At 71.9% G+C, this 56933-nt stretch carries 50 protein-coding genes (2 of these 50 cut by a window edge); 35 read left to right on the top strand and 15 right to left on the bottom strand.

From position 1 onward, the window contains the following. The 3 genes in view from ACH442_RS08110 to ACH442_RS08100 are tightly spaced (at most 14 nt apart) and all read right to left on the bottom strand, a layout consistent with a single transcriptional unit that may run on beyond the window. A protein-coding gene (locus ACH442_RS08110) for a nucleotidyltransferase domain-containing protein (protein ID WP_396337228.1) crosses the window boundary here: on the bottom strand, positions 1–625 show its 5' portion. The gene continues 86 nt to the left of window position 1, outside the view; the window shows 625 of its 711 coding nt (coding positions 1–625); it begins with the start codon at positions 623–625; its stop codon lies beyond the left edge, outside the window. A 14-nt stretch (positions 626–639) separates the two neighbouring features. Next, complete coding sequence (locus tag ACH442_RS08105) at positions 640–1068, bottom strand: ferritin-like domain-containing protein (RefSeq protein WP_396337227.1); 429 nt, start codon at positions 1066–1068, stop codon at positions 640–642. Positions 1069–1078: 10 nt separating this feature from the next. Next, complete coding sequence (locus ACH442_RS08100; RefSeq protein ID WP_396337226.1) at positions 1079–1555, bottom strand: hypothetical protein; 477 nt, start codon at positions 1553–1555, stop codon at positions 1079–1081. Between the two features lie 171 nt (positions 1556–1726). Between ACH442_RS08100 and rimP the strand changes: the two genes are divergently transcribed. From rimP to truB, 10 genes are all read left to right on the top strand, one after another. Further along, positions 1727–2350, top strand: a complete 624-nt coding sequence (gene rimP / locus ACH442_RS08095; RefSeq protein WP_396337225.1) for a ribosome maturation factor RimP — start codon at positions 1727–1729, stop codon at positions 2348–2350. After that, positions 2347–3363 carry a transcription termination factor NusA gene (gene nusA / locus ACH442_RS08090; RefSeq protein ID WP_396337224.1) on the top strand — a complete coding sequence of 339 codons (1017 nt, stop codon included), beginning with the start codon at positions 2347–2349 and terminating at the stop codon, positions 3361–3363. The genes rimP and nusA overlap by 4 nt, the downstream gene beginning before the upstream one ends. Then, entirely contained in the window at positions 3314–3727 is a 414-nt protein-coding gene (locus ACH442_RS08085; RefSeq protein ID WP_396337223.1) for a YlxR family protein, read from the top strand. Before nusA ends, ACH442_RS08085 begins: the two co-directional genes overlap by 50 nt. Before the next feature lie 107 nt (positions 3728–3834). Beyond that, the gene (gene infB / locus ACH442_RS08080; protein WP_396337222.1) at positions 3835–6978 is read left to right on the top strand and encodes a translation initiation factor IF-2; all 3144 of its coding nucleotides are present in this window, start codon (positions 3835–3837) and stop codon (positions 6976–6978) included. 76 nt (positions 6979–7054) lie between these two features. Beyond that, positions 7055–8080 (top strand): TRM11 family SAM-dependent methyltransferase, encoded by a 1026-nt coding sequence (locus tag ACH442_RS08075; protein ID WP_396337221.1) that lies wholly within the window; start codon positions 7055–7057, stop codon positions 8078–8080. 34 nt (positions 8081–8114) lie between these two features. Beyond that, complete coding sequence (locus ACH442_RS08070; RefSeq protein WP_396337220.1) at positions 8115–8408, top strand: DUF503 domain-containing protein; 294 nt, start codon at positions 8115–8117, stop codon at positions 8406–8408. A gap of 78 nt (positions 8409–8486) precedes the next feature. Beyond that, on the top strand, positions 8487–8957 hold the full coding sequence (gene rbfA / locus ACH442_RS08065) for a 30S ribosome-binding factor RbfA (RefSeq protein ID WP_396337219.1): 471 nt from the start codon (positions 8487–8489) through the stop codon (positions 8955–8957). Continuing rightward, entirely contained in the window at positions 8954–9973 is a 1020-nt protein-coding gene (locus tag ACH442_RS08060) for a bifunctional oligoribonuclease/PAP phosphatase NrnA (RefSeq protein WP_396337218.1), read from the top strand. The genes rbfA and ACH442_RS08060 overlap by 4 nt, the downstream gene beginning before the upstream one ends. Before the next feature lie 457 nt (positions 9974–10430). Then, entirely contained in the window at positions 10431–11744 is a 1314-nt protein-coding gene (locus ACH442_RS08055) for an MATE family efflux transporter (protein WP_396337217.1), read from the top strand. A 242-nt stretch (positions 11745–11986) separates the two neighbouring features. After that, positions 11987–12868: a tRNA pseudouridine(55) synthase TruB gene (truB, locus tag ACH442_RS08050; protein ID WP_396337216.1), complete on the top strand. Its 882-nt coding sequence runs from the start codon at positions 11987–11989 to the stop codon at positions 12866–12868. Between the two features lie 203 nt (positions 12869–13071). Here the strand turns inward: truB and ACH442_RS08045 are convergent, their stop codons facing one another. Together ACH442_RS08045 and ACH442_RS08040 are read right to left on the bottom strand one after the other, a co-directional pair. Further along, positions 13072–13473: a response regulator gene (locus ACH442_RS08045; RefSeq protein ID WP_396337215.1), complete on the bottom strand. Its 402-nt coding sequence runs from the start codon at positions 13471–13473 to the stop codon at positions 13072–13074. Beyond that, a complete protein-coding gene (locus tag ACH442_RS08040; protein WP_396337214.1) occupies positions 13470–16223 on the bottom strand; it encodes a response regulator in 2754 nt (917 codons plus the stop codon). The genes ACH442_RS08045 and ACH442_RS08040 overlap by 4 nt, the downstream gene beginning before the upstream one ends. 90 nt (positions 16224–16313) lie before the next feature. Here ACH442_RS08040 and ACH442_RS08035 point away from each other — a divergent pair, with 90 nt between their 5' ends. The 6 genes from ACH442_RS08035 (at position 16314) to dapB (ending at position 22762) form a co-directional block, all read left to right on the top strand. Continuing rightward, a complete protein-coding gene (locus tag ACH442_RS08035) occupies positions 16314–17246 on the top strand; it encodes a bifunctional riboflavin kinase/FAD synthetase (RefSeq protein ID WP_396337213.1) in 933 nt (310 codons plus the stop codon). Between the two features lie 93 nt (positions 17247–17339). Further along, the gene (gene rpsO, locus ACH442_RS08030; RefSeq protein WP_203745227.1) at positions 17340–17609 is read left to right on the top strand and encodes a 30S ribosomal protein S15; all 270 of its coding nucleotides are present in this window, start codon (positions 17340–17342) and stop codon (positions 17607–17609) included. Between the two features lie 189 nt (positions 17610–17798). Continuing rightward, a complete protein-coding gene (locus ACH442_RS08025) occupies positions 17799–20129 on the top strand; it encodes a polyribonucleotide nucleotidyltransferase (RefSeq protein ID WP_396337212.1) in 2331 nt (776 codons plus the stop codon). A gap of 78 nt (positions 20130–20207) precedes the next feature. After that, positions 20208–21464 (top strand): M16 family metallopeptidase, encoded by a 1257-nt coding sequence (locus tag ACH442_RS08020; RefSeq protein ID WP_396337211.1) that lies wholly within the window; start codon positions 20208–20210, stop codon positions 21462–21464. 51 nt (positions 21465–21515) lie between these two features. Then, positions 21516–21995: a hypothetical protein gene (locus ACH442_RS08015; RefSeq protein ID WP_396337210.1), complete on the top strand. Its 480-nt coding sequence runs from the start codon at positions 21516–21518 to the stop codon at positions 21993–21995. Between the two features lie 14 nt (positions 21996–22009). Continuing rightward, a complete protein-coding gene (gene dapB, locus ACH442_RS08010) occupies positions 22010–22762 on the top strand; it encodes a 4-hydroxy-tetrahydrodipicolinate reductase (RefSeq protein ID WP_396337209.1) in 753 nt (250 codons plus the stop codon). A 493-nt stretch (positions 22763–23255) separates the two neighbouring features. On the opposite strand, the gene ACH442_RS08005 is transcribed toward dapB, so the two are convergent. Next, positions 23256–23816 carry a GNAT family N-acetyltransferase gene (locus tag ACH442_RS08005; protein ID WP_396337208.1) on the bottom strand — a complete coding sequence of 187 codons (561 nt, stop codon included), beginning with the start codon at positions 23814–23816 and terminating at the stop codon, positions 23256–23258. A gap of 9 nt (positions 23817–23825) precedes the next feature. Beyond that, complete coding sequence (locus tag ACH442_RS08000) at positions 23826–24335, bottom strand: GNAT family N-acetyltransferase (protein ID WP_396337207.1); 510 nt, start codon at positions 24333–24335, stop codon at positions 23826–23828. 24 nt (positions 24336–24359) lie between these two features. Here ACH442_RS08000 and ACH442_RS07995 point away from each other — a divergent pair, with 24 nt between their 5' ends. The 5 genes from ACH442_RS07995 (at position 24360) to ACH442_RS07975 (ending at position 30465) form a co-directional block, all read left to right on the top strand. Further along, entirely contained in the window at positions 24360–25574 is a 1215-nt protein-coding gene (locus ACH442_RS07995; protein ID WP_396337206.1) for a winged helix-turn-helix domain-containing protein, read from the top strand. Positions 25575–25584: 10 nt separating this feature from the next. Continuing rightward, positions 25585–26118, top strand: a complete 534-nt coding sequence (locus tag ACH442_RS07990; RefSeq protein ID WP_396337205.1) for a DUF2752 domain-containing protein — start codon at positions 25585–25587, stop codon at positions 26116–26118. Positions 26119–26144: 26 nt separating this feature from the next. Beyond that, on the top strand, positions 26145–27038 hold the full coding sequence (dapA, locus tag ACH442_RS07985) for a 4-hydroxy-tetrahydrodipicolinate synthase (protein WP_396337204.1): 894 nt from the start codon (positions 26145–26147) through the stop codon (positions 27036–27038). Positions 27039–27051: 13 nt separating this feature from the next. Then, positions 27052–28740, top strand: a complete 1689-nt coding sequence (locus ACH442_RS07980) for a ribonuclease J (protein WP_396337203.1) — start codon at positions 27052–27054, stop codon at positions 28738–28740. A 147-nt stretch (positions 28741–28887) separates the two neighbouring features. Further along, a complete protein-coding gene (locus tag ACH442_RS07975; protein ID WP_396337202.1) occupies positions 28888–30465 on the top strand; it encodes a S1 family peptidase in 1578 nt (525 codons plus the stop codon). A 44-nt stretch (positions 30466–30509) separates the two neighbouring features. Here the strand turns inward: ACH442_RS07975 and ACH442_RS07970 are convergent, their stop codons facing one another. Next, positions 30510–30917 (bottom strand): YbjN domain-containing protein, encoded by a 408-nt coding sequence (locus tag ACH442_RS07970; protein WP_396337201.1) that lies wholly within the window; start codon positions 30915–30917, stop codon positions 30510–30512. A 251-nt stretch (positions 30918–31168) separates the two neighbouring features. Between ACH442_RS07970 and ACH442_RS07965 the strand changes: the two genes are divergently transcribed. Continuing rightward, entirely contained in the window at positions 31169–33673 is a 2505-nt protein-coding gene (locus tag ACH442_RS07965) for a DNA translocase FtsK 4TM domain-containing protein (RefSeq protein ID WP_396337200.1), read from the top strand. 154 nt (positions 33674–33827) lie between these two features. Here the strand turns inward: ACH442_RS07965 and ACH442_RS07960 are convergent, their stop codons facing one another. Both ACH442_RS07960 and ACH442_RS07955 read right to left on the bottom strand, forming a co-directional pair. Continuing rightward, positions 33828–34283, bottom strand: coding sequence for a DUF3291 domain-containing protein (locus ACH442_RS07960; RefSeq protein ID WP_396337199.1), 456 nt, complete (start codon positions 34281–34283; stop codon positions 33828–33830). A 32-nt stretch (positions 34284–34315) separates the two neighbouring features. Then, the gene (locus ACH442_RS07955; protein WP_396337198.1) at positions 34316–34975 is read right to left on the bottom strand and encodes a helix-turn-helix transcriptional regulator; all 660 of its coding nucleotides are present in this window, start codon (positions 34973–34975) and stop codon (positions 34316–34318) included. An 88-nt stretch (positions 34976–35063) separates the two neighbouring features. On the opposite strand from ACH442_RS07955, the gene rimO reads away from it, so the two are divergent. From rimO to ACH442_RS07925, 6 genes are all read left to right on the top strand, one after another. Next, positions 35064–36521, top strand: coding sequence for a 30S ribosomal protein S12 methylthiotransferase RimO (gene rimO / locus ACH442_RS07950; protein ID WP_396337197.1), 1458 nt, complete (start codon positions 35064–35066; stop codon positions 36519–36521). Further along, complete coding sequence (gene pgsA, locus ACH442_RS07945; RefSeq protein WP_396337196.1) at positions 36518–37111, top strand: CDP-diacylglycerol--glycerol-3-phosphate 3-phosphatidyltransferase; 594 nt, start codon at positions 36518–36520, stop codon at positions 37109–37111. The genes rimO and pgsA overlap by 4 nt, the downstream gene beginning before the upstream one ends. A 111-nt stretch (positions 37112–37222) precedes the next feature. Further along, positions 37223–37708 (top strand): CinA family protein, encoded by a 486-nt coding sequence (locus ACH442_RS07940; protein WP_396337593.1) that lies wholly within the window; start codon positions 37223–37225, stop codon positions 37706–37708. Positions 37709–37868: 160 nt separating this feature from the next. After that, positions 37869–38267 (top strand): helix-turn-helix domain-containing protein, encoded by a 399-nt coding sequence (locus ACH442_RS07935; RefSeq protein ID WP_396337195.1) that lies wholly within the window; start codon positions 37869–37871, stop codon positions 38265–38267. Between the two features lie 270 nt (positions 38268–38537). After that, positions 38538–39404, top strand: a complete 867-nt coding sequence (locus tag ACH442_RS07930; RefSeq protein WP_396337592.1) for a PspA/IM30 family protein — start codon at positions 38538–38540, stop codon at positions 39402–39404. 13 nt (positions 39405–39417) lie between these two features. Then, the gene (locus tag ACH442_RS07925) at positions 39418–40221 is read left to right on the top strand and encodes a hypothetical protein (protein WP_396337194.1); all 804 of its coding nucleotides are present in this window, start codon (positions 39418–39420) and stop codon (positions 40219–40221) included. Here ACH442_RS07925 and ACH442_RS07920 read toward each other — a convergent pair. Then, a complete protein-coding gene (locus tag ACH442_RS07920) occupies positions 40166–41041 on the bottom strand; it encodes a DNA-formamidopyrimidine glycosylase family protein (protein ID WP_396337193.1) in 876 nt (291 codons plus the stop codon). The genes ACH442_RS07925 and ACH442_RS07920 overlap by 56 nt on opposite strands. A gap of 473 nt (positions 41042–41514) precedes the next feature. Beyond that, entirely contained in the window at positions 41515–42306 is a 792-nt protein-coding gene (locus ACH442_RS07915) for an S-adenosyl-l-methionine hydroxide adenosyltransferase family protein (protein WP_396337192.1), read from the bottom strand. Positions 42307–42377: 71 nt separating this feature from the next. Between ACH442_RS07915 and ACH442_RS07910 the strand changes: the two genes are divergently transcribed. Continuing rightward, a complete protein-coding gene (locus tag ACH442_RS07910) occupies positions 42378–43304 on the top strand; it encodes an LLM class F420-dependent oxidoreductase (protein ID WP_396337191.1) in 927 nt (308 codons plus the stop codon). Between the two features lie 195 nt (positions 43305–43499). On the opposite strand, the gene ACH442_RS07905 is transcribed toward ACH442_RS07910, so the two are convergent. Then, entirely contained in the window at positions 43500–48143 is a 4644-nt protein-coding gene (locus ACH442_RS07905; protein ID WP_396337190.1) for an ATP-dependent helicase, read from the bottom strand. Positions 48144–48318: 175 nt separating this feature from the next. Between ACH442_RS07905 and ACH442_RS07900 the strand changes: the two genes are divergently transcribed. Continuing rightward, positions 48319–50649, top strand: a complete 2331-nt coding sequence (locus ACH442_RS07900) for a protein kinase (protein ID WP_396337189.1) — start codon at positions 48319–48321, stop codon at positions 50647–50649. Between the two features lie 165 nt (positions 50650–50814). Here ACH442_RS07900 and leuE read toward each other — a convergent pair whose 3' ends face one another. Beyond that, positions 50815–51468: a leucine efflux protein LeuE gene (gene leuE, locus ACH442_RS07895; protein WP_396337188.1), complete on the bottom strand. Its 654-nt coding sequence runs from the start codon at positions 51466–51468 to the stop codon at positions 50815–50817. Positions 51469–51490: 22 nt separating this feature from the next. Then, the gene (locus ACH442_RS07890) at positions 51491–52732 is read right to left on the bottom strand and encodes a bifunctional pyridoxamine 5'-phosphate oxidase family protein/GNAT family N-acetyltransferase (protein ID WP_396337187.1); all 1242 of its coding nucleotides are present in this window, start codon (positions 52730–52732) and stop codon (positions 51491–51493) included. A 64-nt stretch (positions 52733–52796) separates the two neighbouring features. Between ACH442_RS07890 and ACH442_RS07885 the strand changes: the two genes are divergently transcribed. From ACH442_RS07885 to ACH442_RS07865, 5 genes are all read left to right on the top strand, one after another. Further along, on the top strand, positions 52797–54140 hold the full coding sequence (locus ACH442_RS07885; RefSeq protein ID WP_396337186.1) for an aminotransferase class I/II-fold pyridoxal phosphate-dependent enzyme: 1344 nt from the start codon (positions 52797–52799) through the stop codon (positions 54138–54140). A 58-nt stretch (positions 54141–54198) separates the two neighbouring features. Further along, positions 54199–54864: a UdgX family uracil-DNA binding protein gene (locus ACH442_RS07880; RefSeq protein ID WP_396337185.1), complete on the top strand. Its 666-nt coding sequence runs from the start codon at positions 54199–54201 to the stop codon at positions 54862–54864. Positions 54865–55006: 142 nt separating this feature from the next. Next, positions 55007–55207, top strand: a complete 201-nt coding sequence (locus ACH442_RS07875) for a DUF3046 domain-containing protein (RefSeq protein WP_396337184.1) — start codon at positions 55007–55009, stop codon at positions 55205–55207. Between the two features lie 177 nt (positions 55208–55384). Further along, on the top strand, positions 55385–56431 hold the full coding sequence (recA, locus tag ACH442_RS07870) for a recombinase RecA (protein ID WP_396337183.1): 1047 nt from the start codon (positions 55385–55387) through the stop codon (positions 56429–56431). 14 nt (positions 56432–56445) lie between these two features. Next, positions 56446–56933, top strand: partial view of a RecX family transcriptional regulator gene (locus ACH442_RS07865; protein WP_396337182.1) — the 5' end (the start) only. 517 nt of this gene lie beyond the right edge of the window; 488 of the gene's 1005 nt are visible here — the first part of the coding sequence; the start codon lies at positions 56446–56448; its stop codon lies off the right edge, out of view.

Below are 56933 nucleotides of genomic sequence, written 5' to 3'. Positions count from 1 at the left end.
GCTCCTGCATGTCGGCCGCGGCCACGCCGGTCCGCTTCACCGCGTCGGCCGCGTTGCGGAACCAGGTACGCGTGAGCAGCCCCGTCACCAGCGCGGCGTGCACCCGCGCGTCGGCGATCATGACGAGCGCGGCATCCGTGTCATACCACTGGGTGAGCCGGATGGCCCGCTGCCGAGCGCCGTTCGCGGTCGCCCAGTCGTGCCGCGCGAGCTGGGTGAACTCGGCCGGCCGGGCCTCGCCGAGCAGGTTCTGATGGGCCTCGCGCAGCTCGGCGAAGCAGTCCTTCGGGTCGTGCAGCGGGAACGTCGTCAGGTACCGATCGGCCAGCAGCGGCCACCGCGGGGTCAACTGACGGGCCTTGACCAGCGCCTCCTCGGCGGCCAGCACCTCCAGCTCGACCGGGATGCCCTCGACCTTGCGCAACGTCGGCCGCGGCCCGGTCCGCGGCCGGTACGTGAGGACCACCAGGTTCACGTCGCTGGTGTCGGTGTCGTCGCCGTGCGCGATCGAGCCGCGCACCCCGACCGCCTGCACCTCGGACGGCCATCGGCGCTGCACCGCGTCGGCGAGCCGGACGGCGAGCGCACCGCGCGGGGACGTGGTGTCGATCTCCTCGATCACCACCCCATTCTCTGTCCTCAGGCCGCCGGGCGACCGGGAAAGATCAGGGTCAGCGGCGTGACCTGGGCGAGCTTGCGCCACTTGGTCGCGCGAACTGCGGAGTCGGTCAAAGCCGACAGCGCGTCGGCCCGCTGCGCGCTCTCGGTGACCGGCAGCACGACCCGCCAGGCCTGGGCCACACCGTCCTCGATCTGGATCGCGAGTTTCAGCGCGGTCGCCCGGTCCTGCACCGGGAACGGCAGCTCGTAACCGGGCGGGGTGGGCGCGGTGCTCGCCTGCAACGCCGCCAGCTGCTCGACCAGGTCGTCGCGGCGGGCGCGGTGCGTGTCCTCGGCGGCCCGGGCCTGGTCCTGCTCGGAGCCCTCGGTGAGATGGACGCCGATCAACCCGTACGCCCAGATGGCCGCGTCCTCGGCGGCCAGAGCCGAGGAAAGTTCCTCTTTCACGTTCCGAAAACTAGCGCAGCGCCTCGGCGTGAGTGGCGCGGGCCGCGGCTATCGAACCGACCAGCGCGGCCCGGGCGGCCGGAGCGGCCTTGCACGCGGCGACCGCGGTCTTCTGCGCGGCCAGCTCGGCGGTGCGCAGGGCGGCCACGCTGTCGGCCACGGCGGGCGCGGCGGACGCGCTCGGCCGGGTCGTGCCGATCACCTTGGCCAACTCGGTGGCGTGCGCGCGGTGGGCCTGGCTCAGCGGGGTGAGTCTCGCGCTCAGCGACTGGTCGGTGAGGATCACCCGGTCGTACGCCGAGGCCAGCGCGAGCGCCTCGTCCAGCACCGGCTGCAGGGCGTCCGGCCCCTTCGGTGGCTCGGGATCGTCGTCGAAGAGCCCGCAACCGCTCAGTGTGACCAGACCGGTCAGGGCGCCGGTCGCACCCAGCACCCGGCGGCGGGTGTGTCCTGAATCGCTCATCCGCACCGGGTCAGTCAACACCATCCCCTTCGAGGATGAAGTGCCGGGCCGCTGACCTGCGGATCAGGTGGTTTTGGTGCGGCGCTGCGCCGCTTCACCGGTCGGCGCGTTACGCTCTGCGTCAGCCGCGGGGCCACCGACTGCCCGGCGGCATATAGTCGTTGCAGCACAAAAGTGAGGGAAAGGTCGAGCCCGATGACGCAGCGTGGTCGCGCCGGGGCCCGGCCCGGTGGTCGCCCGAGTGGCCGGCGGAGCCGGCCGGAGCCGGACACCCGGAGCACTCCCGTCGCTCCGCGGATCGATCTGACCGCGGCCCGCGCCCGGTTGCGCGAGGTCGTCGAGCCGGTGGTCGCCAAGGCCGGTTACGACCTGGAGGATCTGTCGCTGACCCGGGCCGGTCGCCGGTTCGTGGTGCGCGTGATGATCGACGCCGACGGCGGGATCGGCCTGGACGACGTGGCCGTGGTCTCCCGGGAGATCTCCGAGGCCCTGGATGCCGCGGATGAGCACGGCGGTGAGCTCCTCGCGGGGGAGTATCAACTGGAGGTCGGGTCGCCCGGGGTGGACCGGCCGCTGACCCAGCCCCGGCACTGGCGCCGCAACGTCGGCCGCCTGGTCGCGGTGAACGGGGTGACCGGCCGCGTGCTGAGCACCGACGACGACGGCGTGACACTCGACGTGGACGGCAAGGAGCACCGGGTGGCCTGGGCCGACCTGGGCGCCGGCAAGGTCCAGATCGAGTTCAAGCGGATGGACGACGCCGACTTCGGCGACGACGACGACGATGACGAAGAAGACGAAGGGGAGGGCGAGGAATGAACATCGACCTCGCGGCGCTGCGCGCCCTGGAGCGCGAGCGGGAGATCCCGTTCGAGACGATCCTCGCGGCCATCGAGACCGCGCTGCTCACGGCGTACCGGCACACCGACGGTGCGGAAGGTCACGCCCGGGTGGAGATCGACCGTAAGAGCGGCGTCGCCTCGGTGCTGGCGCAGGAGCTGGACGCGGACGGCACGGTCGTGCGCGAGTGGGACGACACGCCCCACGACTTCGGCCGGATCGCCGCGATGACCGCCAAGCAGGTCATCCTGCAGCGGCTCCGGGAGGCCACCGACGAGCAGCACTTCGGGGAGTATGCGGGCCGCGACGGTGACCTGGTCACCGGCGTGGTGCAGGCCGACGCCGCCCGCGCCGAGAAGGGCATCGTGATCGTCGACCTGGGCAAGCTGGAGGCGGTGCTGCCGCAGTCCGAGCAGGTCCCGGGCGAGTCCTACGAGCACGGTTCCCGCCTGCGCTGCATCGTCGTGCACGTGGCCAAGGGTTTCCGCGGCCCGCAGATCACCCTGTCCCGCTCGCACCCGGCGCTGGTGAAGAAGCTGTTCGCACTCGAGGTGCCGGAGATCGCCGACGGCACCGTGGAGATCGCCGCGATCGCCCGTGAGTCCGGTCACCGCACCAAGATCGCGGTGCGCTCGACCGTCCAGGGCGTGAACGCGAAGGGTGCCTGCATCGGCCCGATGGGCCAGCGGGTCCGCGCGGTGATGAGCGAGCTGCACGGTGAGAAAATCGACATCATCGACTGGTCGGACGACCCGGCGCAGTTCGTCGGCAACGCGCTCTCACCGGCGAAGGCGCTGCGGGTCGACGTCGTGGATCTCTCCACCCGGACGGCCCGGGTGACTGTGCCCGATTTCCAGTTGTCCCTGGCCATCGGCCGGGAGGGGCAGAACGCTCGGCTCGCCGCCCGGCTCACCGGGTGGCGCATCGACATCCGCCCGGACAATGAACCCGCTCAAGTCGTGGACCGTGATGCGGCCGAGGCGGGGAACTGACCGGATACGCGGTCGCCGCGATCGAGGGGTAGACTTGCTCTCGGTCGGCCCGACGCGAACCTGCGTCGGCTGCCGCAAACGCGCGCCGGCCGCTTCATTGCTGCGGTTCGTCGCGGTCGGATCCGGGAAAGACCTCCGGCTTCAGCCCGATCCAAGCCGCCGACTGCCGGGCCGGGGAGCACACCTGCATCCCGATCCGGTCTGCCTCGGGCAGGCGGAGCGACGTCACGCTTTCGGGCGTGCGTTGCGTCTCACCGGTGTTGCTGACGCCGGACTGCTTGCCGAGCACATCCGAACGGTCTCCGTGCCGTCCGGAACCACTGATGACGTGGCGTCCTCGCCCCGTCACGACCCAGCAAGGTAGGACGACCCAGATGAGCACTCGATGAAGTCCCTGAAATGACCAGGCTTCTAGTGCACGAGTGAGGTCTGTGCGGGCACTGCTCGCACGACCTCGAGATGAGGAGTGCAGTGCCAGGCAAGGCCCGCGTTCACGAGCTCGCCAAAGAGCTCGGGGTCGACAGCAAGACCGTGCTCGCCACATTGAAGGACATGGGCGAGTTCGTTAAGTCCGCATCCAGCACCGTCGAGGCCCCGGTGGCCCGGCGGCTCCGTGGCGCCCTCGAGGCGGCCGGCAGCGTCCCCGCGGCTCCGTCCGCGCCGGCCGCGGCCAGCTCCGCCCCGTCCGGCGGCGCCGCCAATCCGTCCGCGGCGCCGCGTCCCGGCCCGCCGTCGGTCCGTCCGCAGCCCCCGCGCCGTCCCGGGCCCACGCCCGGTCCCGGCTCGTCGTCGGCTGCACCGACCTCTCCGGCTCCGTCGCCCGGGCCCTCGGCCCGTCCGGCGCCGGTTCCCGGCCGTCCGGGTCCGCGACCCGGCCCGGTCAGCAAGCCGGCCAGCGCGCACGACATCGAGGTGGCGGCCGCCGAGGCACGCGCCCAGGCGTTGAAGGCCGAGCAGGAGGCCGCTGTCAAGGCGGCGCAGGCGGCTCAGGCCGCCCGCACCCGGGATGCCGAGCGCCGCGAGACCGAGCGCCGGAACAACCCGCAGGCCCCGGCGGCTCCGGCCGAGGGTGGCCCGCGTGGTCCGCGTCCCGGTCCCGGTGGCATGGGCCCGCGTCCGGGTTCCCCGGCCGCCGGTCGTCCCGGCCCCGGTGGCCAGGGCGGTCAGGGTGGTCCCCGTCCGGGTCCGGCCGGTGGCGCTCCGCGCCCGCCGGCGCGTGGTCCCGGTAACAACCCGTTCGGTGTCTCCGGTGGTGCCGGTCAGCGGCCCTCGCCGGCCTCGATGCCGCGTCCCAACACGCCCGGCATGCCGCCGCGGCCGAGCCCGGCGTCGATGCCGCCGCGGCCCAGCCCCGCGTCCATGCCCTCGCAGCGTCCCGCCGGTCCCGGCGGCGGTCGTGGCGGCCCCGGCGGTGGCGCCGGTCGTCCCGGCGGTCCCGGTGGCGGTCGTGGCGGTCCGGGTGGCGGCGGTGGCGGCTTCCGTCCCGGTGGCGGCGGCGGTGGCGGTGGCTTCCGCGGCGGTCCCGGTGGGGGCGGCGGCGGTGGCGGCGGTTTCCGTCCCGGTGGCGGCGGCGGTGGCGGTTTCCGTCCCGGTGGCGGTGGCCCCGGTGGCGGTGGCGGCGGTCCCGTCGGCGCTGGTGCTCCGGGTCGTCCCGGTGGTGCCGGTGGTCGCGGCCGTGGCGGTGGCGCGGCGGGTGCCTTCGGGCGTCCCGGCGGCCGGCCGACGCGTGGCCGCAAGTCGAAGAAGCAGCGGCGTCAAGAGTTCGACAACCTGTCGGCTCCGCAGATGAGCTCGGGCGCTCCGCGCGGTCAGGGTCAGGAGATCCGGCTGTCGCGTGGTGCCTCGCTGTCCGACTTCGCCGACAAGATCAACGCCAACCCGGGCTCGCTCGTCCAGGAGATGTTCAACCTGGGTGAGATGGTCACGGCGACGCAGTCGGTCTCCGACGACACGCTGCTGCTGCTCGGTGAGCACCTCGGCTTCGATGTCAAGATCGTCAGCCCCGAGGACGAGGACCGTGAGCTGCTCGCGCAGTTCAACATCAACCTCGACGCCGAGGTGGCGGAGGACCGTCTGGTCACCCGTCCCCCGGTCGTGACGGTGATGGGTCACGTCGACCACGGTAAGACGAAGCTGCTCGACGCGATCCGCAAGACCAACGTGGTCGCCGGCGAGGCGGGTGGCATCACCCAGCACATCGGCGCCTACCAGGTCATCGTTCCCCACCAGGGGGAAGAGCGGGCCATCACCTTCATCGACACCCCGGGTCACGAGGCGTTCACCGCCATGCGTGCCCGTGGTGCCCAGGTCACCGACATCGTCATCCTCGTGGTGGCGGCGGACGACGGCGTGATGCCGCAGACGGTCGAGGCGCTCAACCACGCCAAGGCCGCCGAGGTGCCGATCGTGGTCGCGGTGAACAAGGTCGACAAGCCGGACGCCAACCCGGACAAGGTCCGGCAGCAGCTGACGGACTACGGCCTGCTCGCCGAGGAGTACGGCGGCGACACGATGTTCGTCAACGTCGCGGCGAAGCCCGGCATCGGCATCGATGACCTCCTCGAGGCCATCCTGCTGACCGCCGACGCGTCGCTGGAGCTGACCGCCCCGATCGACGGCCCGGCTCAGGGTGTCGCGGTCGAGGCGCACCTGGACAAGGGCCGCGGCGCCGTCGCGACCGTCCTGGTGCAGAAGGGCACGCTCCGGGCCGGCGACTCGATCGTGGCGGGTGGCGCGCACGGCCGCGTCCGCGCCATGCTCGACGAGAACGGCAAGCAGGTCGCCGAGGCCGGTCCGGCCCGTCCGGTCCTGGTGCTGGGTCTGACGTCGGTGCCCAGCGCCGGCGACACGTTCCTGGCCGCCGAGGACGACCGCACGGTCCGCCAGATCGCCGAGCAGCGTCAGGCGCGCCGTCGTGCGGCCGCCTTCGCGAACTCCGGTGCCAAGGCCACGCTCGAGACGCTCATGGCCCAGCTGAAGGAGGGCGAGAAGACCTCGCTCACGCTGGTCATCAAGGGCGACAGCTCGGGTTCGGTCGAGGCCCTGGAAGACGCGCTGTTCAAGATCGAGATTCCGGACGAGATCCAGCTCAAGGTCATCCACCGCGGTGTCGGTGCGATCACCGAGAGCGACGTCAACCTGGCGTCGGCCTCGTCGGAGCAGACCGCGACGATCATCGGCTTCAACGTCCGGGCCTCGAACAAGGTCAAGGAGATGGCCGACCGCGCCGGCGTGGAGATCCGCTACTACAGCGTGATCTACCAGGCCATCGAGGAGATCGAGGCGGCGCTCAAGGGCCTGCTCAAGCCGGAGTACGAAGAGGTCGAGCTGGGCACGGCGGAGATCCGCGAGGTCTTCCGCTCGTCCAAGATTGGTCTGATCGCCGGCTGTATCGTCCGGTCCGGTCTCATCCGGCGCAACACCAAGGCGCGGATCATCCGCGAGGGCACGGTCGTGGCGGAGAACGTCACGATCAGCTCGCTCAAGCGGTTCAAGGACGACGCGACCGAGGTCCGCGAGGGCTTCGAGTGTGGTCTGACGTTCGGTGGGTTCGGCACGCCGCAGATCGGCGACGTGATCGAGACCTTCGAGATGCGCGAGAAGCCGCGGGCCTGATCCCCGGCTGACGTGAGCGGCCCCGGCGGGTTACCCGCCGGGGCCGCCCCGTTTCCCCGCTGGGAAGATGGGCGGCATGTCCCGCTACGCCATGCTGCTCGCCCCGTCCGCCAACCGCGTCTACGCCGACCAGGCGTCCCGCATGTCCCAGGCGGAACTGGCCGCGTTCGCCCCGGTGCTGTCGTCGGCGCCGGAGGAGATCGGGATCACCGTGATCGGCGGCGTGGAATACCTGACGTTCACCGCCGAGCTGAGCCCGCGCGACGTCGCCCACGTGTCCAACCTGTCGTCGGCGTACGCGCTGTTCGAACTGGTCGGGGAGGATCTGCTCCGGCCGCACACGCTGACTCCGCTGGCCCGCTACGACAGCGACCTGATCACCATCCCGAAGTATGCCGGGAAGACCAACGAGCAGTTCACCAAGCTGGTGCTGAACCTGACCCTGCTCGCGTCGGCGTCCGCCGGGAAGATGCTCGACGGGCACCTCACCGTCCTCGACCCGCTCTGCGGCCGGGGGACGACCCTCAACCAGGCTCTGATGTACGGCTACGACGCGCTCGGCGTGGAGATCGACGGCAAGGACGTCGAGGCGTACAAGTTGTTCCTGCAGACCTGGCTCAAGCGCAAGCGCCTCAAGCACACCGCCGACCTGGTGCCGATGCGCCGCCAGGGCCGCCGTGCCGCCCGCCGTCTCGAGGTCACGATGGCCGCCAGCAAGGACGACCACAAGGCCGGCGCCGTGCAGAAGGTGACCGTCCTGCATGCCGACACCACGCAGCTCGACGGGCTGATCCGGGGCAACGTGGCCGACGTCCTGGTGGCGGACCTGCCGTACGGGGTGGCGCACGGCTCCTACGACGACGCCGGTGGCATCTCCCGCCGCCCGCTGGACCTGCTGGAGCGGGCCGTGCCGGAGTGGCTGCCGCTGCTGCGTCCCGGCGGCGCGATCGGCCTGTCCTGGAACACCAAGGTGGCCCGGCGTGAACTGGCCGAGGACATCCTGATCGCCGCCGGTCTGGAGATCGTCGAGCACGAGAACCTGTCGCACCGGGTCGACCAGGGCATCGAGCGCGACGTCGTGGTCGCAAGGAAAAGGGGCTGACCAGGGCGGCAACTCGGCGTAGCCTTCTTCGCTGATGTATACCGAGACCGCAGTCTTCGATTTGCTCCTGCCCGGTGACTCCCGCTCGCTCAAGCAGAAGCGCTCGTACGTCCGCCCGATCATCGCGATGCTGAAGAAGTTCGAGGTGAGCGCCGCCGAGGTCGGTTTCCACGACCTGCACGGCCGGGCGCAGATCGGGGTGGCGGTGGTCGCCCCGGATCCCGCACAGGCTCGATCGGTGATCGACACCTGCGAGAACCAGATGGCCGGCCGCCCGGAGATCGAGTTGTTGTCGGTCAAACGCCGCCTTTACGGCGACGACGACTGAAAGACCGGATGGGTAGGCTTCAGCAGTTGAGGCGGGGGCAACGTTGACCCGCGGGTTACACAGTCGGAGGTGGGCGAGATGTCGGATCCGGCCAAGACGCGACGGCACGCTGAGCGTGTTCGTGAGCTGGTGGCCTCGCTGGTGCGGGAGATCAAGGATCCCCGCATGGGCATGGTGACGGTCACGGACGCCCGGATCACCGGTGACCTCCGTGAGGCGACCGTGTTCTACACCGTTCTGGGCGATGCCACCGAGCAGGCGTCCACGGCGGCGGCGCTGGAGAGTGCCAAGGGCATGCTGCGCAGCCGGGTCGGCCACGCGCTCGGGTTGCGGCACTCGCCGAGCCTGGCGTTCAAGGCCGACAACGTGCAGGAGAACGTGAAGGAGATCGACGATCTGCTGGCCGCCGCGCGCCACCGGGACGAGGAGGTCCAGCGGTTGGCGGCCGGTAAGAAGTACGCCGGCGACCCCGACCCGTACAAGGTCGAGGAGCCGGAGGAGGACGAGCCCGAGTCCGAGCGGGTGGGAGCCCGCGAGGACCTCGGGTGACACTGCCGTCGACCGAGCCCGCCGCCGAGCAGTGGGAGGCCGCCGTCACGGCGGTCCGCGCGCTCGGCGGCGACGCCGAGATCCAGCTGATCTGCCACGTGAGCCCGGACGGGGACGCGCTCGGCAGCATGCTCGGGTTCGGTCTGGCGCTGCGGCGGCTGGGGTTCACCCGGGTCCGGGCGACGTTTCCGGGCGAGTTCCGCGTCCCCACGCCGTACGCGGATCTGCCCGGTATTGATCTTCTGGTCCCGGAGACGGATGCCTTCGCCGACCCGGCTCTGTTCCTGATCTTCGACGTGGCCGCCGAGTCGAGGCTGGTCGGCCTGGCCGGCCGGGTCGCGGCAGCGCCGGTCAGCGTCGTGCTCGACCACCACGCGTCGAACACCGGCTTCGGCACGATCCAGCTGGTGGACCCGCGGGCCGCGGCCACCTCGGTGCTCGCCGAGCAGCTCGTCGCCCGGCTGGGTGTGCCGCTGGACGCGGAGATCGCCGAGTGCTTCTACGTGGCGCTGGCGACCGACACCGGGTCGTTCAAGTTCGAGGCGACGACGGTCGCGGTGCACGAGCTGGCCGCGCGGCTGATCGCCACCGGGCTGAAACCGGGGGACATCTCCCGGCGGATCTTCGACACCCGGCCGTTCGGGGCGATGAAGCTGACCGGTGAGGTGCTCGGCCGGGCCGTGCTGGAGCCGTCCGCGGCGGGTGGGCGCGGCCTGGTCTGGACCTGGGCCACGCTGGCCGATCTCGAAAGGCACGACCAGCCGCCGTACGTGCTGGACACGCTGATCGACCCGGTGCGCTCGGCCGCCGAGGCGGATGTGACGGTGCTCGTCAAGCAGGTGGCCGAGCGCGAGTGGGCGGTGTCGCTGCGGAGCAAGGGCGCGGTCGACGTGAGCCGCCTGGCGATGTCCCAGGGTGGCGGAGGTCATCGCCTCGCCGCCGGGTTCACCGGGTTCGGGGAGTCGGGTGAGGTGGTGGACACCGTGCGTCAGCTACTTGACGATTATCTGAACTGACGTCGTTTCTACAGCTCATAGGGGGTCGTCCGAAAGGGCGGCCCCCTTTGTTTCTTCCCGGATCGCGGGAACCGCCCGTGCGATGGGTTGATTGAACGTTAGTTTGGGTCCTGAACGGTGATTTGGTTTTGCGAGGCTGACACCTCCGCCTTCCGTGAGACCGCGAGCCGCCCGGGTTCACCAGCCCGGGTCGCGTCACCCCGCCAGGAGTCCGGCGATCCCGGACCGGCACTCGTGACGTCCCGCTCGACCGCTTCCGGGCGCCCCGCTCTGGTGGGCGCCCCACCCACACCGTGGAAGGAATCCCATCATGGCTGCCAAGCCGAAGCCTCAGCCCACCGAAGACGCTCGTGAGCAGGCGCGCCGCGCGCTGCAGACCTCTTTGGACACGCGTCAGTAGGGTAAGGGCCACCACCCGGTTGTAATCCTTACCGCCGGGCGGGCATCATGGGACACCATGAGCCCGCCTGCCCAGCCGCGCACCGGTTCCCGCCAGATCGCCCGGCTCGCCCTGCCGGCCCTCGTGGTGCTCGCCGCCGAGCCGCTGTACGTGCTGGTCGACACCGCCGTCGTCGGCCACCTCGGGTCGACCCCGCTCGGCGCGGTCGCGGTCGGCGGCACCGTGATGTCGATCGCCGCCTGGTTCGGGGCGCTGATGGCGTACGGGACGACCGGACGCGCCGCCCGCCGCTTCGGCGCCGGTGACCGCGCGGCCGCCGTCGCCGAAGGGGTCCAGGCCTCCTGGCTCGCGCTCGGGCTCGGCGTGATCCTGGCCGTGCTCGGCCTCACCCTGGCCGGCCCGCTCGCGCACGCCCTCGCCGGGAACCCGCAGACCGCGGACGCGGCCGCCGGATGGCTGCGGATCGCCGCGCTCGGCGGGCCCGGGCTGCTGCTCGCCGCGGCCGGCAACGGCTGGATGCGCGGTGTCCAGGACACCCGCCGTCCACTGTTCATCGTGCTCGGGGCGAACGTGCTCTCCGCCGCGCTCTGCCCGCTGCTGGTCTTCCCGGCCGGGCTCGGCCTGACCGGCTCGGCCATCGCGAACGTGACCGCCCAGACCGTCGGGGGTGGACTGTTCCTGCTGGCCCTCGTCCGGGAGACGCGGCAGCTGCGCCCGGTCCCGTCGGTGATCCTCGGCCAGGTGGTGCTCGGCCGTGACCTGCTGATCCGCGGAGCCGCGTTCCAGGCGTGCTTCCTCTCCGCCACCGCGGTCGCGTCCCGCTTCGGCGTCGCGGCGGTCGGTGCGCACCAGATCGCGCTGCAACTCTGGTTCTTCGCCGCGCTCGCCCTCGACGCGGTCGCGATCGCCGCTCAGTCGCTGGTCGGGGCGGCCCTCGGCGCCGGGGACACCGACCAGGCCCGGGACGTCGCCCGCCGCGTCACGATCGCCGGCGGCGTCGCCGCGATCGGGTTCGCGGCCCTGGTCGCGGCCGGCGCCCCGGTCATCCCCGGGTGGTTCACCGACGACCAGGCGGTGATCGACCAGACGTCGATCGTCTGGCCCTGGTTCATCGCGCTGCTGCCGTTCGCCGGGGTGGTCTACGCGCTCGACGGCGTCCTGATCGGCGCCGGCGACGTCGCCTACCTGCGCGTGACCACGATCCTGGCGGCGCTGCTCGGGTTCCTGCCGATGATCTGGCTGGCGTACGCGTTCGACCTCGGCCTCGGCGGCGTCTGGGCCGGGCTCGCCCTGTTCATCGCCGTGCGCCTGCTGGCGACGGTGTCCCGCTGGCGCTCCTCCCGCTGGACCGTCACCGGCGCCACCCGCTAGACCTCCCCAGCCGCCGCCTCCGTGCCGGCCGAGCGCCCCGGCTCGGTCTCCGGGGGTGCCTCAGCCCGGCCGGGACACCGCTGAGCGCCGGCCCGGCCTTCCTCGGCCGGGCCTCAGGGGTCCCTCGCCCACGTACCACCGCTGAGCCGCAGCCGCGTGCTCCCGGCCGGCGACGGGCGGTGTTCCAGCATGGTTGAAGCACCGCCGAGAGCCGGCCGGGGCGGGGGCCATAGGCTGGGCGGGTGAACGTGGATGGGCTGATCGTGGTCGACAAACCCGCAGGAATGACCTCGCACGACGTCGTGTCGCGGATCCGGCGCCTGGCCAAGACGCGCCGCGTCGGGCACGGCGGCACCCTGGACCCGATGGCCACCGGCGTCCTGATCATCGGGGTGAACCGGGCGACGCGCCTGCTCACGTACGTGATCGGCGCGCAGAAGAGCTACACCGCCACGATCCGCCTGGGTCAGTCGACGGTCACCGACGACGCCGAGGGCGAGGTCACCGCGACCACGTCGGCGGCGGCGGTGACCGAGGCGGCGATCCGGGCGTGGCTCGCGACCCAGGTGGGCGAGATCGACCAGGTGCCGAGCGCGGTCAGCGCCATCAAGATCAACGGTGAGCGCGCGTACAAGCGGGTCCGCGACGGCGAGACGGTGGACATCCCGGCGCGCCGGGTGACCATCTACGGGCTGGACGTTCTCGACGTTCGGGCGCAGGGCGACGTGATCGACGTCGACGTCGACGTCACCTGCTCCTCGGGCACCTACATCCGGGCCATCGCCCGTGACCTGGGCACGTCGCTCCAGGTGGGCGGCCATCTCACGGCATTACGGCGTACGTCGGTGGGCGCCATGACCCTCGACGCCGCGTCCACCCTGGAGCAGCTCGAGGAGCGCGCCCCCGATGTCGTCGGACTGCCCATGTCGGAGGCTGCCCGGCGCGCGTTCCCGCAGCGTACGGCGACTGAGGAGGAGACCCGGACGCTCCGTCACGGCGGTCCGCTGAGTCCGGTCGGCATCGACGGGCCGTATGCGGTCTTCTCCCCGGAGGGCGAGGTCCTGGCGATCGTCAGCGAGCGCGCCGGCCGCGCCCGCGCCGAGATCGTCCTCGCCCCGGCCTGACGCCCGCCCGGTCCCGGCCCGGCGCACACCGTTCGCGCGTACGTCGACAGCCCAGCCCCCGCGCCCCCGGCCGCCCGCGACCTGATCCCGGGCGGCCTCCGCACGCGCGCCCCGGCCACCCGCGACCTGATCCCGAGACGCCACGTGAGCTGATCCCGGGCCGGTGCTACGGGCGCGGGCTCACGGCGTACCGGCAAATCGGTTCAATCCCGGAGGTGACGGGCGACCGTGGCCACCAGATCGGCCGCCGCATAGGGCTTGTCGAGGAAGTCGTCACAGCCCGCGTCGAGCGCCGCCTTCTGGTCCTGCGGCAGCACGCTGGCGGTCACCGCGACGACCACCGGCTTGGGGCGGTCGGACGCGGCGTCGCCGGCGGCGAGTTCCCGGGCGAGGGTCAGCCCGTTGCCGTCGGGCAGGTTCAGGTCGAGCAGGATCAGGTCGAATTCGCCGTTCCGGACGCTTTCCCGGGCTTCCTCGAGGGTGGTCGCGTCGACGAGTTCGGCGTTGCGGACCGTGTCGACGCCGGCGCGGGAGAGCACTGCTTTGACCAGCATGCGGTTCAGTTCCTCGTCCTCCACCAGCAGGATGCGGTGCGGATCGCTCACTGGTCCTCCTTGCGGTCGGCGTGGACGGGTACGGCGGTACGCAGGTGGATCGTGCCCGCGGGTGGGTGGGCGCCACCGCCGGTGCGACGGGCGGCGGAGTGCGCCGGGTGGTGCGGGATCGCGGGGTGGTGCGACGCCGGGTGGTGCCCGAGCAGCGGGGCGAGGCTGTCCCACCCCGCGCCGCCGGCCATCGCCTCGGCGACCACCCCGCCGGCCATCGCGGTCGCGATCAGCGGGGCGGTGTCGCCGGGGGCGCGTTCGGCCAGGGCGGCGGCGCTGAGCCCGAGCACCGGCGTGTGCCGTCCGGACGGGTCCTGCTCGAGTTCGGCCATGAGGCTGAAGCCGTCCGCCGACGGGGACTGCATGTCGCAGACGATCAGGTCGAAGTTCTCGGCGCGGCTGCGGGCCAGCCCGTCCCGGCCGTCGGCGCAGGCCACCACGTCGGCGCCGCCGGCGCGCAACCCGTCCTCGATGGCCTGGCGGACCGCGTCGTCGTGGTCGACCACCAGCACGCGCGGGGCGGGCCGGGCGGCGATGGCATTGGCGAGCGCGCTGAGCAGGGCCGGCAGGTCGACCGGCTTGATGAAGTAGTCGTGGGCGCCGAGGGCCAGCCCGGCCGCGGCCTCGTCCAGGATGCTGGCGAAGAAGACCGGCACACCGGCCAGCGCGGCGTCGGCCTTGAGCCGGCGGATCACCTCCCACCCGGAGATGCCGGGCAGTTCGACGTCGAGCACGATCGCGTCCGGCTTGTGGGCGCGGGCGACGGCCAGGCCGCTCTCGCCGGTGCCGGCCACTTCGACGCGGTATCCGGCGTTGGTCAGCTGAGTCTGCATGAGTTCGGCCGAGTGCGGGTCGTCCTCGACGAGCAGCACGTACGGCCCGGCGGTCCCGCCGGTGCTCGGCTGCGCGACGGGGGCGGCGGGGAGGCGTACCGCGAAGGAACTGCCCTGACCCGGCGCCGAGGTCAGCGTGATGTCGCCGCGGTGGGCCTCGACCAGCCGGCGGGTCAGCGCCAGGCCCAGCCCGGTGCCGGACTGCCGTCGATCGGGGTCGCCGACCTGCTGGAACTCTTCGAAGACCCGTTCCGCGTCGGTGTCGGCGATGCCCACCCCGGTGTCCGCGACGGTCACGCAGACGTCGGTGGCGGTCCCGGTCACGGTGATCGTGATCCGGCCGCCGTCCGGGGTGAACTTGATCGCGTTGGAGAGCAGGTTCTCCACGATCTGCCGCAGCCGGAGCCGGTCGGCGAGCGCGGTGACCGCGGCCATGTCGGTCCGCACGGTCAGCCGCTTCTCGGAGAGGAGCGTGGTGAGCGTGGTGAGCAGTTCCTCGATGGCGGTGTCGACCCGGACCGGGGCGAGCCGCAGGTCGATCCGCCCGGCCTCGACCTTGGCCAGATCCAGGATGTCGTTGATCAGGCCGAGCAGGTGCCGTCCGCTGCCGTGGATGTGATCGACCCAGTCGGCCGGGACGCGGCGGCGGTCGCCCTCGGGCTCCTCCAGGCGCATCAGGTCGCTGAACCCGATGATCGCGTTGAGGGGGGTCCGCAGTTCGTGGCTCATGTTCGCCAGGAAGTTGCTCTTCGCCTCGTTCGCCCTGGTCAGGGCCTCGACCGAGCGGCTCAGTTCGGTGGACAGGCGACGCTCGCGCACGGTCACCGCCTGCCGTTCGGCGAGGATCCCGGCCTGCCCGCCGAGCTCGGCCAGCAGGCCCAGGTCGTCGTCGCTGAACAGGTTGCGGTACCGGTTGAACAGCAGCACCCAGCCTTCGACGTCGGGTGGCACCGGCATCCGCAGCACGGTGACGAAGTCGTCGCGCAGCCCGGCCCCGAAGTGCCGCAGCAGCGCCGGGTCGCCCTCGCGGAGCCGGGCCGGGCGGCCGGGCCGGGTCAGCCCGGACGGGTCGGCCACGATCGGCTCGTCCGGCAGGTCGATCGGCGGGCCGGCGTACCCGGTCTGCTCCAGCGTCCCGTCCGCGCGGGGCAGCAGCACGGCCACCGCGTCGGCACCGGTCTGGAAGCGCATGAGCTCGGCGTAGGTCTGCCAGACCTGCTCCGGTGAGTCGGCCGGTGCGCGCAGCAGCCGCTCGGTGATCGAGTGCGAGGCGGCGACCGCGGCCAGCCGGCGCAGGCGCCGTGGCGGCACGAACGCGATGAGGTAACCGAGCCCACTGATCAGCGCCATGATCCGGCTGATCGCGCGCCACTCCTGGCTGCCGGTGACGGCGGCCGTGCCGATCAGCGTGATCATGACGGCGAAGGTGAGGGTGGCACCGGCGGCGGTCATCAGCCGGGCCCGGTTCGTGCCGGTCCGGGTGCGCGCCTTGCCGAAGAGCAGGACCGCCGCGGTCACCTCGGCGGTCAGGAAGTAGACCACCGTCGCGACGATCAGCGTGGGCGTCAGCGGGCGGGCCGCCACGGTCAGCCAGACGGCCAGCGCGACCCACCCGAGCAGCGTGCCGGTGCTCAGCGCGCGGGGCACGTGCCGCAGCCGCGCGGCCAGGCGCAGGGTCAGGTAGGGCTGGGCCATCAGCGGCACCGCGGTCAGTGCCCCGGTCCAGGCCGGCTTGTCGCCGATCGTCTGCCACAGCAGGTCGACCGCGAAGACCAGCGCGCACGGCCCGAAGACCAGGGTGAGATCGCCCTGCAGCGGGTCGCGGCGGCGGAGGTAGCCCAGCAGCGCGCGCACGAAGAGCACCGCGAAGGTGATCTCCGCGGCGAGCAGGACAAAGCGGGTCCACTCGTCGCTCATATCGGTCTCAATCGTACCGATCCGGGCGCAGCGCAGGAGGAATACGCGGTCGATACGCTAGGGCTGACGACAAGGCGGAGGAGCTTTTCGATGCAGCGGTGGCGGGGATTGGAATCGGTTCCCGGTGGCTGGGGCCGGTCCGTGGTGACCATCGGCGTCTTCGACGGCGTGCACCGCGGCCACCAGGCGATCATCGGGCACGCGGTGAAGCGCGCCCGCGACATGGGCCTGCAGTCGGTGGTGATGACCTTCGACCCGCACCCGTCCGAGGTGGTCCGGCCGGGCTCGCACCCGGCGGTGCTGACCGAGTCGGTGCGCAAGGCCGAGCTGATCGAGCAGCTCGGGGTCGACGCGCTCTGCGTCGTCCCGTTCACACCGGAGTTCTCCCGGCTCGGCCCGGAGGAGTTCGTCCACGACGTGCTGGTCGAGGCGTTGCACGCGGCGGACGTGGTGGTCGGGGACAACTTCCGTTTCGGGCACAAGGCGACCGGTGACGTCACGCTGCTGGAGACGCTGGGTCGCACGTTCGGGTTCACCGTGGAGGAGGCCCCGCTGGTCTCGGCCGACGGGGTGGTGTTCTCCTCGACGTACATCCGCAGTTGTGTCGACGCCGGGGACGTGCGGGCCGCGGCCGCCGCGCTGGGCCGGCCGCACCGGCTCGCCGGTGTCGTCGTCCGGGGCGACCAGCGTGGCCGTGAGCTGGGCTTCCCGACGGCGAACCTGATGACCCACCGCTACGCGGCGGTGCCGGCCGACGGGGTCTACGCCGCCTGGCTGACCCGCGGCGGGGAGAACGCGGGGCGCTGGCCGGCCAGTGTGTCGATCGGCACCAATCCGACGTTCGAGGGACGTGAACGTCGCGTGGAGGCGTACGCGTTGGGCTTCTCGGGTGACCTCTACGGCGAGCGGATCAGCCTCGATTTCGTGGCGCACCTTCGTGAGCAGCGCACGTACGACGCGATCGAGCCGTTGGTCGCCCAGATCCGGGCTGACGTGGAAGAGACCCGCGTGTTGCTCCGGTAACCCCCTGGTAGGGTTTAACCGTTCCGCCACGCCTGCCCGACGCCGCGGGTTGCGGAAAATTCCTTGAAGCGGCAACACAGAAGTTCGGAGAATATGGCGCTCGACCAGGACACCAAGAACAAGATCATGGGTGAGTACGCGACGAAGGAGGGCGACACCGGTTCGCCCGAGGTCCAGGTCGCGATGCTCACCAAGCGGATCGCCGATCTGACCGAGCACCTGAAGGTGCACAAGCACGACCACCACAGCCGTCGTGGTCTGCTGCTGCTGGTCGGCCAGCGCCGCCGCCTGCTGAACTACGTTCAGAAGAAGGACATCGCTCGCTACCGGACGCTGATCGAGCGTCTCGGCCTGCGCCGATAGTTTTGCCCGGGGAGCGGCGCGAGCCGCTCCCCGCGTTACACCACCCCACGGACCCGCGCGGCTCACACCGGCAGCACCGGTCTCCGGTAGTGGTTCCCAGGCAGTCATACCTGGGTACTTCGATCGAAGACCGGCCACGTTGAAACGCGCTGTAAACCGCCGGGTCCTCGACGAAGAGGAGTACCTCACTTGACAGAGCAGACCGCTCTCGGAACCGAATCTCGCACGGCGATCATCGACAACGGGTCGTTCGGCACCCGCGAGATCGTGTTCTCCACCGGCCGGCTGGCCAAGCAGGCCGCCGGTTCGGTCATCGTCCAGCTGGGCGACACCACTGTTCTCTCCGCGACCACGGCCAGCAAGGCGCCGAAGGAGCACTTCGACTTCTTCCCGCTGACCGTCGACGTCGAGGAGCGGATGTACGCGGCCGGCCGCATCCCCGGCTCGTTCTTCCGGCGCGAGGGTCGTCCCAGTGAGGACGCCATCCTCACCTGCCGCCTGATCGACCGGCCGCTGCGCCCGTCGTTCACCAAGGGCCTGCGCAACGAGGTCCAGGTCGTCGAGACCGTTCTCGCGCTGGACCCGGCCCACCCGTACGACGTGGTCGCGATGAACGCCGCGTCGATGTCGACGAAGCTCTCCGGCCTGCCGTTCAGCGGCCCGGTCGGCTCGACCCGCGTCGCGCACATCGACGGCCAGTGGGTCGCGTTCCCGACCATCGAGGAGCTCGAGCGGGCCACCTTCGACATGGTGGTCGCCGGTCGCGTCACCGCCGAGGGCGACGTCGCGATCATGATGGTCGAGGCCGAGGCGACCCCGCAGGCGGTCAAGCTGATCGCCGCCGGTGCCGTCGCGCCGACCGAGGAGATCGTGGCCAGCGGCCTCGAGGCGTCGAAGCCGGCCATCCGCGAGCTCTGCCGCGCGCAGAGCGAGCTGGCCGAGGTGGCGGCCAAGCCGGTCGCCGAGTTCCCGGTCTTCCTGGACTACCAGGACGACGTGTTCACCGCCGTCAGCGACGCGGTGCGCGCCGAGACCGCGGAAGCCCTGAAGATCGCCGCGAAGCAGGAGCGCGAGGAAGCTCTCGACCTGGTCAAGGCGAAGGCGCACGAGCTGCTCGACGAGCGGTTCGAGGGCCGGGAGAAGGAGATCAGCGCGGCGTTCCGCTCGGTCACCAAGTCCGAGGTGCGCCAGCGCGTGCTGCGCGAGCAGGTCCGCATCGACGGCCGCGGCCCGCGTGACATCCGTCCGCTGAGCGCGCAGATCGGCGTGCTGCCGCGAGTGCACGGCTCGGCGCTGTTCGAGCGGGGCGAGACCCAGATCCTGGGCGTCACCACGCTGAACATGCTGCGCATGGAGCAGGCGCTGGACACTCTCGCCCCCGAGAAGACCAAGCGCTACATGCACAACTACAACTTCCCGCCGTACTCGACCGGTGAGACCGGCCGGGTCGGTTCGCCGAAGCGTCGCGAGATCGGCCACGGCGCGCTCGCCGAGCGGGCGCTCGTGCCGGTGCTGCCGTCGCGCGAGGAGTTCCCGTACGCGATCCGGCAGGTGTCCGAGGCTCTCGGCTCCAACGGTTCGACGAGCATGGGCTCGGTCTGCGCCTCGACGCTGGCCCTGCTCGCCGCCGGTGTGCCGCTGAAGGCGCCGGTCGCCGGCATCGCGATGGGCCTCATCTCCGACGAGGTCGACGGCAAGACGCAGTACATCGCGCTGACCGACATCCTGGGCGCCGAGGACGCGTTCGGTGACATGGACTTCAAGGTCGCCGGCACCAGCGAGTTCGTGACTGCCCTGCAGCTGGACACCAAGCTCGACGGCATCCCGTCGGACGTGCTGGCCGGCGCTCTGCAGCAGGCGCACGAGGCCCGGGCCACCATCCTCGCGGTGATGACCGCGGCGATCGAGGCCCCGGCCGAGATGAGCGAGTACGCGCCGCGCGTCACCAGCGTAAAGATCCCGGTCGACAAGATCGGCATGGTGATCGGCCCGAAGGGCCAGACCATCAACGCGATCCAGGACGAGACCGGCGCCGACATCTCCATCGAGGACGACGGCACGATCTACGTCGGCGCGACCAACGGCCCGGCCGCCCAGGCCGCGGTCGAGCGGATCAACGCGATCGCCAACCCGACGCTGCCGAAGGTCGGCGACAAGTTCCTCGGCACCGTGGTGAAGACGGCCGCGTTCGGCGCCTTCATCTCGCTGCTTCCCGGCCGCGACGGCCTGCTGCACATCTCCAAGGTGGGCGACGGCAAGCGGGTCGAGAAGGTCGAGGACTTCCTCAACGTCGGCGACAAGGTCGAGGTCTCGATCGCGGACATCGACCAGCGCGGCAAGATCTACCTGGACAAGGTCCGCCCCGAGGGTGAGGAAGCCCCCGCGGCGGCCGCGCCCGCTGCCGCGGAGAGCAAGCCCCGCGAGGAGCGTGCCCCCCGGGAGAACCGCGCCGAGGGCGGCGGCGAACCCCGCCGGCGCCGTTCGCGCCCGTCGGGCGACCGCGGCGAACGCCGCGACTGACGAGTGACACAGAACGACCGCGGGCCGGCCGAGAGGTCGGCCCGCGTTTCTACCAGGACCCTGCAGGACGGTGTGAAGATGACCGTCCTGCCCAGTGGTCTGCGCATCATCACCGAGGCGATCCCGACCACTCGCAGCGCCGCACTCGGCGTCTGGGTCGGGATCGGTTCCCGGGACGAGACCCCGGCCATGTCCGGGGCCTCGCACTTCCTGGAGCACCTGCTCTTCAAGGGCACCCCGAAGCGCACCGCCATGGAGATCTCCGCGGAGATCGAGGCGGTGGGTGGCGAGACCAATGCCTTCACCACGAAGGAGTACACCTGCTATTACGCGCGGGTGCTCGACTCCGACCTGCCGCTCGCGGTGGACGTGCTGGTGGACGCGGTGGCCGACTCGATCCTCGACCCGGCCGACGTGGAGACCGAGCGTGGCGTGATCCTGGAGGAGATCGCCATGCACGAGGACGAGCCGGGCGACGAGGTGCACGACGTCTTCGCCGAGGCGATCTACGGTGACCACCCGCTGGGCCGGCTGATCTCCGGCACCCCGGAGTCGGTCACCCCGATGACGCGGAACCAGATCAACTCGTTCTACCGCAAGCGCTACCAGGCGCCGGAGATCGTGATCGCGGCCGCCGGGAACCTCGACCACGCCGCCGTGGTGAAGCTGGTGCGCAAGGCGCTGGAGGGCACCCCGCTCGACACCGGCCCGGCCGCGCCCGCCGCGCCCCGGGCCGGTGACAAACGCGTCCGGGTGCGCAAACCGCACACGGTGGTGGTGCACCGCGACACCGAGCAGGCGCACATCGTGCTCGGCTCGGTCGGCCTGAGCCGGTACGACGAGCGCCGCTTCGCCCTCGGCGTGCTGAACAACGTGCTCGGCGGTGGCATGTCGAGCCGGCTCTTCCAGGAGATCCGGGAGAAGCGCGGCCTGGCCTACTCGGTGTACTCCTACGGCAGCCAGTACGCGGACAGTGGCGTGTTCGGCGTCTACGCCGGTTGCGCCCCCGGCAAGGCACCCGAGGTGCTGGACCTGATCCGGGCCGAGCTCGCCCGGGTGGCGGAGAGCGGCATCACCCCCGACGAACTCGTACGGGGGAAAGGCATGGTCAAGGGCGCCTACGTGCTGGGCCTGGAGGACACCAGCTCGCGGATGAGCCGGCTGGCGAAGTCCGAACTCCTGCACGGTGACCTGATGGGTGTCGACGAGCTGCTCACCCGGGTCGACGCGGTGACGATGCCGGATGTCGAGCAGGTGGCCGCCGACCTGCTGGCCCGTGAGCACACCCTGGCCGTGGTCGGTCCGTTCGACGAGGGCGCGTTTCCGCCTGGTTGACCTTGGTTTCCGTGACGTCGGAGACCGCCCCGGCGACGGCGGACCATCGGCATGCTGGTCCGGGGGCCGGTCTTCGCCGTCGGGGTCCGGTCCGCCGGGGTGCCGGCCGGTGACCCGCCGATCGCCTTCGGCTGGTTGTGGCCGGCCACCGTCGCGTGGCGCAACGACCAGCCGTGGCGGACCCAGCTGCGCTTCTTGGGGGACTGGCCGGCGATCGTCACGATCGTCTACGTCTCGCACTTCCCGACCGTGCCGGCCATCGCGGTGATCCTGTGGGTGCGGGCCCGGGCGCCGTGGGCGCGGTTCATGCGGCGCTGGCTCACGCTGCGCGTGCTCGGGCTGGTCACGTACTTCCTCTGTCCGGCCGCGCCGCCGGCGACGGTGGCCGCGGCTGCCGGCGGACCCGCTGGCGATGACGTTCCCGCTGGTCCGCACCGGGGAGCACGATGTGAGCGACGTGCTGGTCGGCCGGGTCTATGTGGCCGTCACGTTCCTGCTGGTGGGCCGGGCCGTGGCGGGGCAGGCGGCTAGGTTAGGTTCACCGGGTGACTCCTGAACCCGTTCGTGTCGGTGTCCTCGGCGCCCGCGGCCGCATGGGCCTCGAGGTGTGCAAGGCGGTCGACGCCGCCCCCGACCTCGACCTGGTCGCGCTGATCAATTCGGTCGACTCCCCGTCGGCCGCCGCCGAGGCGGGTGCTCAGGTCCTGGTCGACTTCACCAACCCCGGCGTCGTCATGGACAACCTGCGCTGGGCCATCGACCAGGGGATCCACGTGGTGGTCGGCACGTCCGGCTTCACCGAGGAGCGCCTGGCCGAGGTCCGCGCCCGGCTCGCCGACAAGCCCGGCGTCGGCGTCGTCGTCGCGCCGAACTTCGGCATCGGCGCGGTCCTGATGATGCAGTTCGCCGCCCGCGCCGCGCGTCACTTCGACTCGGTCGAGATCATCGAGCAGCACCACCCGCGCAAACTCGACGCTCCCAGCGGCACCGCCACGCACACCGCCCGCCTGATCGCCGAGGCCCGCAAGGCCGCCAACTGCCCGCCGATGCCCGACGCCACCACCGAGGACCACGGCGGCGCCCGCGGCGCCGACATCGACGGTGTCCACGTCCACGCGGTCCGCGCCGCGGGTCTCGTGGCCCACCAGGAGGTCCTGTTCGGCACGGCCGGCGAGACGCTCACGATCCGCCACGACTCGCTGGACCGCTCGTCGTTCATGCCCGGCGTGCTGCTCGCCGTCCGCGAGGTCATCAAGCGGCCCGGCCTGACGCTCGGCCTGGACGACCTGCTCGCCTGACCCCCCTGAAGATCAACTTCAAGATCTTCAGGTCCCGGGTCCGCCGGGGTACGGACCGTCGCTCCCGCGGGGACCCTTCCGGTCCCCGCAGGGCCGTGGCCGGCCCAGGACGCGAGGCCCGCAAGGGCGGCGTCCGTGGGTGGTCGCGCTCAGAGCACCGAACCCGCCCACGGCTCCCGCCCCGGCACTGGTCCCGTCACAGCCGCCCGTCGAGCGGCGAGAGCGGGCCGGAGAGTCCCGCCTGTCGAGCGGCGGGAGCGGCCCGGAGAGTCCCGCCTGTCGAGCGGCGGGAGCGGGCCGGAGAGTCCCGCCTGTCGAGCGGCGGGAGCGGCCCGCAGAGTTCCGCCCGTCGAGCGGCGGGAGCGGCCCGCAGAGTCCCGCCCGTCGGAGCCCGCGAGGTGGGCGGTTGGTCGCTGTTGCGGCCGTGCCCCCGTTCCCGGCCGGGCCCGGTGTGGCGGCGGTCCGGCGTGAGCCGCTCGGCGCGCGGCCGGAGCTAGGGGTTGAGGGCGACGTGGAGGCGGAGCTGGGGGACCAGCATGTCGTCGACGTCCAGGGCGCGCCCCGCCCCGTCCGGCTCCCACCCCGCCGAGTCGAGGAACTTGCGCATGGCCGTGTCCAGGTCGTAGACCCAGGCCACCGCCGACCCGAACCCGTCCTCCCGCCACAGGTCCACGGCCGCCGCGAGGAGCCGGCTGCCGTGCCCGCGCCGCCCGAACCGCGGCTCGACCAGCAGGTCGGTGACGGCGGCGACCGAGTCCGGCAGCGGCGGCTCGGACGGGGCGAGGGCCTGCTCGTCGGCCGGCCCGGCGGCCGCGAAGCCGACCACGTGTTCCGCGCTCTCGCCCTGCTCGACGGCGATCAGCACCCGGTGCCGCGGGGACGGCGGCGCGGTGATCGCCGTGGCCCAGACCTCGGTCAGCGCCGCGGCGTCGAGCTGGTCGAGGATGTGGGCCGGGAACATCCGCCGGTACGCGGACCGCCACGTGGTCACCTGGATGCGAGCGATCTCCGCCGCGTCGGTGGGACGCGCGGGGCGGACGAAGCCGAGAGCCATGGCGGCAGCCTACAGAGGACTCCGGTAGCGGAGTTTCGGCAGTTCGATTCCGGCGTCGTGGAGCCGGTGTGTCGCGGTCACCCCGTCGGTGGTCATGCCGGCCCGCTCGTAGAACCGCCGCGCCCGCTCGTTGCCGGCCAGCACCCAGAGCCGCATCTCGGGATAGCCGTCACCGGCCAGGATCCGCCGGGCCGCGAGGAAGAGCAGCCGGCCCGCGTCGGTGCCCCACGAGCCCGGGTCGACGTAGATCGAGTAGAGCTCGCCGACCGCCGGATCCTCCCGGTCGGGCCCGGCCGAGGCGTGCCCGACGAGCACGCCGTCGCGCTCGGCGACGACGGTGTGCGTGCCCGGCTGCCCGAGCCCGGTGCGCCGCCGGTCGGCGAAGACGGCCGGGTCGAGCGTCGCCAGGTGCGCCTCGGGCAGCAGCCCGGCGTAGCTGGCCTGGATGCTGCGCACGTGCACCGCGGCGACCGGGTCGATGTCGGCCGGGGTCAGTTCCCTGATCGCCGAGACTGTCATACCCCTGTTCTACTCTGCTGATCGATGACCACCGTCGAAACGCTCTCCGTCGCGCAGGCCCGCCGGGTCACCCTGGCCGCGCAGGGCTTCACCGACCCGAAACCGGGCGGCGCGACCGACCTGCGTCACCTGCGCCGCGTGCTGCGCCGCCTGCACCTGATCCAGATGGATTCGGTGAACGTGTTGCAGCGCGCCCACTTCATGCCGCTCTACAGTCGTCTCGGTCCCTATCCGGCGGCCCTGCTGGAGCGGGCGGCCTATCGGAAGCCTCGCGAGCTCTTCGAGTTCTGGGGTCACGAGGCGTCGCTGATCCGCACCGAGCTGCAGCCGCTGTTCCGCTGGCGGATGGCGCGGGCGAGCGAGTCGGCGTGGGGCGGCATGCGCAGGATCGTCGCCGAGCAGCCCGACCTGGTCGCCTGGGTGCTCGACGAGGTGCGGCAGCGCGGGCCGATCACGGCGAGCGAGATCGAGCACGACGCCCCGCGCCGCAAGGACCACTGGGGGTGGAACTGGTCGGTCGTCAAGCAGGCGCTGGAGTGGCTCTTCTGGAGTGGCCAGGTGACCGCGGCCGAGCGCACCACGTCCTTCGCCCGGCGCTACGACCTGCCCGAGCGCGTCCTGCCCGCGGCTGTGCTGAACGCGCCGACCCCGGAGCCGGAGGAGGCGTTCCGCGCTCTGGTCGAGCTGTCGGCCCGTGCGCTGGGCGTGGCCGCCGAGGCCGAGCTGAAGGACTATTTTCGGCTGCCCACCCAGGCCGCCCGCACGGCGGTGGCCGAGTTGGTCGAGGCGGGGGTGCTGCAACCGGTGACGGTCCGCGGGTGGAAACCGGTGGCCTATCTGCACGCGGAGGCGAGACTGCCGCGCCGGGTCGACGTGGCGACGCTGGTCAGCCCGTTCGATCCGCTGATCTGGCAGCGGGAGCGCACCGAGCGCCTGTTCGACATGACCTACCGCATCGAGATCTACGTGCCCAAACCCCAGCGGCTGTACGGCTATTACGTCCTCCCGTTCCTGCTCGGTGACCGTTTCGCCGCGCGGGTCGACCTGAAGGCCAACCGGCAGTCCGGCGTCCTGGAGGTCCCGGCCGCGTGGCTGGAGCCCAGTGCCGACCAGGAGGAGACGGCTCAGGCGCTGGCCGCGGAGTTGCGCCGGCTGGCCGGCTGGCTGGGTCTGGAGTCGATCGCCGTCCCGGTCGCCGGTGACTTCGCGACCCCGCTGGCCGCGGCGCTGAAGGTGTAGCGTGGCGCCCATGAACGCGGGGTTGGAGTCTCAGCCGTTGCAGGGCCCTCAGGTCCCGCCGGGCTGGCCGGCCTACCGGGCGTATGAGACGCCCCGGCCGGACCGGATCACCCGGTTCTTCGACCGGCTCGCGTCGCGTTCCCCGATGTGGCTGGCCCCGCTCGCGGTGCTCGCCTGCATGGGCGGCGCGGTGGGTTACACGCTGGTCACCGACCCGGTGGACGCGGCGGCCGGCGAAGCCCCGACCTGCCTGTTGAAGTTCACGACGGGTTTCGTCTGCCCGGGCTGCGGCGGCACCCGCGCCGCGTGGTATCTGTTGCACGGCAATCTCCCGGCGGCCGCCCGGCACCACGCGATCTTCGTCTTCGCCGTGCCCTTCCTGCTGTACATGTATGTGGCCTGGGCCGGCCGGAAGCTGTTCAGGTGGCGGATCCCGCAGCTGACGGTGAGTCCTGGGGCGTTGATCACATTCATGGCCGTGTGGGCGATCTGGAGCGTGCTGCGTAACCTGCCCTGGGCTCCGTTCACCGCTTTCTACGTGTGAGCAACGCGTCCGATAGGTTGTCAGGTATGACGCACGACCCGCGGCCCTTCGGACGGCTGCTGACCGCCATGGTGACCCCGTTCACCCCGGACGGCTCCCTGGACATCGAGGGCGCGGCCCGCCTGGCCGCTCACCTCGTCGACGAGCAGCGCAACGACGCTCTCGTGATCAGCGGCACCACCGGTGAGTCCCCGACCACGACCGACGCGGAGAAGGAGACGCTTCTGCGCGCCGTGGTGGAGGCGGTCGGTGACCGGGCCCAGGTCGTCGCCGGTGTCGGCACGAACAACACGGCCCACACGATCGAGCTCGCCCACGCCGCGGAGAAGGCGGGCGCGCACGGCCTGCTGGTCGTCACGCCGTACTACAACAAGCCCCCGCAGGCCGGCGTCGAGCGGCATTTCCGGGCGGTGGCCGACAACACCGGCCTGCCGATCATGGTCTACGACATCCCGCACCGGGCCGGCATCGCGATCGCGACCGAGACCATGTGCCGGATCGCCGAGCACGAGCGCATCGTCGCGGTCAAGGACGCGAAGGGCGACCTGATCGCCAGTTCGTGGGTCCTGAGCCGCACCGATCTGGCCTACTACTCCGGTGACGACGCGGCCACGCTGCCGCTGCTGAGCATCGGCGGGGTCGGCCTGGTCGGCACGTCGTCGCATTTCACCGGCGTGCTGGCCAAGGAGATGATCGAGGCGTTCGAGCGGGGCGACACCACCACCGCGTTGACCCGGCACCGGCAGGCTCTGCCGTTGTTCACCGGCATCTTCCGCTCTCCGGGGACGATCCTGGTGAAGGCCGGCCTGACCGCGGCGGGGCTGCCCGCCGGTCCGGTCCGGTCACCCCTGGTCGACGCCACCGACGAGGAATTGAAGCAACTGCGCCAGGACGCCGCGGCGGCCGGCATCGTGCTCTGACAGGAAGAGGCGAATGAGTCAAGCTCACGTGGAGCTGGGTCCGCCGCCGCCGCTGCCGGAGGGCGCCCTGCGCGTCGTCCCGCTCGGCGGGCTGGGCGCCATCGGCCGCAACATGACGGTTCTCGAGTTCGACGGCAAGCTACTGGTGATCGACTGCGGGGTGCTCTTCCCCGACGTCGAGCAGCCCGGTGTGGATCTGATCCTGCCCGACTTCGCCCCCATCCTGGACAGGTTGGCGGACATTCAGGCGATCGTGCTCACTCACGGGCACGAGGATCACATCGGCGCCGTGCCGTACCTGCTGGCCCACAAGCCGGACATCCCGCTGGTCGGGTCGGAGTTCACGCTCGCGCTGGTCGAGGCGAAACTCGCCGAGCGGCGGCTGGACCCGTACACGCTGACCGTGCGCGAGGGCGGCGTCGAGCGGCTGGGCCCGTTCGAGTGCGAGTTCTTCGCGGTGAACCACTCGATCCCGGACGCGCTGGCCGTGGCCGTGCGCACCCCGGCCGGCCTGATCCTGCACACCGGCGACTTCAAGATGGACCAGGTCCCGCTGGACGGGCGGATCACCGACCTGGCCGGGTTCGCGCGGCTCGGCGCCGAGGGTGTCGACCTGCTGCTCTCCGACTCGACGAACGCCGAGGTGCCCGGGTTCGTGGCGCCGGAGCGCGACATCGGCCCGGTGCTGAGCCGGATCTTCGGCAAGGCCAAGGGCCGGATCATCGTGGCCAGCTTCGCCTCGCACGTGCACCGGGTCCAGCAGGTGATGGACGCGGCCTGGGAGTTCGACCGCAAGGTCGCACTGATCGGCCGTTCCATGGTCCGCAACATGGGCATCGCCCGTGACCTGGGCCTGCTGCGCATCCCGGACGGTCTGCTGGTCGGCCTGGACGAGGCCACCCACCTCCCGCCGGACGAGATCGTCTTCATGTCGACGGGTTCGCAGGGCGAGCCGATGAGCGCCCTGGGCCGGATGTCGACCGGCGACCACCGGCACATCACGATCGAGTCCGGCGACACGGTGGTGCTGGCCAGTTCGCTGGTGCCGGGCAACGAGACCTCGGTCTACCGGGTGATCAACCAGCTGTCCCGGGCCGGTGCCACGGTCATCCACAAGGAGACGGCGAAGGTGCACGTCTCCGGGCACGCACCCGCCGGCGAGCTGCTGTTCCTGCTGAACGTGACCCGTCCGAGCAACCTGATGCCGGTGCACGGCGAGTGGCGGCACCTGCGCGCGCACGCCCAGCTCGGCATCGAGTCCGGGGTCGCGCCCGATCGGGTGGTGCTCTGCGAGGACGGTGACGTGGTCGACCTGGTCGAGGGCCATGCCCGCGTGGTCGGCCGGGTCAGGAGCCGCTACGTCTACGTGGACGGTCTCGCGGTCGGTGACGTCAGTGAGTCGCTGCTGACCGAGCGGCGCATCCTCGGCGACGGCGGGTTCATCGCGGCCACCGTGGTGATCGACTCGGTGACCGGCAAGGTGGTCGGCGAGCCCAGCGTCTCGGCGAAGGGCTTCTCCGAGGACCCGGACGCGTTCAACCCGGTGATCCCGCTGCTCACCGCCGCCCTGCACCGCTCCGCGGCGGACGGCATCACCGACACCCACCAGCTGCAGCAGGTGGTGCGTCGCACCGTCGGACGCTGGGTGAACGACGCCTATCGCCGCCGGCCGATGATCGTTCCGACGGTCGTCGAGGTCTGAGGCCGTACAAAATAAGGTTTAAGTCTTTCTTAGCCGACGCTGTGAAGACGATTTGACCCTCGTCCGTTTCAACCTTCTTCGGACGAGGTGCGTACTCCCAGGCACGGTGTCGCCCCCACGGCACCCGTGGCGGAGGGAGTACTCCAGATGCAGCGCAGATCGATCGCCGTAGCTGCGGCGGTAGTGGCGGCGACCGCGGCGGCGGTCGCCTTCACTCTGCCGTCGCTGGCCGGCACCACGCCGGAGAGCGACAGCGGCACGACGAAGGCGAGCGGGAACGGGGGTGTGTCCCCGGCCCTGCTCGCGGCGATGAAGCGTGACCTGGGTCTCGACGCCGCACAGGCGACCACCCGGCTGAATCGCTCGAAGTGGGCCGGCGGGGTCACCGCGACCCTCGCGGCGGCGACCGGCGACAGCTACGGCGGCGCATGGCTCGCCTCGGACGGCAACACCCTCAAGGTCGCCGTGACCGACTCGGACGCGGCCGCCGTGGTGAAGAAGGCCGGCGCCGTGCCGGTCATGGTCAAGCGCAGCGAGGCGGACCTCGACGCGGCCAAGACCAAGCTGGACGCGAAGGTGAGGACGGCCAGCGGCCTGACCGGCTGGTACGTCGACGCCCCGACCAACAAGCTGGTCATCGTCGCGCAGCCGAACGCGGCCACGGACCCGGTGGCGTTCGCCAAGAGCGTCGGCGTGCCGGCGAGCACGGTCAGCGTGAAGGTCAGCAAGAGCGCGCCGAAGCCGCTCTTCGACGTGCGTGGCGCCGACCCGTACTTCATCTCTCTCGACGGCGGCCAGGCCCGCTGCTCGATCGGCTTCTCGGTGGAGGGCGGCTTCGTGACCGCCGGCCACTGTGGCACGCCGGGTACCACCACCACGGGTTTCAACAACGAGGCCCAGGGCGTGGTGAAGGCCAGTGTCTTCCCGGGCGACGCCGACATGGGCTTCGTCGAGGTCAACGGTGACTGGACGCCGCGTCCGGTGGTCAACGACTTCAAGGGCAACGAGCTCCCGGTCGCCGGCAACACCGAGGCCCCGGTCGGTGCCGCGGTCTGCCGCTCCGGCTCGACCACCGGCACGTTCTGCGGCACGATCCTGGCCAAGAATCAGACCGTCCGGTACCCGGAGGGCGCGGTGACCGGCCTGACCCGCACCGACGTCTGCGCCGAGGGCGGTGACTCCGGCGGCCCGTGGCTCTCCGGTGACCAGGCCCAGGGTGTGACCTCGGGTGGTTCCGGCGACTGCACGGTCGGCGGCGAGACGTTCTTCCAGCCGGTCAACGAGATCCTGGCCGAGAACAACCTGTCCCTGCTGACCACCGGCGCCGACGAGGGTGGTGCCACCGCGGCGCCGACCGACTCCGCGACCGCGGCGCCGTCCGGGTCGGCCGAGGCACCGCCGGCCGGCGGGGCGTCGGACTGCGCGGCTCTGCCGGTCCAGCGTTCCGGTTCGCTCACCAAGACCGGCACCGGCCAGGTCCAGCCGAACGGCGGCACCTTCCGGGCCCGGGCCGGCCAGCACGTGGCCTGCCTCGACGTGCCCGACGGCGCGGACTTCGACCTGGTCCTGCAGCGGCAGACCCAGAACGGCTTCAAGACCGTGGCCAAGGCCACCGGTGACGGCGACAAGACGCTGAGCGTCAACCAGCGCTCCGGCACGTTCCGCTACGTCGTGGTCGACAGCTCCGGCAGCGGCGACTACACGCTGGGCTTCAACGTCCAGTAACGCGAGCAGTGGGAAGGGCCGGGACCGGGTGGTCCCGGCCTTTTTCAGTTCTTCAGCTCGCCGAGCGCCTCGCCGAGCCGGCACCCGGTCGCGATGCCGCAGAGCAGCACCTGGTCGAGCTGTTCCATGGTCAGGCCGCGCTCCCAGTCGGCGGAGACCTCGCCGACCACGACGACCGTTCCGTCGTCGGTGACCTGCACGTACGCCTTCGGCCAGAGCTGATCACGGTTCCATGTGTTGCAGAACTCGTAGAGCCTCGGCACGTCCTCGACCGTGAAGACGTGCTGCATCATCGCCCTGATCTGCAGCATCTCCTTGTTCTGGCCGAGCCGGAAGAAATAGATCAGGTTGCCCTGGAAGTTGCCCGCGATGTCGCCGTCCGCATCGACGAAGTACGCGAACCCGCGCGCGTCCATCGCGGCTTTGATCATCTCGTTGCTCAGTACCTGCACATCGTGATGCTAAGGCCTGTGGCGCGCCTCACGGGGAGGTGAGGTGAGGCGCAGGTGGTGGCTGACGTGGGGAGAAGGGCGGTCGCATACCGGTGTTGCAGGTGATCGCCCTGCTCACGCCGTCAGGCGCCGCCGGGGCCACGCCGCAGCCCCGCGTGAGGCGCGCCACAGGCCCTGGATCGCCGAAAAGTGAGAGCTGGTCACGGTGTGCCGTCTCGATGGGTTGGGCGCGCCCGGCTACGGTGTCTTGCATGGCGGGCCGTACTCCTCCGGCGGGCCGGGGCCGCGCCGCGTCGTCGAGCACGCGCGGTGCCGCGACCACGCGCGCCCGTCAACCGGCCGCGCGCCCGGCGAAGAAGACCACCGCGGCGGCGCGCAAACGTCCGGCCGCGAAGAAGGTGGCGCCCCCGCCCGCGATCGGCCCCGGCGTCGCCCGCGGCGTCGGCGCGCTCTGGATGGGTCTGGCGCACAGCGTCGGCTGGGTGGCCCGGGGCGCCGGCCGTAACGCCCGCAACATCGGCCCGGAGCACCGCCGTGACGGCGCCGGCCTGCTCATGCTCGGCTTCTCGATCCTGACGGCGGTCGCCGTGTGGGCGCACAGTGCGGGCCCGCTGGGTCAGCGGCTGGCCGACGCCGTGCACCTGTTCTTCGGCGGCCTGGGCATCTTCCTGCCGCTGCTGTTCTTCTACGGCTCGATCCGGCTGATGCGGGAACCGGTCGACCCGGATCATCGCGGGCGCAACCCGGTCGGCTGGTCGGCGGTCATCATCGCCACCGCGAGCCTGCTCTACATCTCCGACGAGCCGCGCGACGACATCGCGCTGACCGGCAACGGCGGCCTGCTCGGCTACGGGGTGGGCTCGGTGCTGGAACGGGCGGTGAGCGCCTGGGTGGCCGTACCGTTGCTGGTTCTGCTCTTCGTCTTCGGCCTTCTGGTGATCACGGCGACGCCGATCAACAAGATCCCGGAACGGTTCATGCTGCTCGGCGACATGGTGCTGGGCCGGGCCACGGCGACCCGGGCACCCCGTGCGCCGTTCGAGCCGGACGAGGAGGAGGAACTGGCCGAGGAGGCGCCGCCGAAACCGCGCCGCCCGGCCCGTCGCCGTCAGGCCGGTCCGGACACGCCGCTCGACGATCTGATGGAGACGCCGGAGGAGCCCGAAGAGGACCTCATCCTGCACGACACGGTCGTCCTGCCGAAGGTGCCGGCGACCCGCCGGAAACCACCGGTCCACTCGCCGCCGCCGGTTCAGGCCGAGCAGCTCGAGATCTCCGCGGTGGAGAGCGGCGACTACAAGCCGGCGCCGTTCTCGATCCTCGCCACCGGCGCCCCGGCGAAGGCCCGCAGCCGTGCCAACGACGAGATCATGGCCGCGCTCACCGGCGTGTTCGAGCAGTTCAACGTGGACGCGCTGGTCACCGGCTTCACCCGCGGCCCGACCGTGACGCGTTACGAGGTGGAGATCGGCCCGGGCACCAAGGTCGAGCGGATCACGCAGCTGTCGCGCAACATCGCGTACGCGGTGAAGTCCCCCGATGTCCGGATCCTCTCCCCGATCCCGGGCAAGTCGGCCGTCGGCGTCGAGATCCCCAACACCGATCCGGAGAACGTGTCGCTCGGCGACGTGCTGCGGTCCCCGGTCGCCACTCGCGATCACCACCCGATGGTGGTCGCGCTCGGCAAGGACATCGAGGGCGGCTTCGTCGTGGCCAACCTCGCCAAGATGCCGCACATCCTGATCGCCGGCGCGACCGGCGCCGGTAAGTCCAGCTGCCTGAACTCGCTGCTGGTGAGCCTGCTGACCCGGGCGACGCCGGAGCAGGTGCGGCTGATGCTGGTCGACCCGAAACGGGTGGAGATGACGGCCTACGAGGGGATTCCGCACCTCGTCACGCCGATCATCACCAACCCGAAGAAGGCCGCCGACGCCCTGGAGTGGGTCGTCCGCGAGATGGACATGCGCTACGACGACCTGGCCGCGAACGGCGTGCGCCACATCGACGACTTCAACCGCAAGGTCCGCAACGGCGAGATCGTCGCGCCGCCGGGCAGCGAGCGGGTGATGAAGCCGTACCCCTACCTGCTCGTGATCATCGACGAGCTGGCCGACCTGATGATGGTCGCCCCGCGCGACGTGGAGGACTCGGTCGTCCGCATCACCCAGCTCGCCCGCGCCGCCGGCATCCACCTGGTCCTCGCCACCCAGCGCCCGTCCGTGGACGTCGTCACCGGCCTGATCAAGGCGAACGTGCCGTCCCGCCTGGCCTTCGCCACGTCGTCGCTGGCCGACTCCCGGGTCATCCTCGACCAGCCCGGCGCCGAGAAACTGCTCGGCCGCGGCGACGGCCTCTTCCTGCCGATGGGCGCCTCCAAGCCGACCCGCATCCAGGGCGCCTGGGTCGACGAGAAAGAGATCGCCGGCGTCGTCAAGTTCTGCAAGGACCAGCGCGAACCGGAGTTCCAGGAGGGCGTCACCGACGCCCCGCCGAGCAAGAAGAAGGAGATCGACGAGGAGATCGGTGACGATCTCCAGTTGCTGATCCAGGCCATCGAGCTGGTCGTGACCAGCCAGTTCGGCTCGACGTCGATGCTGCAGCGCAAGCTGCGGGTCGGCTTCGCCAAGGCCGGCCGCCTGATGGACCTGATGGAGACGCGCGGCATCGTCGGCCCGAGCGAGGGCAGCAAGGCCCGCGACGTCCTGATCAAACCGGACGAGCTGGAAGAGGCGCTCGCGGCCCTCAAGGTCGACTGACCCCTCACGATCGAATTCAAGGGATTCCTTGCCCCTCTCCGCTGTGGTCCGGGCCGTCGCTCCCGCGGGGGCCCTTCCGATCTGAGCAGGGCGCGGGGCGCCCAGAACGCTCAGACCGAAAGGGCGGCCTCCGTGGGTGGGCGCGGTCAGATCATCAGATCAACACCGGGGCGGGGAACGTCTCGCGGAGTGTGAACGCCTCGGGGCCGGGGCCGTGCGCGCGCAGCCGGCCCAGGCGGGAGATGCCCTGCCGCAGCGTCGGGCGTTTGCCGGCCGGCAGCCACCACAGCACCAGCGCGGCCCGGTGCCCGTGGGGGTGGAACCACTCACGGCGGCGGCGCAGGTAGTCGAGGTGCTCGCTCTGGTACGCATACGCCCTCAGGTGCTCCGGCGACTCCCAGACCGAGAGCGTGTAGATGCGGTCGGGCTCGGCCGGCGCCGCGATCGTGCCGTCACCGTTCTCCCCGATCAGGCGCCACACGAAGCCGGGTGACCGGTCGGCGAGCGCGTTCATCAGGTCGAGGCCGGCCACGAACTCGGCCATGGACGGGTCTTCCAGCGGGGCTCGGAGCCGGGCGGTGTTGATCTGGGCCAGGTGGAAGTCGGTCATGTCAGTCAGCAGACCAGCCCCGTACTCTAATGTCAATCAGTTTGGTTTTTAGAAGTGAGCGCCACGCAGCACCGACCGGGCGCCGCGTCCATCCGTGCCTCCCAGTCCCCGTCCAGCCCGGCGCCGGCCAGCAGCCCGCCGACCAGGGCCAGGTTCATCCCGCAGATCACCGGCGGGAACTGCTCGGCCAGCCGGTGGAAGGGGCAGTTCCGCAGCTCGATGCGCCCCGGCCCGTCCGCCGCCGGCGCATACCCGTGCCCGCTCAGCAGCGCGACCACGTCGCCGTCCGCCGCCGTCCGGCGACCGTGCCGCCGCGCCACCGTGTTCAGCACGTTCTCCGCCCCGGCCTCCTCCAGCGCCTCGGCCAGCAGCTCGGCCGCGGTCCGGTAGGCCCGCGGCGGCACGCTCACCGTGTGCTCGGCCGCGGCGACCCGGTAGAGCTTCGCCGGACGCCCGGCCCCCGGCCCGGTCTTGCCCGACCGCCGCGCGTACGACGTCTCCAGCAACCCGGCCGCGACGAGCTTGTCCAGGTGGAACGCGGCCAGCGTCCGGCCGACGCCGAGCGCCTCGGCCACCTCGTCCCGCCCGACCGGCCCGTCGCCGTCGGCCACCACCTGGTAGGCCTGCCGCCGCACCCGGTCGGCCAGGCTGGTCAGGGCGTCGAGATCGTCGAGGTCCTCGGAAGTCGTCACCCCGCAATCGTATTGTCAACGGGACTTGGCGCTAGAGCTTGGCTGTCCGGGGGACGGGCAACCGCGGGCGGCCCGGTAACCTGGGCGGGTGTCTGTAACTCCTCCTTCTCGCCGTGTCGCGCTCCTCACGCTGGGCTGTGCCCGTAACGAGGTCGACTCGGAAGAGCTCGCCGCCCGCCTCGACGCCGAGGGCTGGGAGGTGGGCACCGACGCGGCCAAGGCCGACGTGGTGCTCGTCAACACCTGCGGCTTCGTGGAGAAGGCGAAGCAGGACTCGATCGACACCCTGCTCGCCGCCTCCGACACCGGCGCCAAGGTCGTCGCCGCCGGCTGCATGGCCGAGCGTTACGGCAAGGAGCTCGCGGAGAACCTGCCCGAGGCCGACGCGGTGCTCGGCTTCGACGACTACACCGACATCGCCGCCCGGCTGAACGGTGTGCTGGCCGGCGAGAAGCACGACGCCCACACCCCGCGGGACAGGCGTGAGCTGCTCCCGATCACCCCGGTCCAGCGGCACGCCGCCAAGGTGGTCGTGCCCGGCCACGCCACGGTCGACGAGCACACCCCGGCGCACCTGCGCAAGGTGTTGCGCCGGCGGCTCGACTCCGGCCCGGTCGCCTCGCTCAAGCTGGCCAGCGGCTGTGACCGGCGCTGCGCGTTCTGCGCCATTCCGGCGTTCCGGGGCGCGTTCGTCTCCCGTAACCCGCAGGAGCTGCTGGCCGAGGCGGAGTGGCTGGCCAAGACCGGCGTGCGCGAGCTGGTGCTGGTGAGTGAGAACTCCACGTCGTACGGGAAAGATCTGGGTGACCCCCGCCTGCTGGAGAAACTGCTCCCGCAGCTCGCGGCGGTGGACGGGATCGTGCGGGTGCGCGCGAGCTACCTGCAGCCCGCCGAGACCCGCCCCGGCCTGGTCGAGGCGATCGCGAACACGCCCGGCGTCGCGGCCTACTTCGACCTGAGCTTCCAGCACTCCAGTGAGCCGGTGCTGCGGCGGATGCGCCGTTTCGGCTCCACCGAGCGCTTCCTGGAGCTGCTCGACTCGGCCCGCAAGCTGTCGCCCGAGGCCGGCGCCCGCAGCAACTTCATCGTCGGCTTCCCCGGCGAGACCCGGCAGGACGTGGACGAGCTGGCCCGCTTCCTGACCGAGGCCCGGCTCGACGCGATCGGCATCTTCGACTACAGCGACGAGGACGGCACCGAGGCGGCCGGCCTGACCGGGAAGGTCAAGCCCGAGACGATCAAGCGGCGCTACGACAAGATCGTCGCCCTGGCCGAGGAGCTCTGCGCCCAGCGCGCCGAGGACCGGCTCGGCAGCATCGTCGAGGTACTGGTCGACACGATCGAGGACGGCGAGATCGAGGGCCGCGCCGAGCACCAGGCGCCCGAGGTCGACGGCTCCACCACGCTCGTCGCCGGTGAGCGGGGTGTCGACCTGGCCGCTCTGCGCCCGGGTGACCTGGTCCGCGCCCGCGTCACCGGCACCGAGGGGGTCGACCTGGTCGCCGTTCCCACCGAGATGATCTCCGCGGCGCAGGTCGACCGGTGACCGACGAGCCGGTTCCGGTGGCTGCACCACGCGTGGTGTCGCTCTACAACGCGGCCAACGCGCTGACCGTGGTCCGGCTCGTCCTCGTCCCGGTCTTCCTCGCCATGGTGGTCACCTCGCAGATGACCGACCACGACTGGCGGGTCGGCGCGTGCCTGGCGTTCTGCGTGGCCTCGGCGACCGACTTCGTGGACGGCTGGATCGCCCGCAAGTGGCAGCTGGTCACGTCGTTCGGCAAGATCGCCGACCCGATCGCCGACAAGGCCCTGACCGGCACCGCCCTGGTCCTGCTCTCCGCGTACGACGTGCTGCCCTGGTGGATCACGCTGGCGATCCTGATCCGCGAGTGGGGCATCACCGGCCTGCGGTTCTGGGTGATCCGTTACGGGGTGATCCCGGCCTCCCGGGGTGGCAAGCTCAAGACCGGGCTGCAGACCCTGGCCATCGCCTGGTATCTGTGGCCCGTGCCGGAGCCGTTCGACGCGGTCGGTACCTGGGTGATGTATGCGGCGCTCGTCGTCACCGTGGTCACCGGCTTCGACTACGTGCTCGAGGCGCTGCGACTGCGGCGGTCCGCCCGCAACGTTTGAGTCCCGCGGCTCCACCCGGATGCCGCCCGGTGCATGAACTCCGGCAGAGCGGGCATGCCTGCCGGGTTCTTACGACTGACGGCGAGTGCGTCGGAGGAGGATCCGGTGGAGATGGCGGTGGCTGCCGCTGCGGCGGTGCACGTCCTGGTCGAACGCCACCAGACGCTGGCGACCGCGGAGTCGCTGACCGGTGGGCTGGTGGCCGCGACGATCGTGGAGATTCCCGGGGTGAGCGCGGTCTACCGCGGCGGGCTGGTGGTCTACGCGACCGAGCTCAAGGGGACGCTCGCCGGCGTACCGGGGGAATTGCTCGAGGAGCGCGGCCCGGTGGACCCGGACGTCGCCGCGAAACTGGCCGAGGGCGCCCGGGACCGCTGCGGCGCGGATTGGGGCCTGGCCACAACCGGTGTCGCCGGCCCCGAGCCGCAGGACGGCAAGCCGGTCGGCCTGGTCTACGTCGCGGTCGCGGGCCCCGATGGCACCCGTGTGGAGGAATTGAAACTCGGCGGAAATCGGGCCGCCATCCGCACCGAAAGTGTGACGGCCGTCCTGTCTCTGTTGACCGAGGTGCTGCGCGAGACCCCGGCTCCGGCCTGAACTGGGAATACCTTTCCGGCCGGGCTCGTTGTCCGGATACGCCGCGGGCCGCCCCGCCGAGGAATTCGGCGGGGCGGGATGTCGCCGTCGCTCGCGGCAGGTACGGTTGCGGGAAGCCTCCGGCGTGTTGCCGGCGGCCCCGCCCGCAGGAGGAGGTGCCATGGTCCTGCTACGCCGGGTTATCGGCGACGCACTTCGTGCGCGCCGGCAGGGACAGCACCGCACGCTGCGCGAGGTGTCGACCGCCGCGAACGTCAGCCTGGGTTATCTGTCCGAGATCGAGCGAGGCCAGAAAGAGGCCTCCAGCGAGTTGCTCGCGGCCATCTGCGACGCGCTCGGCGCCCGTCTCTCCGAGCTTCTCGGCGAGGTCAGCAGCACGCTGTCCCTGGCGGAGAACATGGAGGGTGTGCTCGTCCCGGTCGACGACAAGACCGGCGAGCCCGCGCGTCAGGTCGCGACGGACGGCAGCGTGTCGGTCTCGGTGCGCCAGGAGTCCCCGCTGAAGGCGACCCTGCACGCGACCCGCAACAAGAAGCGAGACGTGATCTACGCGGCATAAGTATTCGTCGCACCCCTGATTTCCGCCGAAAGCCGGGCAGTCTCCTTGACGTGCCCGGCTTTGTGCTGCTCGGCCCGTTCCGTGTGTCGCACGTGTCCCTCAGGGGGCGTAGCCTCGTGGTCAGGCTCGTCGCTAGGGGTGACCCTGAGATCCCCCGTAGGTCACGTGACGCCGCTGGCGTCGGGCTGACACGATGGTTTCGCGTCGGTGACGAGACCCCGTCTCGGCCATGACGCCACCGACCGAGCGACACTGAGGGGATACCGCGAGATGGCGAACCCGTTCGTCAAGGGCTGGCATTACATGATGGCGCTCTTCGGCGCGAAGATCGACGAGTACGCCGACCCGAAGGTGCAGATCCAGCAGGCCATCGAGGACGCCCAGCGACAGCACCAGGCCCTCGTCCAGCAGGCCGCCGCCGTCATCGGCAACCAGCGGCAGCTGGAGATGAAGCTGTCCCGGCAGATGTCCGAGGTCGAGAAGCTGCAGGGCATGGCCCGTCAGGCGCTGGTGCTGGCCGACCGGGCCCGCGCCGCCGGCGACGAGGCCGAGGCCGGGAAGTATGAGCAGACCGCGCAGACGCTCGCCACCCAGCTGGTCTCCGGCGAGCAGTCGATGGAGGACCTGAAGACCCTCCACGACCAGGCGCTCGGCGCCGCCGGCCAGGCCCGCAAGGCGGTCGAGAACAACGCGATGGTGCTGCAGCAGCGCATCGCCGAGCGGTCCCGCCTGCTCAGCCAGCTGGAGCAGGCCAAGATGCAGGAAACCGTGGCCAAGTCGCTGGAGTCGATGTCGCAGCTGGCCGCGCCGGGCAACACCCCGTCGCTGGACCAGGTCCGCGACAAGATCGAGCAGCGCTACGCGAACGCGATGGGCCGGGCCGAGCTCGCTTCCAACTCGGTCGAGGGCCGCATGCTCGAGGTCCAGAAGTCCAGCCTGGACCTGGCCGGTTCGTCCCGGCTGGAGCAGATCCGGGCCAGCATGGCGGGGGAGAAGCTGGGTGGCGCCGCCGCGCAGCCCGCCGTCGGCCAGCAGGACAGCACCACGACGGCCGCCGACGCGGCCGGGGTCGCGCGGCTCGACGAGATCCGCGCCAGCATGAACCAGAAGCGCGGCGACACCACCGCCGCCGGCTGATCGGACGGGGCTCATGGACGAGCGCGGTAAGTACTTCCGCCGGCTGAAGCGGCTTCGCGGCTCAGCACGCCGATGGAGCGTGCTGGGCGGCGGGCTGACGGCGGCGGCTGCGGTGCTCGTGCCGTACTCGGGAATCGGCATCGCCGACGCGGCCTGGGCCGCCGGGGCCGGCGCCTCGGTGGTCCTGGCCCGCTGGCGGTGGCGTGACTACCGCGAGCTCGACGCCCAGCCCGCCCCGGCGCCGACGCTGCCCGGCCCGCGGTTCGCCGCGGCCCTGGAACGTTCCCAGGTCGGCCGCACGGTGCTGAACGAGGTCCGCCGCCAGAAGAATCGGTACGCCCTGCGCGGCTCGGTGATCGCGGAGGCGTGGGACCGGCTCGACCGTGCCTCGGCCACCATGCTCGGCCTGGCCGGGCGCCTCGACGGGGCCGGCGAGACCGCGGCGCTGGAGGCGGCCACGGCCGAGCAGTGGCTGCGTGATCTGGGCCAGCGGGTGGCCAGCGTCGAGCGGGCCGTCCCACTCGCCCCGTCCACCCAGCGGGTCACCCTGGAGCAGTCGCACGCCGCGCTGGCCGAGCAGTTCGTCGAGGGCGTGGCGGCCTTCGAGGAACTGGTGGCCGCCGCCGCGAGCTACGTGGCGGAGGACGGGCACCCGGTCGCCGACAGCCGCCACCCGGCGTATTTCGGGCTGGTCGAGGCGGCCGAGCGGCTGCGCGGCATCGCCGAGGGGCTCGCCGAGCTGCGCGACCGGACGGCTCGGTTCACGTCGTCGCCGTCGCGGCAGGCTCCGGCTGGCAGCGCGGGCACCAGTACGTGATGCGGTCCTCCAGTTCGGCCTTCTCCCCGATGCGCCCGGCCGGTCGGCTCCGCGGTGCCGTGCCGCTCAGCAGCGGTGACTTCTCGGCCTTCCGGATCGCCGTGCCGCAGCGCCGGCACGGTTGCGCCCGCCGGCCGTAGACGTAGCTGGTCTCCCCACGCCGCAGCGACCCCGTCGTCGTCTGCGTCCACCGTCCCCGGTTCGACGCCACCAGCCGCTGCGCCAGCTCCACGGCCCCGGTCAGGTCGGCCACAGCGGCCACTTTCGTCCACGGCCACAGCCCGCGCAGGAACAGCGTCTCCGCCCGGTACAGGTTCCCCACCCCGGCCAGATTCCGCTGGTCGAGCAGCGCGTCGGAGATCGTCGCCGCCGGCTGCGCCGCGATCCGCCGCACGGCCTCGGCCGGGTCCCAGTCGGCGCCCAGCAGATCCGGCCCGAGATGCCCGACCAGGCGCTCCTCCTCGGCCGTCGGCACGAGTTCCAGATCGTGCAGGTGATAGCCGACCGCGACCGCCCGAGCGCTGCGCAGCACGACCCGGATCAGGTGGGCGGGCCGCCCGGTCCACCGCTCACCGGGCGCATAGGTCCGCCACGCGCCCTCCATCCGCAGGTGGGAGTGCAGCGTGAGCGGCTCCTGGCCGTCCCGGGTCAGCCGGAGCAGCAGGTGCTTCCCCCGGCTGGCCGACTCGGCCACGGTCCAGCCGCTCAGGTCCGCGGTGGCGAGCCGCGGCACCCGGAAGTCCGAACCGGTCAGGACGTGACCGGTCAGCGCCCGCTCGACCACGCGGGCGGTGTTCCAAACGGTGTCCCCTTCCGGCATGACCCCCATCCTGCCCCGGTTCCGGGTAGTCCATGCCTCGCCGCGCATTCGGGTGATCGGCGGGCCGCGCCCCCACCGTCGAGCAGCGCGAACAGGTCGCCCCCGGCCAGGCCGGCCACGCTGTTCATCGTCCCGCCGGCGCGGCCTCGCGGTCGCGGGCCCGACGCCACGCCGCGCCTCCCGCCGGCCCGCGCGCGTCACGCCGTCAGCCGGTTCCGAGGGATGCCTCGAGGTCGTTGAAAGGACCTCTCAGTGCCGGCCGAGCCCAGTGCCGGCCGAGCCCGGGCGCCGGCCGAGCCCGGGCGCCGGCCGAGCCCGGGCGCCGGCCGAGCCCGGGCACGGCGTTGCGGCCCGCTTCTGGGCCGCATGCGCGCGTCGCGGTTTCGGCTCGTTCTGAGGCTGGGGCGGCGCGCCGGGGAGCCACGGGCGGATTCTCCCGGCGTACGGGAAGAAGGGTTTGAAGATCTTGGAGGTCAGCGGCGCTCGGCGATGCGGACGATGTCGCCGGGCACGACCGAGAGGACGACGACCGCGCGCCCGTTGTTGACGGCGATCGCGACGCGGTCGGCCGAGTCGGTGTAGACGAGCAGCTCACCGGCGCCGACGTCGGCGAACGTGGCGCCGCGGCGGGCGCGGACCGTGCCGTTGACGGTCAGCTCGGAGCCGAGCCCGGTGAGCATCGTGCCGTCGGCGGCCAGCTGCACGTTGCCGAAACGGTCGACGGTCAGCACCTCCGCCTCCACCCAGCCGTCACCGATGCTGGTCACCGGGTCGGGCAGGCGGACCAGCGAGGCCGGCTCGACGGCCGGACCGGCGTCGGAGGCCTGCGCGCCCGCGGCGAGCTTCGCGGCGGCCGGGGCGAACACGTCGCGCCCGTGGAACGTCCGGGACACGTCGCCGAGCGTCCAGTCCTTGTTGGTCAGCTCGTGCGCCGACGTGATCCCACCGAGCGCCTCGGCGGCCCAGATCAGCAGACCGTTGTCCGGGCCGACGAGCAGCCCGGCGGGCGTGGTCAGCACCACACCGCGCCGGGCGGTGCCGACGCCGGGGTCGACGACCGCGAGGTGCACCGACGCGGGCAGGAACGGCGCGGTCTGCGCCAGCACGGCGGCGCCCCGCGTCACGTCGGCCGGCGGCACATGATGGGTGACGTCGATCACGCGGACCTCCGGCGCGATGCGGGCGATCGACCCGTGGCAGGCCGCGACGAAACCGTCGAACGTGCCGTAGTCCGTGGTGAAACTGATCCATCCATAACCGGGCATGCAGGCGACGTTACTGGCAGTCGCCGGTTGATGCGGACCGGGCGCGCCGCGCATCTGGCAGGGTTGTGGTCATGCGTCTTGTGATCTTCACCGAACCCCAGCAGGGTGCCAGCCACGATGACCTGCTGCGGGTCGCCAAGGCTGCCGAGGACGGCGGCTTCGACGGTTTCTTCCGCTCCGACCACTACGTCCGGATGGGCGACGGCGCAGGCCTGCCCGGGCCGAGCGACGCCTGGATCACCCTGGCCGCGCTGGCCGTGCAGACCTCCCGGATCCGGCTCGGCACGCTGGTCAGCTCCGCGACGTTCCGGCTGCCCGGCCCGCTGGCGATCGCGGTCGCCCAGGTCGACGCGATCAGCGGCGGCCGGATCGAATTCGGTCTCGGCGGCGGCTGGTTCGACACCGAGCACCAGGCGTACGGCATTCCGTTCCCGGCCCTCGGCGAACGCTTCGACCGGCTCGAGGAACAGCTGGAGATCATCACCGGGCTGTGGAAGACGCCGGAGGGCTCGACCTTCGACTTCGACGGCAAGTTCTACCAGCTCAGTGACTCGCCGGCGCTGCCCAAGCCGGTGCAGTCGCCGCTGCCCGTGATCATCGGCGGACACGGCAAGAAGCGCACGCCGGACCTGGCCGCGCGCTTCGCCGCCGAGTTCAACGTGCCGTTCGCCAAGATCGAAGACATTCCCGCGCAGTACGACCGGGTCCGCGCGGCAAGCGCAGCCGCCGGTCGCGCCGAGCCGCCCGCGTTCAGTGCGGCGGCCGTGCTCTGCGTGGGGCGCGACGACGCCGAGGTGCGCCGCCGGGCCGCGGCGATCGGCCGGGAGGTCGAGGAGATGCGGGAGAACGGCGGGATCGTCGGCACGCCGGCCGAGGTCGTCGAGACGATCAAACGGTATGCCGGGACGGGGGCGTCCCGGCTCTTCCTGCAGGTGCTAGACCTGTCCGACATCGATCACATTGAGCTGGTCGCGTCGGACGTGCTGCCGAAGGTCTGAGCGGTTGCCGGCGGTCGCCTTCCGGGGCGGCCGCCGGCGGCGTCGGCTGCGTGCGCGCGGTCGCAGGGGCCCGAGTGCTCCGGAAGATGCGCGCCGTCCCAGGGGCGCCCCCCAAGTCGATTGTCCCGCGAAACCACAAGATCGTTCCGGCGCCCTGTGGACAACCCGCCACTGTGGATAACCAACCACCTCTGCCTACCCCCGAAGCCGCAGCCCCCGAGGCGTAGCCCGGAACCCGGCCGCCTGCAACGCATCCCGCAGCGGCGAAGCGTGCACCGACTCCCCGTCCGCCCGTTCCACCGACATCGCCCCGAGCGCCCCCGACCGCACCGACGCGGCCAGCGCCTGCCCGGCCGCGACCAGTGCCTCCGGATCGTCCGCGAACGACAGCAGCGTCCGCCCGCCCCGCTCCACGTAGAGCACCAGGTCCCCGCCGACGAGCACGACCAGCGCCCCCGCTTTCCGCCCGGCGCGGTGCCCGGCTTTCGCGACCGGTTCGCCGTCGCCGCTGTCGACGATGCGTTCCGGCCAGGGCAGCGCCGCCCCGTACGGGTTGGCCGGGTCCGCCGCGGCCAGCACCAGCGCTGTCGCTCCGGTGCGTTTGGCCAGCTCGGCCGGCTCGGCCAGGGCTCGTAGCCGGTCGACCGCGCCCGGCACCGCGAACTGTGCCGCGCCGAGCCCTTCCACGAAGTAGCCCCGGCGGGCCGCTCCCCGTTCCTCCAGCGCGCTGAGCACCGGGTAGACCGCGGCGAACCCACCGGTCACGCCTTCCGCCATCACCGCGCCGCGGGTCACCACGCCGTGCCGCTCCAGCAGCAGGTCGGCGAGCGCGGCAGCCCGGCGGGTCGGGTCGAGATCCCGTTCGGGCAGGCGGGACCAGCGGCCGGCCATGTTCAGCGGCCCGGTCCGGGACGGCAGGTTCGGGCGGCCCGGCCGCCGGTAGCGGCTGCGGGCCGGCGTGGCTTTGGCCTTGTGCGCGCCGCTGCCGCCGAGCAGCGCCCGCAGCGGGGCGAACGTGTCGTTGGTCAGGTGACCGGCCCACACCAGGTCCCAGACCGCGGCCGCCAGGTCGGTGTCGTCGGTCGAGCCCGCCCTGTCCGAGAGTGATCGGAAGAAGAGGGCCTGCCCGTCGCCGAGCGCGTCGAGCACCGCCTGGTGGGCCGGGGTGAGTGCGAACTCCTCGTCGGGCGGCGGGAGCAGCAACGGCGCACTGTCGGCGTAGGCCAGCGTCACCCACCCGTCGCCGCCGGCGATCGACCCGGAGCCGGCCCACAGCACCTCGCCGCTCCCGCAGAGCTCGTCGAGCAGCGGTGGCGTGTAGTCGGCGACCCGGGCCGGCAGCACCAGCCGCTCCCACGCCGAGGCCGGCACGGCCAGGCCCTGCACCTGTTCGAGCGTGGCGGCCAGCGCGTCCACGCCGCGGGCGTTGCCGCCGACCTGGTGCCAGCGGGGCAGGAACGCGGCCAGCGCTTTCGGCGACACCGGTTCGATCTCCCGGCGCAGCGCCGCGAGGGAACGCCGCCGCAGCATGCGCAGCACCTCGGCGTCGCACCACTCGGTGCCCGCGCCGTCGGGCGAGAACTCACCGGACGTGACCCGGCCGGTCGCGCTCAGCCGCTTGAGGGCCTGCTCGACCACGAAGACGCCCAGCCCGAACCGGGCCGCGCAGGTCGCCGCGAGGAACGGCCCGTGCGTCCGGGCGTAGCGCGCGACCAGGTCACCGAGCGGATCCGCGACCGGCTCCAGATAGGCCTCGGGGATGCCGACCGGCAGCGCCACGCCGAGCGCGTCCCGGTAGCGCCCGGCGTCGTCGATACCGATCCAGCGTTCCTGACCGGCGACCCGGATCCGGACCGCCCGCCGCGCCGACTCCAGCTGCTCGGCCCACTCGACCGGGACCCCGCGCTCGGCCAGCTCGGCCGCGGAGAGGTCGCCGAGCAGCCGGAGCAGCTCGGCGGCGTCCTCGGCGTCCCGCGGGGTGCGCTGCGTGGTGCGCCACTGCAGTTGCGCCTCGGTCTCGGTGACCACCGCCGGGTCGAGCAGCTCACGCAGGTCGACCCGGCCGAGGAGCTCGCCGAGCAGGGTCGCGTCCAGAGCCAGCGCGGCGGCGCGGCGCTCGGCCAGGGGTGCGTCGCCCTCGTACAGGAAAGCGCCCACATAGCCGAAAAGCAGTGATCGTGCGAATGGCGAAGGACGCGGGGTCTCGGTCTCGACCAGGCGCACCTTGCGGCCGCCGATCTCGCGCATCAGCCCGGTCAGGCCGGGCACGTCGAACACGTCCTGCAGGCACTCGCGGGCCGCTTCCAGGGTGACCGGGAAGTCGGCGAACTCGCGGGCCACGTCGAGCAGCTGGGCGGAACGCTGCCGCTGCTGCCAGAGCGGCTGGCGCCGGCGTGGATCGCGGCGCGGCAACAGCAACGAGCGGGCCGCGCACTCCCGGAACCGGGACGCGAACAGCGCGGACGTGCCCACCGACTCCTCGACGATCTGGGCGATCTCCTCCGGGTCGAAGGCGACCAGGTCGGCGCCGGGCGGCTCCTCCGCGGTGTCCGGCAGGCGGATCACGATGCCGTCGTCGGAGGGCATGACCTGGCCGTCCACCCCGTACCGCTCGCTGAGCCGCCTCCCGATCGCCAGCGCCCACGGCGCGTTGACCTTGGCGCCGAGCACACAGTGCACGGTCATCCGCCAGTCGCCCAGCTCGTCGCGGAACCGTTCGACCACGATCGTCCGGTCGTCGGGCAGATGGCGGGTCGACTCGCGCTGCTCGCGCAGATACTTCACCAGGTTGCCGGCGGCCCACTCGTCCAGCCCGGACTCGCGCAGCGCCGACGTCGCCTTCTCGTCGCCGGCCTTGGCCAGCGAGCGCAGCCGCGCCCCGATCGCCCGGCCCAGCTCGATCGGCCGGCCCGGGGAATCGCCCTTCCAGAACGGCATCCGCGCCGGAGCGCCGGGAGCGGGGGAGACCAGCACCCGGTCGGGCGTGATGTCCTCGATCCGCCACGACGTCGAGCCGAGCAGGAAGACGTCACCCACCCGGGACTCGTAGACCATCTCCTCGTCCAGCTCACCGACCCGCGAGGCCCGCTCCGACCCGGCCAGGAACACGCCGAACATGCCCCGATCGGGGATCGTCCCGCCGCTGGTGACCGCCAGCCGCTGCGCGCCCGGACGCCCGGTGAGCAGATCGGTGCCGCGATCCCAGACCAGCCGTGGCCGCAGCTCGGCGAACGCGGTCGACGGATAGCGCCCGGAGAGCATGTCCAGCACCGCGTGCAGCGCCGACTCGGGCAGCTCGGCGAAGGGCGCGGACCGCCGGACGAGCGCGGCCAGCTCGTCGACCGGCCACTCGTCCAGCGCGACCATCGCGACGACCTGCTGGGCCAGCACGTCGAGCGGATTGCGTGGATATCGCAACTCCTCGATCGCGCCCTCGCTCATCCGCTCCGCGACGACGGCGCAGGACAACAGGTCACCGCGGTGTTTCGGGAACACCACCCCACGCGACACCGCACCGACCTGGTGCCCGGCCCGGCCGATCCGCTGCAGCCCGGCCGCGACCGTGGGCGGTGCCTCGATCTGCACGACCAGGTCGACCGCGCCCATGTCGATGCCGAGCTCCAGGCTGGAGGTGGCGACGACGGCCGGCAGCCGGCCCGACTTCAGCGCCTCCTCGATCTGCTTGCGCTCCTCACGGGAGACGCTGCCGTGGTGCGCCCGCGCGACGACCGGAGGCGCTCCGGTCGCTGCCGCGGACTGGGCCATGATCGCCGAGGGCATGCCGCCCGCGCCGTTTCCCTCTTTGACGACCCGATGGGGCGTACGCCCGGTGTCCTGCTCGCCGTCCGCCGTGTCCGACCCGGGGCGTTGCTCCTCCGTACCCCCCATCGGGTTGTGACGTTGCTCTTCTCGCTCCGCGGAGAGTTCGTTGAGACGGGCGCAGAGCCGCTCGGCTCCGCGCCGCGAGTTGGTGAAGACGATCGTCGACCGGTGTGCCCCGATCAGGTCGAGGACCCGCTCCTCGACGGCCGGCCAGATCGACGGCGTGTGCCGGCTGCCCTCCAGATCGTCGTCGGCCGGGGACTCGTCGAGCCGGGTCATGTCCTCGACCGGGACCTGGACGGTGACCTCGATCGTCTTCGCGCTCGGCGGCCGGACGATCTCCACGTGCTGGGAGCCGCCGAGGAACCGCGCGGTCTCCTCGATCGGCCGCACGGTCGCGGACAGCCCGATGCGCTGCGCGGGGCGCTCCAGCAGCGCGTCCAGCCGCTCCAGGGAGAGCGCCAGATGAGCGCCGCGCTTGGTCGCCGCGACCGCGTGCACCTCGTCGATGATCACCGTCTCGACGCCCCGCAGTGACTCCCGCGCCGCGGACGTGAGCAGCAGGAACAGTGACTCCGGCGTGGTGATCAGAATGTCCGGCGGAGTGCGGGCGAAACCCCGTCGCTCGTCGGCGGGCGTGTCACCGGTCCGCATCCCGACAGTGATCTCCGGCGGGGGCAACCCGAGCCGGCCCGCCGCCTGCCGGATGCCGGTCAGCGGCGCGCGCAGGTTGCGCTCCACGTCGACGGCCAGCGCTTTCAACGGGCTCACGTAGAGCACCCGGCATCGGCGCCGGACCTGCTCCGGCACCGGCTCGCGAGCCAGCTTGTCGAGCGACCAGAGGAAGGCGGCCAGCGTCTTGCCGGAGCCGGTGGGGGCGACCACGAGCGCATGACGACCGGCCCCGATCGCCTGCCACGCGCCCTCCTGAGCGGCGGTGGGCGCGGCGAACGCGGCCGTGAACCACTCCCGGGTGGCCGGACCGAATTTCTTCAGCACCTCTCGCACGCCGTCCATCCTTCCCCGTGGGTACGACAAAAACCCGCACGCAGGGCCCGGGTGATCGTCATTCCACGGGTGGTCTGTCCGTGATTATCCTGGTGTCCGACGTGATGGGTGGTTGCCGATGGCGGTCAGGCAGATGCTCGTCGCAGGCCGGTACCGTCTTCTGGAACCGGTCGGCGCAGGAGGAATGGGTCGGGTCTGGCTGGCCCGCGACCAGATGCTGGATCGGGACGTCGCGATCAAGGAGATCGTCCCGCCCGACTGGATGTCCGACGCCGAGAAGGACCGGCTGCACAGCCGGACGCTGCGCGAGGCCCGCAGCGCGGCCCGGCTGACGCATCCGCACGTGGTCCGGGTCTACGACGTGGTGCACGCCGAAGGTCTGTCCTGGATCGTGATGGAATACGTCGCGTCCCGATCGCTGTACCAGGTGCTGACCAGCAAGGGGCCGTACCCGCCGGCCGAAGCGGCCCGGATCGGCCTGGCCGTCCTCGACGCGCTGACCGCGGCCCACGACGCCGGGGTGCTGCACCGCGACGTCAAACCGCACAACGTGCTGATCGGCTCCGACGGTCGCGTGCTGCTGACCGATTTCGGCCTGGCCACGTTCGTCGACGACGGCATGATCACCACCCCCGGTCTGATCGTCGGGTCTCCGCAGTACGTGTCACCCGAGCGCGCCCGGGACGGTGCCTCCACCCGGGAGTCCGACCTGTGGTCGTTCGGCGCGACGCTGTACGCCACGGTCGAAGGGCAATCGCCGTACGCCCGGGACAGCGCGATGGCGACCCTCGCCGCCCTGGCGACCGAACCCCCTGATCCGGCGCTCCGGGCCGGGCCGCTCGCGCCGATCCTGGAAGGGCTTCTCCGGTACGACCCGGGAGCGCGACTGAGCGCCGAGGAAGCCGAACGGCAGCTACGGCGGGTGCTGGGGGAGGAGCCGGGCGGGGCGTCCCGGAGCGCGGGCGCCGGTCCGCCGGCCGCCGAGCCGACCACGGAGAACACCGAGCCGCTGGGGGAGAGTCAGGCCGAGCTCGACACTCCCAATCTGACCGACTCTGATCAGTCGTTGGCGGTCGCTCTACCGGTGCCGTACGCGGGCCCTGCGATCTCGGCCCTCCCCGTCCCCGGCAACGCGGATGCCGGCCCTGGCCGTGGGGCTGCTCACGCCGGAGCGGGCTTCGTCACTCGTGGCGCGCAACCGGAGGTGGCCGAGGACTCCGACGAGTGGTGGCGTTCCCCGGCGGACGGTCGCACTGACGACTCCCTGGTCCGGAGCCGCTACATCGAAGGCACGTTCACCGTCGGGGCGCTGAGCTGGGCCGGCGCGCCCTCCGCCGGTGAACGCGGCGCGTCCGGTAGCAACCGCGGCCCCGACCGCCCCAGCTCGCCGAGGCCTCGCTCGAATGACCCCGGCCCACCGAGGCCTCGCCCGAATGACCCCGGCTCGCCGAGGCCTCGCCCGAATGACCCCGGCGCGCCGACACCGCGCCCGAATCGTGCGCCGGCCGCCGCGGGCCGTCCCGCGACCAGCCCGTCGGCGCGCCGGGGCAACCAGGTGCTGCTCCGCGGGATCCCGTCGCCGCGCCCTCCGGTGTCCGGCCCGCTGCATCCGAACCAGCCGCCGCCCCGCCGCTGGACCCGCCGCCCCCGCCCGGCGAACCACGGTCGCGCCCGCCTGATCATCGCCGGCCTGCTGGCGGCCGTACTGGTGGGCGGCGGCCTCCTCAGCATCCACCTGATCATCCGCGAGAACTCGGCGCCGCCCGCGGTCGAATCCCCGACCCCGTCGGCACCCGTCGCGTCGTCCCCGTCCCGAGGATCTCCCTCCCCGGCGTCTCCCGCCCGAACATCCCCGTCCCTGTCGCCGCCCTCCCGCGGACCCTCGTCCCCGGCGTCGCCGTCCTCCCGCGGACCCTCGTCCCCGGCGTCACCGTCCGCTGCGTCGCCGCTGACGGCCGGCTTCTCCCCGGTCGTGTGCGACGTGCGCCCGCCGTCCCGCGTCCCGGTTGCCCCGAAGGGCGGCGCCGCCCGCGGCGTCAACGGCTGGGAGTTGCAGACCGGCTGGTCCTACTTCACCGACGGCACCGGTTTCCACATCCCGGTCCCGGACGGCTGGTCCTACCAGCGGATCGGCACCACCTACTGCTTCCGCGACCCGCGCGGCGCCCGGGTACTCAGCCTCGACGTCGCCCGCCCCGCCGGAACCGACCCGCAGGAGGGTTGCCGCGCGGAGGAAGGCCGTCTGAAGCAGCCCGGCCGTGTCCGCGACTACACGCCGATCGCGATCTCCCCGGTGGCTCTCCTGCACGACGCGGCCGACTGGGACTACCGCTACCGCACCGCCGCCGGAGTGCTCCGCCGGGCCACCACCAGGTGGTTCGCCGCCGGCGACCACGCTTACGCCCTGGGTTGGGCCACTCCGGAAGCCACCTGGGCCACCGAACTCAGCAAGATCGAAATGGTCCGCGCCACTTTCTACACCAACACCCCACCGACCAGCCCCCTCGCCGGCTGACCCGGCCCAACGCCAGCCCAGCCCACGTTCGGCTCAGCCCCGGCCCAGCCCGACCCCGCGTGCCTGGCCCAGCCCCGACCCGGTCCCGCGCCGCTCGGTCCCGCGCCGCTCGGTCCCGCGCCGCTCGGCCCGGTGGTGCCCCTGCCCGCGGCGGGAGCACGGAGATCAGCTCAGGCCGGCGGTCGCCAACTTGATGCTGAAGCCCACGAACAGCGCGCCCACCCCGGTGGCCGCCCCGGCCGCCAGCCGGCGCCGCCGCTGGAACTGCCCGGCCAGGAACCGGCCCCCGAAGATCAGCGCCGTCAGGTACAGCGCGCTGAAGAACTGCACGACCGCGCCGAGCGCCAGGAACGACAGCGCGGGATGCGCATATCCCGGCTGGACGAACTGGATGAAGAACGAGACGAAGAACAGGATCGCCTTCGGGTTCAGCAGGCTGATCACCAGCGCCCGCCGGAACGGCCGCTGCATCTCGGCCGGTGTCTCCTCGACCGCGGCGGCGGCCGCCTCGCCGCGGCTGCGCCACCGGCTCCAGGCGCCGCGCAGGATGGTGAAGCCGACCCAGGCCAGGTAGGCGGCGCCCGCATACTTCACCACGAGGAACAGCGGCGGATAGGCGCCGAGCAGCGAGGCCATGCCGGTCGCGGCCAGGACCATCAGGACCGTGTCGCCGAGGAACACGCCGCCCGCGGCCGTATAGCCCGCGCGCACACCGCGCCGGGCCCCGACCGAGAGCACGAAGATCGAATTGGGCCCGGGCAGCAGGATGATGGCGACCACCCCGAGCACGTACGTCCAGAAGTCAGTGATGCCCAGCACGAGTCACGCCTTCCCCGCCCGATCAGCCCGCGGCGAGCCGGTCACGCAGGCGCTGAGCTGCGGCCGGCCATTCGTCCGCCGTCATCGCGAAGACTACGGTGTCGCGCCAGCTGCCGTCGGACCGTAGCCGCTGCCTGCGGATCACCCCGTCCCGGCTCGCGCCCAGCCGGGCGATCGCGCGCTGCGACCGCTCGTTGCGAATGTCGGTGTACCAGAAGACCTTGGCCGCGCCGAGAACGTCGAACGCCCGCTCCAGCAGCAGCAGCTTCGCCTCGGTGTTGACCCCGGAACGCCACCACTTGCGACCCAGCATGGTGTGCCCGATCCCGACCGAGCGCCGGCTCGGATCGACGTCGTGGAAGGTGGTCATGCCCATCACCGTGCCGGTCACCGGATCGACCTGGGCCCAGCCGGAACGGTCACCCCGCCACTGCCCGCGGATCACCTCGGCGATGTCCGCCGCGATGTCCTCCACGGTGCGGGCCCGCGGCATCGGGATGTGCCGCCAGACCTCCTCGTCGTCCAGTGCCTCGAACATCGCCGGCGCGTGTGCGGGGGACAGCGGCTCGAGCCGGACGTGCCGGCCCTCCAGCCGGACCGGGGTCTGCCAGTCGGTCGCCGGGTTGCCGGGCAGGTAGGCCGGGGGCGGCACCGGGACGCCCGGCGCGGTCTCGGGCGGGCCGGCGACCCGGCGGATCGGCAGCACCCCGGCCCAGTGCGCCAGCCCGAGGTCGGCCTCGTCGTCCGCCACCCCGCCGGAGCGGGCCCGCACCGACACCTCGACCAGGGGCAGCGCCAGCACGCTGGTCTGTGCCATCTCCTGCTTCGTCGGCGGGCGGCTCTCCGCGGTGCGGCCAGCGCCCGTCTTCTCCACCAGCGCGTGCATGGCCTCGGCCTTCTCCGCCGGGTCGGTGACCGGCCGGGCGACGCCGAGGGCGACCACCGAACGGTAGTTGGCGCTGTGGTGGAACTGGGAGCGCCCGTAGACCAGGCCGTCGAGCAACGTCACGCTGACGCAGACCGGGATGCCGTCACCGCGGGCGGCCAGCGCCATCCGGCCGCCGGTGGAGCCGTGCAGATAGAGCGTGTCGCCGACGCGGACGTGCAGGGTCGGCAGCACCCGGGGCTCGCCGTCCACCACGAAGCCGACCGAGCAGTCGAACGCCTCGTCGAGAATGGCGTGTGCCTTGTCGCGCTCGTAGTGCATCCGATCCCGGTTGCGTGTCGCGGTGGTGCGGTCGGTAGCGGCGTAGACATCGGTCATCAGGGCCTCCCCGGTGGCGCTGGTTCCGTTGCGGCGGAGCTTGTACTAGTACAGAATTGGCGCTGTGGCAGAACAATATCAGGTCAGCGGGGGCACCGCCGCCGAGATTTCGGCGAGCATCGAGGCGGGCGTCGTGCGGGGCGACTGGATCTTCGGCGCCGCGCTGCCGCCGGTGCGGGTGCTCGCCGGCACGCTGCACGTCAGCCCCGCCACGGTCGCCAAGGCATATCAGGAGCTGCGACAACGCGGGGTCGTGGAGACCGAGGGCCGTCGTGGCACCCGGGTCCGGGCCCGGCCCCCGGTGGAGTTGTCACGGTCGGCGCTGCGCCTCGCCGTACCGGAAAACGTCCTCGATCTTTCTTCCGGTGAGCCCGATCTGCGACTTCTGCCGCCGCTGGGGCCGGCTCTTCGCGCGATCGCCGAGAGCATCGGGCCGCCGCAGGGCTACACGTCCGCGGTGACCATGCCGGAGCTGGTCGAGGCGGCGCGCGCCCGGCTGCTCGCCGACGGCGTCCCGGTGGAACAGGCGGCAATCACGGTCACCGGCAGCACGCTCGACTCCGTCGAGCGTCTGCTCACCGCGCATCTGCGGCCGGGTGACGCGGTTGCCGTCGAGGATCCCGGCTGGGCGAACCTGTTGGATCTGATCGCCGCGCTGGGCATGCGGGTGCTGCCCGTGGAGATGGATGATCACGGGCCGTCGCCGGCCTCGCTCGCCGCCGCCCTGCACGCCGGCGCCCGCGCCGTGATGATCACCGTGCGCGCGCAGAATCCGACCGGTGCCGTGGTCGGTGCCGTGCGATCCGGCGAGCTGCGTGACCTGCTCGCCGAGCATCCCGAGGTCCTGCTGGTGGAGGATGATCATGCCGCCGAGCTGGCCGTCGAGCCGCCGCACGTGATCGGCCCGGTGACCCGGCGGTGGGCCTTCGTCCGGTCGGCGTCGAAACCGTTCGGTCCCGATCTGCGCATCGCCGTGCTGGCCGGCGACGAGACGTCGGTGGCCCGGGTCGCCGGCCGGATGCGGATCGGCACGGGCTGGGTGTCGACGCTCTCCCAGCGGCTGTTGCTGCAGCTCTGGCGGGACGCCGAGGCCACCGGGTGGATCCGCGAGGCCGCCCGGTCGTACGGGATTCGTCGTGCCGCCCTGATCGGCCTGCTCCGCGAGCGGGGGGTCACGGCGTCGGGCGCGGCCGGCATCAACGTCTGGGTGCCGGTGCCGGACGAGACCCACGCGGTCGCCGTGCTGCGTGACGCGGGTTACGCGGTGGCGCCCGGTGCCCGGTTCCGGGTCGCCTCGCCGCCCGGCGTCCGGATCACGATCGGCCCGCTGGACGGGCCGGATCTTCCCGCTCTGGCCGAGGCGGTGGTGGCAGCGGCCCGTCCGGTCGCCGGCACTGTGATGCGGTGATCCCCCGGACGGGTGGGCCCGTCGGCGTGACCTCGCCCACCACGGGTAGAACGGAGGGATGCCGAGGATCGAAGCGCCGCCCGGCGCGCAGCAGTGGGTGCCGCCGCGACCGCACAGCATCGACGAGCTCAAGCAGGCCGCTGCCGGTTGCCACGGCTGTGAGCTGCACGAGCACGCGACGCAGACGGTCTTCGGCCGGGGCGCTCCGAACGCGAGGATCGTCTTTGTCGGCGAGCAGCCCGGTGACATCGAGGACCAGAAGGGTCTGCCGTTCGTCGGGCCGGCCGGCCGTCTGCTGCGTGACGCCGTGGACGATGCCGGAATCGACCCGTCCGATCTGTACATCACGAACTCCGTGAAGCACTTCCGTTTTGAGCTGCGCGGCTCGAGGCGGATCCACCAGTCGCCCGGCCCGGCGCACATCACCGCCTGCCGGCCCTGGCTGGTCGCCGAGTTCTCGCTGCTCAACCCGGAGCTGGTGGTGATCCTCGGTGCGACCGCGGGCAAGGCGCTGCTGGGGCCGTCGTTCCGGGTGAACCGGTCCCGCGGTCAGCTGATGCCCTGGCCGGCTTCGGCCGAGCATCCGGAGGACTTCCCGGTCGCCGGGATCAGGGCGCTGGCCACGATCCATCCGTCGGCGGTGCTGCGGGCGGACAACCGGGACATCGCCTATCAGGGCCTGGTCGACGACCTGAAGATCGCTGCGGCGGCGGTCGCGGGCTGAGTTCGGCCGCGGAAAGGGCGGTCTTCGGTCATCCGATCGTGTCCGATCGGTGCCCTCAGCGCAGAGTGCCGCACGTCACAAAAGGATTCTGCCCGCCTTGGCGGAAGGAGTCGGCCCACGACCGCGTGGGTACGCTCGTGGCGTGCGATTGACGGACTTCTGGGGGCGCCTTGAACAGGCGTTCGGAGCGGCCTATGCCCGCAGTATCGCGGCCGATCACGCCTTCACCGAGCTGGGCGGTCGCACCATCGACGAGGCCATTGCTCAGGGTGTCGAAACGGTTACCATCTGGCGTGCCGTGGTGACCGCATACCCCGATCGGGTGCCGTCCCGGCTGCGCTGAGCCATTTTTCGTACGCTTGTTCTGGCGTGTCGCTCGATGTCGTACAAGTGTTCGGCTATTGTCCACAGCGGCTCGGCCATCCACAGCGCTCGGTAGGGCGGAGGATTTTTGTCATACCCACCGCATACCGTGTCGGCCGTGGCGAAGAACGCGAAGTCGAATACAGGGGTGGCGGCAATGGCGGCAGGACCGGACCGGGAAAAGGCGCTCGAACTGGCGCTGGCACAGATCGACAAGCAGTTCGGCAAGGGCTCGGTGATGCGGCTCGGAGAGCGGCCGGTCGTGCAGACCGCCGTCATCCCGACCAGCTCCATCGCGCTCGACGTGGCACTCGGCGTCGGCGGCCTGCCGCGTGGCCGGGTCATCGAGGTCTACGGGCCGGAGTCCAGCGGTAAGACCACGGTCGCGCTGCACGCGGTGGCCAACGCGCAGAAGGCCGGCGGCACCGCGGCGTTCATCGACGCCGAGCACGCGCTCGACCCGGTCTACGCCCAGGCGCTCGGCGTCGACACCGACGCGCTGCTGGTCTCCCAGCCGGACACCGGTGAGCAGGCACTGGAGATCGCGGACATGCTGATCCGCTCCGGCGCGCTCGACGTCATCGTCATCGACTCGGTCGCCGCGCTGGTGCCGCGTGCCGAGATCGAGGGCGAGATGGGCGACAGCCACGTCGGTCTGCAGGCCCGGCTGATGAGCCAGGCCCTGCGGAAGATCACCGGCGTGCTCAGCAACACCGGCACGACCGCGATCTTCATCAACCAGCTCCGCGAGAAGATCGGCGTCATGTTCGGCTCGCCGGAGACGACGACCGGCGGTCGCGCGCTGAAGTTCTACGCGTCGGTCCGGCTCGACATCCGCCGCATCGAGGCCCTGAAGGACGGCACCGACGTCGTCGGTAACCGCACCCGGGTCAAGGTCGTGAAGAACAAGGTCGCGGCGCCGTTCAAGCAGGCCGAGTTCGACATCATGTACGGCAAGGGCATCTCGCGCGAGGGTTCGCTGATCGACGTCGGCGTCGAGCAGAGCATCATCCGCAAGTCCGGCGCCTGGTACACGTATGACGGCGATCAGCTCGGCCAGGGCAAGGAGAAGGCGCGCGAGTTCCTCAAGGAGAACCCGGACGTCGCTGCCGAGATCGAGAAGAAGATCCTGGAGAAGCTCGGCGTCGGGCAGACCACCGGGGACGCCGCCGGTGGCCCCGAGCTCCCGCCGGTCGACTTCTGATCCGGTAGATCGCGATGGCCGGGCGACGTGGTGCGCGGTCCGGGCGCGGGTGGGATGCCATCCCGCCCCGGGCCGGCGCCGACGGGCCGGATGAGGGCTCCCCGGGCGATTCTGCCCGGGGAGAGCCCCGGCGCGGTTTCGGCCGGCGCGGTGCGTCCGCGCACCGCCGCCGTCTCGGAGCCGACGACGAGGGCCTGTGGCAGACGATCGGTTCCTCGAGCGAACCGAGCGAGCCCGGCGAACCGAGCGAGCCCGGCGAACCGAGCGAGCCCGGCGAACCGAGCGAGCCCGGCGAACCGAGCGAGCCCGGCGAACCGAGCGGACCCAGCGGGAGAAGCGGACCGAGCTGGAGAAGCGGACCGAGCGGGGCAAGCAAACCGCGCGAGGCCGGCGAACGGAGCGAGGCCGGCGGACCAGGCGAGCCGAACAGGGCAGCCGGCCGAGGCGGCTCCGGCGACGGGCCGGCAAGATCGGCGCAACCCCGGCAGACCGAGTCCGAGCG

This window comes from Actinoplanes sp. NPDC020271 (assembly GCF_044388125.1).
Taxonomy (GTDB): Bacteria; Actinomycetota; Actinomycetes; order Mycobacteriales; family Micromonosporaceae; genus Actinoplanes.
This window is presented reverse-complemented; position numbering and strand designations above follow the sequence as displayed.

Coding starts and splice junctions, on each gene's coding strand:
- ACH442_RS08100 (WP_396337226.1), bottom strand. CDS start 1,555: ATGGTGTTGACTGACCCGGTGCGGATGAGCGATTCAGGACACACCCGC.
- rimP (WP_396337225.1), top strand. CDS start 1,727: ATGACGCAGCGTGGTCGCGCCGGGGCCCGGCCCGGTGGTCGCCCGAGT.
- nusA (WP_396337224.1), top strand. CDS start 2,347: ATGAACATCGACCTCGCGGCGCTGCGCGCCCTGGAGCGCGAGCGGGAG.
- ACH442_RS08085 (WP_396337223.1), top strand. CDS start 3,314: ATGAACCCGCTCAAGTCGTGGACCGTGATGCGGCCGAGGCGGGGAACT.
- ACH442_RS08075 (WP_396337221.1), top strand. CDS start 7,055: ATGTCCCGCTACGCCATGCTGCTCGCCCCGTCCGCCAACCGCGTCTAC.
- ACH442_RS08070 (WP_396337220.1), top strand. CDS start 8,115: ATGTATACCGAGACCGCAGTCTTCGATTTGCTCCTGCCCGGTGACTCC.
- rbfA (WP_396337219.1), top strand. CDS start 8,487: ATGTCGGATCCGGCCAAGACGCGACGGCACGCTGAGCGTGTTCGTGAG.
- ACH442_RS08055 (WP_396337217.1), top strand. CDS start 10,431: ATGAGCCCGCCTGCCCAGCCGCGCACCGGTTCCCGCCAGATCGCCCGG.
- ACH442_RS08040 (WP_396337214.1), bottom strand. CDS start 16,223: ATGAGCGACGAGTGGACCCGCTTTGTCCTGCTCGCCGCGGAGATCACC.
- ACH442_RS08035 (WP_396337213.1), top strand. CDS start 16,314: ATGCAGCGGTGGCGGGGATTGGAATCGGTTCCCGGTGGCTGGGGCCGG.
- rpsO (WP_203745227.1), top strand. CDS start 17,340: ATGGCGCTCGACCAGGACACCAAGAACAAGATCATGGGTGAGTACGCG.
- ACH442_RS08020 (WP_396337211.1), top strand. CDS start 20,208: ATGACCGTCCTGCCCAGTGGTCTGCGCATCATCACCGAGGCGATCCCG.
- ACH442_RS08015 (WP_396337210.1), top strand. CDS start 21,516: ATGCTGGTCCGGGGGCCGGTCTTCGCCGTCGGGGTCCGGTCCGCCGGG.
- ACH442_RS08005 (WP_396337208.1), bottom strand. CDS start 23,816: ATGGCTCTCGGCTTCGTCCGCCCCGCGCGTCCCACCGACGCGGCGGAG.
- ACH442_RS08000 (WP_396337207.1), bottom strand. CDS start 24,335: ATGACAGTCTCGGCGATCAGGGAACTGACCCCGGCCGACATCGACCCG.
- ACH442_RS07995 (WP_396337206.1), top strand. CDS start 24,360: ATGACCACCGTCGAAACGCTCTCCGTCGCGCAGGCCCGCCGGGTCACC.
- ACH442_RS07990 (WP_396337205.1), top strand. CDS start 25,585: ATGAACGCGGGGTTGGAGTCTCAGCCGTTGCAGGGCCCTCAGGTCCCG.
- dapA (WP_396337204.1), top strand. CDS start 26,145: ATGACGCACGACCCGCGGCCCTTCGGACGGCTGCTGACCGCCATGGTG.
- ACH442_RS07980 (WP_396337203.1), top strand. CDS start 27,052: ATGAGTCAAGCTCACGTGGAGCTGGGTCCGCCGCCGCCGCTGCCGGAG.
- ACH442_RS07975 (WP_396337202.1), top strand. CDS start 28,888: ATGCAGCGCAGATCGATCGCCGTAGCTGCGGCGGTAGTGGCGGCGACC.
- ACH442_RS07965 (WP_396337200.1), top strand. CDS start 31,169: ATGGCGGGCCGTACTCCTCCGGCGGGCCGGGGCCGCGCCGCGTCGTCG.
- ACH442_RS07960 (WP_396337199.1), bottom strand. CDS start 34,283: ATGACCGACTTCCACCTGGCCCAGATCAACACCGCCCGGCTCCGAGCC.
- ACH442_RS07940 (WP_396337593.1), top strand. CDS start 37,223: ATGGCGGTGGCTGCCGCTGCGGCGGTGCACGTCCTGGTCGAACGCCAC.
- ACH442_RS07935 (WP_396337195.1), top strand. CDS start 37,869: ATGGTCCTGCTACGCCGGGTTATCGGCGACGCACTTCGTGCGCGCCGG.
- ACH442_RS07930 (WP_396337592.1), top strand. CDS start 38,538: ATGGCGAACCCGTTCGTCAAGGGCTGGCATTACATGATGGCGCTCTTC.
- ACH442_RS07925 (WP_396337194.1), top strand. CDS start 39,418: ATGGACGAGCGCGGTAAGTACTTCCGCCGGCTGAAGCGGCTTCGCGGC.
- ACH442_RS07920 (WP_396337193.1), bottom strand. CDS start 41,041: ATGCCGGAAGGGGACACCGTTTGGAACACCGCCCGCGTGGTCGAGCGG.
- ACH442_RS07915 (WP_396337192.1), bottom strand. CDS start 42,306: ATGCCCGGTTATGGATGGATCAGTTTCACCACGGACTACGGCACGTTC.
- ACH442_RS07910 (WP_396337191.1), top strand. CDS start 42,378: ATGCGTCTTGTGATCTTCACCGAACCCCAGCAGGGTGCCAGCCACGAT.
- ACH442_RS07905 (WP_396337190.1), bottom strand. CDS start 48,143: ATGGACGGCGTGCGAGAGGTGCTGAAGAAATTCGGTCCGGCCACCCGG.
- ACH442_RS07900 (WP_396337189.1), top strand. CDS start 48,319: ATGGGTCGGGTCTGGCTGGCCCGCGACCAGATGCTGGATCGGGACGTC.
- ACH442_RS07890 (WP_396337187.1), bottom strand. CDS start 52,732: ATGACCGATGTCTACGCCGCTACCGACCGCACCACCGCGACACGCAAC.
- ACH442_RS07880 (WP_396337185.1), top strand. CDS start 54,199: ATGCCGAGGATCGAAGCGCCGCCCGGCGCGCAGCAGTGGGTGCCGCCG.
- recA (WP_396337183.1), top strand. CDS start 55,385: ATGGCGGCAGGACCGGACCGGGAAAAGGCGCTCGAACTGGCGCTGGCA.